The 56,357-nt window shown below is 61.6% G+C and carries 54 protein-coding genes; 38 read left to right on the top strand and 16 right to left on the bottom strand.

Features of this window, described 5'->3' with window-relative positions; genetic code table 11:
• Window positions 1-259: 259 nt before the first annotated feature.
• The 5 genes from RHSP_RS30175 (at window position 260) to RHSP_RS30155 (ending at window position 4,271) form a co-directional block, all read left to right on the top strand.
• Entirely contained in the window at window positions 260-1,999 is a 1,740-nt protein-coding gene (locus tag RHSP_RS30175; RefSeq protein ID WP_420820113.1) for an ABC transporter ATP-binding protein, read from the top strand.
• A 15-nt stretch (window positions 2,000-2,014) separates the two neighbouring features.
• Window positions 2,015-2,839 (top strand): 4-hydroxy-tetrahydrodipicolinate reductase, encoded by an 825-nt coding sequence (dapB, locus tag RHSP_RS30170; RefSeq protein WP_004127998.1) that lies wholly within the window; start codon window positions 2,015-2,017, stop codon window positions 2,837-2,839.
• Between the two features lie 121 nt (window positions 2,840-2,960).
• Complete coding sequence (locus RHSP_RS30165) at window positions 2,961-3,596, top strand: 2,3-bisphosphoglycerate-dependent phosphoglycerate mutase (protein WP_004127995.1); 636 nt, start codon at window positions 2,961-2,963, stop codon at window positions 3,594-3,596.
• Between the two features lie 142 nt (window positions 3,597-3,738).
• Complete coding sequence (locus RHSP_RS34965; protein WP_476705487.1) at window positions 3,739-3,990, top strand: hypothetical protein; 252 nt, start codon at window positions 3,739-3,741, stop codon at window positions 3,988-3,990.
• Complete coding sequence (locus RHSP_RS30155; protein ID WP_037155361.1) at window positions 3,987-4,271, top strand: type II toxin-antitoxin system RelE/ParE family toxin; 285 nt, start codon at window positions 3,987-3,989, stop codon at window positions 4,269-4,271. The genes RHSP_RS34965 and RHSP_RS30155 overlap by 4 nt, the downstream gene beginning before the upstream one ends.
• Before the next feature lie 35 nt (window positions 4,272-4,306).
• Here RHSP_RS30155 and phnF read toward each other — a convergent pair whose 3' ends face one another.
• Window positions 4,307-5,041, bottom strand: coding sequence for a phosphonate metabolism transcriptional regulator PhnF (gene phnF, locus RHSP_RS30150; protein ID WP_004127986.1), 735 nt, complete (start codon window positions 5,039-5,041; stop codon window positions 4,307-4,309).
• A gap of 101 nt (window positions 5,042-5,142) precedes the next feature.
• Here phnF and phnG point away from each other — a divergent pair, with 101 nt between their 5' ends.
• From phnG to phnN, 15 genes are all read left to right on the top strand, one after another.
• Entirely contained in the window at window positions 5,143-5,619 is a 477-nt protein-coding gene (gene phnG, locus RHSP_RS30145; RefSeq protein ID WP_004127982.1) for a phosphonate C-P lyase system protein PhnG, read from the top strand.
• Window positions 5,619-6,245 (top strand): phosphonate C-P lyase system protein PhnH, encoded by a 627-nt coding sequence (gene phnH, locus RHSP_RS30140; RefSeq protein WP_004127979.1) that lies wholly within the window; start codon window positions 5,619-5,621, stop codon window positions 6,243-6,245. Before phnG ends, phnH begins: the two co-directional genes overlap by 1 nt.
• Window positions 6,246-6,248: 3 nt before the next feature.
• Window positions 6,249-7,358 (top strand): carbon-phosphorus lyase complex subunit, encoded by a 1,110-nt coding sequence (locus tag RHSP_RS30135; protein WP_004127976.1) that lies wholly within the window; start codon window positions 6,249-6,251, stop codon window positions 7,356-7,358.
• On the top strand, window positions 7,355-8,251 hold the full coding sequence (locus RHSP_RS30130) for an alpha-D-ribose 1-methylphosphonate 5-phosphate C-P-lyase PhnJ (protein ID WP_004127973.1): 897 nt from the start codon (window positions 7,355-7,357) through the stop codon (window positions 8,249-8,251). Before RHSP_RS30135 ends, RHSP_RS30130 begins: the two co-directional genes overlap by 4 nt.
• Window positions 8,248-9,024 carry a phosphonate C-P lyase system protein PhnK gene (gene phnK, locus RHSP_RS30125; RefSeq protein ID WP_037155357.1) on the top strand — a complete coding sequence of 259 codons (777 nt, stop codon included), beginning with the start codon at window positions 8,248-8,250 and terminating at the stop codon, window positions 9,022-9,024. Before RHSP_RS30130 ends, phnK begins: the two co-directional genes overlap by 4 nt.
• Window positions 9,025-9,033: 9 nt before the next feature.
• Window positions 9,034-9,741 (top strand): phosphonate C-P lyase system protein PhnL, encoded by a 708-nt coding sequence (phnL, locus tag RHSP_RS30120; RefSeq protein ID WP_037155354.1) that lies wholly within the window; start codon window positions 9,034-9,036, stop codon window positions 9,739-9,741.
• The gene (locus RHSP_RS30115) at window positions 9,738-10,355 is read left to right on the top strand and encodes a DapH/DapD/GlmU-related protein (protein WP_037155351.1); all 618 of its coding nucleotides are present in this window, start codon (window positions 9,738-9,740) and stop codon (window positions 10,353-10,355) included. The genes phnL and RHSP_RS30115 overlap by 4 nt, the downstream gene beginning before the upstream one ends.
• Window positions 10,356-10,448: 93 nt before the next feature.
• The gene (locus RHSP_RS30110; RefSeq protein WP_037155348.1) at window positions 10,449-11,003 is read left to right on the top strand and encodes a pyridoxamine 5'-phosphate oxidase family protein; all 555 of its coding nucleotides are present in this window, start codon (window positions 10,449-10,451) and stop codon (window positions 11,001-11,003) included.
• Between the two features lie 220 nt (window positions 11,004-11,223).
• The gene (gene phnC / locus RHSP_RS30105) at window positions 11,224-12,078 is read left to right on the top strand and encodes a phosphonate ABC transporter ATP-binding protein (protein WP_004127966.1); all 855 of its coding nucleotides are present in this window, start codon (window positions 11,224-11,226) and stop codon (window positions 12,076-12,078) included.
• Window positions 12,079-12,171: 93 nt separating this feature from the next.
• Window positions 12,172-13,077, top strand: coding sequence for a phosphonate ABC transporter substrate-binding protein (gene phnD / locus RHSP_RS30100; RefSeq protein WP_004127963.1), 906 nt, complete (start codon window positions 12,172-12,174; stop codon window positions 13,075-13,077).
• 66 nt (window positions 13,078-13,143) lie between these two features.
• On the top strand, window positions 13,144-14,124 hold the full coding sequence (gene phnE, locus RHSP_RS30095) for a phosphonate ABC transporter, permease protein PhnE (RefSeq protein ID WP_004127960.1): 981 nt from the start codon (window positions 13,144-13,146) through the stop codon (window positions 14,122-14,124).
• A gap of 8 nt (window positions 14,125-14,132) precedes the next feature.
• Complete coding sequence (phnE, locus tag RHSP_RS30090; protein WP_004127957.1) at window positions 14,133-15,479, top strand: phosphonate ABC transporter, permease protein PhnE; 1,347 nt, start codon at window positions 14,133-14,135, stop codon at window positions 15,477-15,479.
• Between the two features lie 190 nt (window positions 15,480-15,669).
• Window positions 15,670-16,356, top strand: coding sequence for a DUF1045 domain-containing protein (locus tag RHSP_RS30085; protein WP_004127954.1), 687 nt, complete (start codon window positions 15,670-15,672; stop codon window positions 16,354-16,356).
• A gap of 118 nt (window positions 16,357-16,474) precedes the next feature.
• Window positions 16,475-17,614: an alpha-D-ribose 1-methylphosphonate 5-triphosphate diphosphatase gene (locus tag RHSP_RS30080; RefSeq protein ID WP_037155343.1), complete on the top strand. Its 1,140-nt coding sequence runs from the start codon at window positions 16,475-16,477 to the stop codon at window positions 17,612-17,614.
• Complete coding sequence (phnN, locus tag RHSP_RS30075; RefSeq protein ID WP_004127947.1) at window positions 17,611-18,216, top strand: phosphonate metabolism protein/1,5-bisphosphokinase (PRPP-forming) PhnN; 606 nt, start codon at window positions 17,611-17,613, stop codon at window positions 18,214-18,216. The genes RHSP_RS30080 and phnN overlap by 4 nt, the downstream gene beginning before the upstream one ends.
• A 286-nt stretch (window positions 18,217-18,502) precedes the next feature.
• Here phnN and polA read toward each other — a convergent pair whose 3' ends face one another.
• A complete protein-coding gene (gene polA / locus RHSP_RS30070) occupies window positions 18,503-21,505 on the bottom strand; it encodes a DNA polymerase I (RefSeq protein ID WP_037155339.1) in 3,003 nt (1,000 codons plus the stop codon).
• 437 nt (window positions 21,506-21,942) lie between these two features.
• Between polA and RHSP_RS30065 the strand changes: the two genes are divergently transcribed.
• On the top strand, window positions 21,943-22,359 hold the full coding sequence (locus RHSP_RS30065) for a MarR family winged helix-turn-helix transcriptional regulator (protein ID WP_004127942.1): 417 nt from the start codon (window positions 21,943-21,945) through the stop codon (window positions 22,357-22,359).
• A 91-nt stretch (window positions 22,360-22,450) separates the two neighbouring features.
• Here the strand turns inward: RHSP_RS30065 and RHSP_RS30060 are convergent, their stop codons facing one another.
• Window positions 22,451-24,787, bottom strand: a complete 2,337-nt coding sequence (locus RHSP_RS30060; protein ID WP_004127939.1) for a bifunctional diguanylate cyclase/phosphodiesterase — start codon at window positions 24,785-24,787, stop codon at window positions 22,451-22,453.
• A gap of 199 nt (window positions 24,788-24,986) precedes the next feature.
• On the opposite strand from RHSP_RS30060, the gene RHSP_RS30055 reads away from it, so the two are divergent.
• Window positions 24,987-26,375, top strand: a complete 1,389-nt coding sequence (locus tag RHSP_RS30055; RefSeq protein WP_004127937.1) for a M20/M25/M40 family metallo-hydrolase — start codon at window positions 24,987-24,989, stop codon at window positions 26,373-26,375.
• A gap of 133 nt (window positions 26,376-26,508) precedes the next feature.
• Entirely contained in the window at window positions 26,509-27,429 is a 921-nt protein-coding gene (locus tag RHSP_RS30050; RefSeq protein ID WP_037155336.1) for a nucleoside hydrolase, read from the top strand.
• Window positions 27,430-27,470: 41 nt separating this feature from the next.
• Here RHSP_RS30050 and RHSP_RS30045 read toward each other — a convergent pair whose 3' ends face one another.
• The 5 genes from RHSP_RS30045 to RHSP_RS30025 all read right to left on the bottom strand — a co-directional run bounded on the left by RHSP_RS30045 (window position 27,471) and on the right by RHSP_RS30025 (window position 33,568).
• The gene (locus RHSP_RS30045; protein ID WP_037155333.1) at window positions 27,471-28,646 is read right to left on the bottom strand and encodes a M20 aminoacylase family protein; all 1,176 of its coding nucleotides are present in this window, start codon (window positions 28,644-28,646) and stop codon (window positions 27,471-27,473) included.
• Window positions 28,647-28,726: 80 nt separating this feature from the next.
• Window positions 28,727-29,788: an ABC transporter ATP-binding protein gene (locus RHSP_RS30040; protein WP_037155330.1), complete on the bottom strand. Its 1,062-nt coding sequence runs from the start codon at window positions 29,786-29,788 to the stop codon at window positions 28,727-28,729.
• Window positions 29,785-31,338 (bottom strand): ABC transporter permease, encoded by a 1,554-nt coding sequence (locus tag RHSP_RS30035; protein ID WP_200863304.1) that lies wholly within the window; start codon window positions 31,336-31,338, stop codon window positions 29,785-29,787. Before RHSP_RS30035 ends, RHSP_RS30040 begins: the two co-directional genes overlap by 4 nt.
• Window positions 31,339-31,548: 210 nt before the next feature.
• Window positions 31,549-32,565 carry an iron ABC transporter substrate-binding protein gene (locus tag RHSP_RS30030; RefSeq protein ID WP_004127929.1) on the bottom strand — a complete coding sequence of 339 codons (1,017 nt, stop codon included), beginning with the start codon at window positions 32,563-32,565 and terminating at the stop codon, window positions 31,549-31,551.
• A 118-nt stretch (window positions 32,566-32,683) separates the two neighbouring features.
• Window positions 32,684-33,568: a LysR family transcriptional regulator gene (locus RHSP_RS30025; RefSeq protein ID WP_004127926.1), complete on the bottom strand. Its 885-nt coding sequence runs from the start codon at window positions 33,566-33,568 to the stop codon at window positions 32,684-32,686.
• A gap of 99 nt (window positions 33,569-33,667) precedes the next feature.
• Between RHSP_RS30025 and RHSP_RS30020 the strand changes: the two genes are divergently transcribed.
• Both RHSP_RS30020 and RHSP_RS30015 read left to right on the top strand, forming a co-directional pair.
• Entirely contained in the window at window positions 33,668-34,075 is a 408-nt protein-coding gene (locus tag RHSP_RS30020) for a CidA/LrgA family protein (RefSeq protein ID WP_004127923.1), read from the top strand.
• Window positions 34,062-34,766, top strand: coding sequence for an LrgB family protein (locus RHSP_RS30015; RefSeq protein WP_004127920.1), 705 nt, complete (start codon window positions 34,062-34,064; stop codon window positions 34,764-34,766). The genes RHSP_RS30020 and RHSP_RS30015 overlap by 14 nt, the downstream gene beginning before the upstream one ends.
• A 56-nt stretch (window positions 34,767-34,822) precedes the next feature.
• On the opposite strand, the gene RHSP_RS30010 is transcribed toward RHSP_RS30015, so the two are convergent.
• Complete coding sequence (locus tag RHSP_RS30010) at window positions 34,823-36,160, bottom strand: MFS transporter (RefSeq protein WP_037155326.1); 1,338 nt, start codon at window positions 36,158-36,160, stop codon at window positions 34,823-34,825.
• A gap of 391 nt (window positions 36,161-36,551) precedes the next feature.
• Between RHSP_RS30010 and cyoA the strand changes: the two genes are divergently transcribed.
• From cyoA to RHSP_RS29980, 5 genes are all read left to right on the top strand, one after another.
• Window positions 36,552-37,685 carry a ubiquinol oxidase subunit II gene (gene cyoA, locus RHSP_RS30000; RefSeq protein WP_004127915.1) on the top strand — a complete coding sequence of 378 codons (1,134 nt, stop codon included), beginning with the start codon at window positions 36,552-36,554 and terminating at the stop codon, window positions 37,683-37,685.
• Window positions 37,686-37,732: 47 nt separating this feature from the next.
• Entirely contained in the window at window positions 37,733-39,736 is a 2,004-nt protein-coding gene (gene cyoB, locus RHSP_RS29995; protein WP_004127912.1) for a cytochrome o ubiquinol oxidase subunit I, read from the top strand.
• A 4-nt stretch (window positions 39,737-39,740) separates the two neighbouring features.
• The gene (cyoC, locus tag RHSP_RS29990) at window positions 39,741-40,370 is read left to right on the top strand and encodes a cytochrome o ubiquinol oxidase subunit III (protein WP_004127909.1); all 630 of its coding nucleotides are present in this window, start codon (window positions 39,741-39,743) and stop codon (window positions 40,368-40,370) included.
• Window positions 40,367-40,771, top strand: a complete 405-nt coding sequence (gene cyoD, locus RHSP_RS29985) for a cytochrome o ubiquinol oxidase subunit IV (protein ID WP_004127906.1) — start codon at window positions 40,367-40,369, stop codon at window positions 40,769-40,771. Before cyoC ends, cyoD begins: the two co-directional genes overlap by 4 nt.
• 191 nt (window positions 40,772-40,962) lie before the next feature.
• Window positions 40,963-41,727 (top strand): SURF1 family protein, encoded by a 765-nt coding sequence (locus tag RHSP_RS29980; RefSeq protein ID WP_004127903.1) that lies wholly within the window; start codon window positions 40,963-40,965, stop codon window positions 41,725-41,727.
• Window positions 41,728-41,780: 53 nt separating this feature from the next.
• Here RHSP_RS29980 and RHSP_RS29975 read toward each other — a convergent pair whose 3' ends face one another.
• Entirely contained in the window at window positions 41,781-42,347 is a 567-nt protein-coding gene (locus tag RHSP_RS29975; RefSeq protein WP_037155320.1) for a histidine phosphatase family protein, read from the bottom strand.
• Window positions 42,348-42,578: 231 nt separating this feature from the next.
• On the opposite strand from RHSP_RS29975, the gene RHSP_RS29970 reads away from it, so the two are divergent.
• The 3 genes from RHSP_RS29970 to RHSP_RS29960 are packed head-to-tail and all read left to right on the top strand — an operon-like array spanning window position 42,579 to window position 44,190.
• On the top strand, window positions 42,579-42,788 hold the full coding sequence (locus RHSP_RS29970) for a CbtB domain-containing protein (RefSeq protein WP_037155317.1): 210 nt from the start codon (window positions 42,579-42,581) through the stop codon (window positions 42,786-42,788).
• Between the two features lie 12 nt (window positions 42,789-42,800).
• Window positions 42,801-43,544, top strand: coding sequence for a CbtA family protein (locus RHSP_RS29965; protein ID WP_004127899.1), 744 nt, complete (start codon window positions 42,801-42,803; stop codon window positions 43,542-43,544).
• 4 nt (window positions 43,545-43,548) lie between these two features.
• Entirely contained in the window at window positions 43,549-44,190 is a 642-nt protein-coding gene (locus tag RHSP_RS29960; protein ID WP_004127897.1) for a hypothetical protein, read from the top strand.
• A gap of 67 nt (window positions 44,191-44,257) precedes the next feature.
• Here RHSP_RS29960 and RHSP_RS34145 read toward each other — a convergent pair whose 3' ends face one another.
• Window positions 44,258-44,578 carry a GCG_CRPN prefix-to-repeats domain-containing protein gene (locus tag RHSP_RS34145; protein ID WP_004127895.1) on the bottom strand — a complete coding sequence of 107 codons (321 nt, stop codon included), beginning with the start codon at window positions 44,576-44,578 and terminating at the stop codon, window positions 44,258-44,260.
• Between the two features lie 262 nt (window positions 44,579-44,840).
• Here RHSP_RS34145 and RHSP_RS29955 point away from each other — a divergent pair, with 262 nt between their 5' ends.
• Window positions 44,841-46,448, top strand: coding sequence for an inorganic phosphate transporter (locus tag RHSP_RS29955; RefSeq protein ID WP_004127890.1), 1,608 nt, complete (start codon window positions 44,841-44,843; stop codon window positions 46,446-46,448).
• Between the two features lie 169 nt (window positions 46,449-46,617).
• Here the strand turns inward: RHSP_RS29955 and RHSP_RS29950 are convergent, their stop codons facing one another.
• From RHSP_RS29950 to RHSP_RS29930, 5 genes are all read right to left on the bottom strand, one after another.
• Complete coding sequence (locus tag RHSP_RS29950) at window positions 46,618-47,070, bottom strand: Ros/MucR family transcriptional regulator (protein ID WP_004127888.1); 453 nt, start codon at window positions 47,068-47,070, stop codon at window positions 46,618-46,620.
• Between the two features lie 168 nt (window positions 47,071-47,238).
• The gene (locus RHSP_RS29945; RefSeq protein ID WP_004127886.1) at window positions 47,239-47,841 is read right to left on the bottom strand and encodes a helix-turn-helix domain-containing protein; all 603 of its coding nucleotides are present in this window, start codon (window positions 47,839-47,841) and stop codon (window positions 47,239-47,241) included.
• 100 nt (window positions 47,842-47,941) lie between these two features.
• Window positions 47,942-48,730: an EAL domain-containing protein gene (locus RHSP_RS29940; protein WP_037155313.1), complete on the bottom strand. Its 789-nt coding sequence runs from the start codon at window positions 48,728-48,730 to the stop codon at window positions 47,942-47,944.
• Between the two features lie 335 nt (window positions 48,731-49,065).
• The gene (locus RHSP_RS29935) at window positions 49,066-49,911 is read right to left on the bottom strand and encodes a sugar phosphate isomerase/epimerase family protein (RefSeq protein ID WP_240535538.1); all 846 of its coding nucleotides are present in this window, start codon (window positions 49,909-49,911) and stop codon (window positions 49,066-49,068) included.
• Between the two features lie 237 nt (window positions 49,912-50,148).
• Window positions 50,149-52,026 (bottom strand): adenine deaminase, encoded by a 1,878-nt coding sequence (locus tag RHSP_RS29930; RefSeq protein WP_037155526.1) that lies wholly within the window; start codon window positions 52,024-52,026, stop codon window positions 50,149-50,151.
• 266 nt (window positions 52,027-52,292) lie between these two features.
• On the opposite strand from RHSP_RS29930, the gene RHSP_RS29925 reads away from it, so the two are divergent.
• Genes RHSP_RS29925 through RHSP_RS29910 form a run of 4 tightly spaced genes read left to right on the top strand, consistent with a single transcriptional unit; the run spans window position 52,293 to window position 56,058 of the window.
• Window positions 52,293-53,330, top strand: a complete 1,038-nt coding sequence (locus RHSP_RS29925) for an ABC transporter substrate-binding protein (protein ID WP_004127876.1) — start codon at window positions 52,293-52,295, stop codon at window positions 53,328-53,330.
• Between the two features lie 48 nt (window positions 53,331-53,378).
• On the top strand, window positions 53,379-54,203 hold the full coding sequence (locus RHSP_RS29920; protein ID WP_004127872.1) for an ABC transporter permease: 825 nt from the start codon (window positions 53,379-53,381) through the stop codon (window positions 54,201-54,203).
• Entirely contained in the window at window positions 54,203-54,994 is a 792-nt protein-coding gene (locus RHSP_RS29915) for an ABC transporter permease (protein ID WP_037155524.1), read from the top strand. Before RHSP_RS29920 ends, RHSP_RS29915 begins: the two co-directional genes overlap by 1 nt.
• A 5-nt stretch (window positions 54,995-54,999) precedes the next feature.
• Window positions 55,000-56,058: an ABC transporter ATP-binding protein gene (locus RHSP_RS29910; protein WP_004127866.1), complete on the top strand. Its 1,059-nt coding sequence runs from the start codon at window positions 55,000-55,002 to the stop codon at window positions 56,056-56,058.
• Window positions 56,059-56,357: the final 299 nt, after the last annotated feature.

Below are 56,357 nucleotides of genomic sequence, written 5' to 3'. Positions count from 1 at the left end.
TTGGTTTCAGGGACGTTCGCAACAAGGGGGAGGAGCTCGACATCTTTGAGAACGGACCTGCTTCCCCTATAATGATCGTGGCTCCAGGCATGGCTCTTAACCAGCACGGCAAGCCATCTCTAGCCAAAGTCGCCCCAACTCTTTATAGAGCCGCGAAAGCATGTGCCTTAGGCGGCTCGCTTGGTTTGAGACAGGAAGCCGATTTTTGAAATCGCCCGATACCCAAAAAAACAACGTCGACAGCGAAGCCATTACCGGCATGCTGAAACGCATTATCGCTGAAAACGGCCGCGATCATGTATGGGGCTACGCTATCGCGATCACTTGTCTGATCCTGGTGGCACTATCGACGGCCTACATCGCCTATATTATGAAGTGGGTCATCGACAAGGCCTTCGTCGATCGCAATCTCATCGATGCCTGGCTGATTTGCGGGAGCATCTTTGCTGTTTTCGTGGCGCGCGGTTTCGCCGGGTATTTTCAGTCGGTCATTCTCAGCAAGATCGGCAACAACATCATCGCCCGCTATCAGCGACGGATCTACAGTCACTTGATGACTTTGTCGGTCGGCTTCTTCAGCGAAGCCCGTTCCGCGCAGCTTGCGGCCCAGATCAGCCAGAACGTCTCGGGCATCCGCGACGTCATGAACCTGACGATCACCTCGACGGCGCGCGACCTGCTGACCTTCGTATCGCTGGTCGGTGTCATGATCTTCCAGGATCCGGTGCTGAGCATCGCCTTCGTCGTCATTGCGCCACCGCTCTTCCTCGCGCTCCGTTATATCTCGAAACGCCTGCGCTCCGCGACGCGTGAAGCGGTCGTCCTGAACAGCCATGTGCTGGGCGCGATGCAGGAGACGATCCAGGGCATTTCCATCGTCAAGGCCTTCACGATGGAAAACGAGCTGGAGAGCAAGATCAACAAACTCATCACCGCGGCCGAGCACCGGCAGAACCGTATCGCCCGCCTGTCGGAGCGCAACGGTCCGCTGATGGAAAGCGTCGCCGGCTTCGTGATCGCCAGCCTCTTTGCCTATGCCGCCTATCGATCGATCTACGACAGCGTGTCGCCTGGCGTGTTCTTCTCCTTCGCCACGTCGCTGCTGCTTGCCTATGATCCGGCACGCCGCCTCGCCAAGCTGCAGGTGCAGCTGGAGCGCGCCGTCGTCAACGCACGGATGATCTATGAACTGCTCGACATGGAGCCGCGCCAGCGCGATCTGCCCGATGCCAAGCCGCTCGTCGTCACGCAGGCCCGCATCGAATTCCGCGGCGTCGGCTTCGCCTACGGCAACGACGCCGTTCTGGACGATGTGAGCTTCGTTGCCGAAGGCGGGCAGACGACGGCGCTCGTCGGCCCTTCCGGCGCCGGCAAGTCCACCGTCATCAATCTCATTCCGCGCTTCCACGACCCGAAAGAAGGCAGCATCTTCATCGACGGGCAGGACATCCGCCACATTACCAAGCAGTCGCTGCGTCAACACCTCGCCTATGTCTCGCAGCAGCCCTATCTCTTCGAAGGCACGATCCGCGACAATATCCGTTATGGCCGGCCGGACGCGACCAATGCCGAGATCGAGGAAGCGGCGCGGCATGCCTACGCCCATGATTTCATCATGGCGCAGCCGCAGGGCTACGATACGCCGGTCGGCGAAAACGGCGTGACGCTTTCCGGCGGCCAACGGCAGCGCCTGTCGATCGCGCGCGCACTAGTACGCAACGCGCCGATCCTACTGCTCGACGAGGCGACCTCGGCGCTTGACACCGAATCGGAAGCAGCCGTGCAGAAGGCGCTGGACGAAGCCATGAGCGGCCGCACCGTCGTCGTCATCGCGCATCGCCTGTCGACGGTCGTGCGCGCGGAAAAGATCGTCGTCATGCAGAACGGCCGCGTCGTCGAAGAGGGCAACCACGAGACGCTTGCGGAGGCCGACAATGGCCTCTACGCTCGCCTCAACAACCTCCAGCGGCCGGCCGCTTCCGGCAATTCCCGCAAATAAGACGATAGAGACGATATGAGCGACGATGCGATGAAGCTGGTGGTGGTTGGCGCGGCGGGCCGCATGGGGCAGGCTCTGATCCGTCTCATCCACGCCACGGAAGGTGTAACTCTGCATGCGGCGGTCGCGCGTCCTGGCTCCGCCTTCATCGGCAAGGATGCCGGCGAGATCGCCGGGCTGGGGCCGATCGACGTTCCCGTGACCGACGATCCGCTCGCCGCCTTCCTTCATGCCGAAGGCGTCATCGATTTCACGACGCCGGCAACCAGCGTCACTTTTGCCGGCCTCGCCGCCCAGGCGCGCATCGTCCACATCATCGGCACGACGGGATGCTCGGACGAGGATGAAGTCAAGTTCAAGGCGGCAGCGCGCCATGCCCGCATCGTCAAATCGGGCAATATGGGCCTCGGCATCAACCTGTTGAGCGTGCTCGTCGAGCAGGCCGCGCGTGCGCTCCCCTTCAACGAGTGGGACATCGAGGTGCTGGAGATGCATCATCGCCACAAAGTCGATGCGCCTTCGGGCACCGCGCTTCTGCTCGGCAAGGCCGCAGCGAAGGGACGCGGCGTCGATCTCAACGACAATTCCATACGCGTGCGCGACGGCCACACCGGCCCGCGCCCGGCCGGCACGATCGGCTTTGCGACCTTGCGCGGCGGCGGCGTGGTCGGCGACCACTCGGTCATCTTCGCCAGCGAGAGCGAGCGGCTGACCCTATCCCACAGCGCCGGCGACCGTTCGCTGTTTGCGCGGGGCGCGCTGCAGGCCGCACTCTGGGCGCGCGACAAGAAACCCGGCTTCTATTCCATGCTCGACGTACTCGGGCTGTCAACACGCTGATCCGATCCTGGAGCGGGTCGGCACGGAACCGCCGATCAGCTCCGAGCTTTTATTGTCTCGCAATTCCTGACGGAAAGCCGCTACGCACTCTTCCTGGAATTGCTCTATCAAGGAGAAAATTATGAGCGGTACTCTCGTTCTCGTTCGCCACGGGCAGAGCGACTGGAATTTGAAGAATCTCTTTACCGGCTGGAAGGATCCCGATCTGACCGCGCTCGGCGTCGAAGAAGCCAAGACCGGCGGCAAGGCTCTGGCCGATTATGGCATCAAATACGATATCGCCTTCACCTCGGCGCTGACGCGCGCCCAGCACACGCTGAAGATCATCCTCGATGAAATCGGCCAGCCCGGCCTCGAAACCATCAAGGATCAGGCGCTGAACGAGCGCGACTACGGCGATCTCTCCGGCCTCAACAAGGATGACGCCCGCGCCAAGTGGGGCGAAGAGCAGGTTCACATCTGGCGCCGCTCCTACGACGTTCCGCCGCCCGGCGGCGAAAGCCTGCGCGACACCGGCGCCCGCGTCTGGCCCTATTACCTGACGGAAATCCTGCCGCGCGTGCTCGCCGGCCAGAACGTGCTCGTCGCCGCCCACGGCAACTCGCTGCGTTCGCTCGTGATGGTTCTCGATCGGCTGAGCAAGGCGCAGATCCTGGAGCTCAACCTCGCGACCGGCGTGCCAATGGTCTACAAGCTCAAGGCCGATTCCACCGTCGCCTCGAAGGAAGTCCTCGGCGACATGTCCGGCGCGCATTGAGCGCTGAAAGACAAGCCACCCCTCGCCCTCCCGAATGGGTGAGGGGTGGAAAATACGGCAGCATGTGTTACATTGCACTGCATATGCAACACATGGACTGGATATGACGGACGCCACATTTACTTTTCGGGTTGAGGAAGACTTGAAGGCCGCCTTCAGCGAGGCCGCAAAGGCGCATGATCAAACCGGAGCGCAATTGCTTCGAGGTTTCATGCGCGACTATGTGAAACGCCAGCAAGACGCTGCTGAATATGACGCATGGTTTCGCCAGCAGGTTCAAGCCGGTCTTGCGTCCGCCAATGCCGGAAATCTCATCCCCGCCGACGATGTCGAAGCGGAATTCGCTGCCTTGCGAGAAGAAACTCGCCGCAGGCTAAGCGGAAAACCTTCGTGAAGCTTGCTTGGACTCCGGAAGCGAGAGCTGACCGACGCGTGATCTATACCTACATCGAGGCGGATAATGCCTCTGCTGCACTCGCGCTTGATGAACTTTTCGCCAAGCGGTCAACACAGCTCATTACCCATCCGATGACGGGCCGGCCGGGCCGGGTATCGGGGACGCGTGAACTCGTCGTACACAAAAACTATTTGCTGGTTTACGATCTCGCAGGAGAGACGGTGCGAATAATCCGCATTCTTCACGCAGCACAGCAATGGCCACCGAACGATGCATAGCCCGTCTCTTTGCTTTGATCCAAAGAGCTTCGATCTCAATTCTCGACGGTAAAACGCACTCTGTCGGCGGCGAAGCGGGAAATCGAATATTGTACCGGAACATTGTCGAGATCGGTGTTTAGCGCCTGCGTGATCAGGACAATGGCCCCCGGCGATAGCTGCAGATCGGCGAGATCGCCCTCATCGGCATGGGTTGCGGTGATCTCGGTGACGACGCGCACATAATCCGGCACGCCAAGCTCCTTGAATGCCTTGGTGATCGATCCGGTCGCCCGGTAGACATCGGCAATGCCCCCGAAGCGGTCGGCTGGGAACCAGCTGGTTGCGCGCGATACCGGGCGGTGATCCGCTTGGCCGAGCGTTTCAAGGCGCACAAGCCGCGTCCCCGTATTGATCTTGAGCTGCCGGGCCAATTCCACACTCGCGGCTTCTTCGCTTGCGGCAAGGAGCACGCTGCGGGTCTCGCGCACCTGATCGCCGATCCCCTGCGAAAATCGCGTCCGCTTCGAAATCGGAAAACTCAGGCGTTCCTTGCGCTCGATCAACGTACCGCGCCCTTGTACCGCCCGGACGATCCCCTCCTGTGCCAGCGCGCCGAGCGCGCTGCGGATGGTATGCCGGTTGACGCCGAACTGCAGTGCCAGCATCGTTTCCGGCGGCACCATGCCCGTCTCATCGAAATCGCCATGATTGATCGACGTGCGAATCCGGTCGGCGATTTGCCGCCAGAGCGCCACGCCGGTCTGCCTCTGAATCTTCTGCCCTGCCATGATGCCCACTCGCCCTGTCACACGCTTGTCACGACTCACTAATAGTTATAATCCTATCTTGTATGGTTGTCTATATCAATAGACATTTGAAGGAAGGCGCGATGAATTCAGCACAAAGGCAGGAAGCGGCTGCGCACGAGCGTCGGGAGCGCAAGCGCGTCGCCGATCTTCTGGCGCAGGCAGAGCGCGACGAGCTAGAGGCAGCGTGGGAGGCATTACCAAGCAAGCCGGCGGTACAGCCGGTGCGCGGACCGGAAACCGGGCTCGTGATGGTGCGCGGCCGCATCGGCGGCGGTGGCTCGCCCTTCAATCTCGGCGAGGTCACGGTGACGCGTGCTACCGTCCGGCTGGCATCCGGCACGATCGGCCACGCGCATGCGCTCGGCACGGATCGCGAAAAGGCCCGCCTCTCGGCCATTTTCGACGCCCTCTGGCAGCAATCGGCCACCAAGGAATTCGTCGAGAAGGCGATACTGCAGCCGGTTACCGAGCGCATCGCCGACTATGATCGCAAGCGCGCCGAAGAAACGGCGGCGACCCGCGTCGATTTTTTCACCATGGTTCGCGGAGAAGACTGATGAGCTTGTTCAGTACCCCAACCTTCGGAAACGAAGCCCTGACCGGCGGTTTCAGCGACCCGGTCTTCGATGCACAGAGCGTCTTCAAGATGACCATGGACGCCATGGCGCGTCCGGGTGCCCTGCAGACCGTCAGCGCCGATATCGCACCGCCGGTGCCGCTCGGAATCGCTGCCGGCGCCATCGGTCTGACCCTTTGCGACCATGACACGCCGGTGTGGCTGTCCACCGGTCTGGCAAGATCGGGCCTGCAGGAATGGCTCGCCTTCCACACCGGGGCACCCGTTATCTCGGAGAGGCTGGAGGCGCATTTCGCCTTCGTCGAGGCCGGCATGGCGCTTTCCTCCTTCAGCCAGTTCGGCATCGGCACCCAGGAATATCCCGACCGCTCGACGACCATCGTACTGGAAATCCAAAGTCTGGAAGGCGGCAAGCAACTGGCGCTTTCCGGCCCCGGCATCAAGGATGTGACCATGATCGCCCCGGTCGGGCTGCCGGATGCGCTGCTGCGCATCTGGAACGACAATCGCGCGCTCTTCCCGCGCGGCGTCGATCTCATCCTGACGGCGGGCCGGCAATTCCTCTGCCTGCCGCGCACCACCAAGATCACCGCGACGGAGATGTGACATATGTATGTTGCCGTTAAGGGTGGCGAAGCAGCCATCGCCAATGCCCACCGGCTGCTGGCCGACCGTCGCCGCGGCGACCGTTCGCTGCCGGCGCTGGCCATAGACCAGATCGTCGAACAGCTCGCGCTCGGCGTCGATCGCGTCATGGCCGAAGCCTCGCTTTATGACCGAACGCTGGCGGCGCTTGCCGTCCGTCAGGCACGCGGCGACATGATCGAAGCCATCTTCCTGCTGCGCGCCTATCGCACGACGCTGCCGCGCTTCGGCTATTCCCGGCCGCTCGACACCGCTGGGATGAAGATCGAACGCCGCATCTCCGCGACCTACAAGGATCTGCCAGGCGGCCAGCTTCTCGGCCCGACCTTCGACTATACGCATCGCCTGCTCGACCCGAGCCTTTTGACGGACGAGGAAGTGGACGAGCCGATGCAGCGGCCAGCCGAAGAAGGTCGCGTCATGCGCGTTTCCGAAATCCTCAGCCAGGAAGGCCTGATCGAGGGCGACGGCACCCTGCCGGTCGATCACGAAATCGGCGACCTCACGCGGGAGCCGATGGAATTCCCGATGACCCGCGATCTTCGCCTGCAGGCGCTCGCGCGCGGCGACGAAGGCTTCCTGCTGGCGCTCGGCTATTCGACCCAGCGCGGCTACGGCCGCAACCACCCCTTCACCGGCGAAATCCGTATCGGCGAAGTGGAGGTCGAATTCGATGTGCCGGAACTCGGCTTTGCCGTCGCGCTCGGCCGCGTCCAGGTGACCGAATGCCAGATGGTCAACCAGTTCAAGGGTTCGGCCAAGGCACCCCCGCAATTCACCCGCGGCTACGGCCTGGTCTTCGGCCAGAGCGAACGCAAGGCCATGGCGATGTCGCTGGTCGACCGCGCGCTGCGCGCCGAAGAGCTCGGCGAAGACGTCGTTGCGCCGGCTCAGGATGAGGAATTCGTCATCTCCCATTCCGACAACGTGCAGGCAACCGGCTTCGTCGAACATCTGAAACTGCCGCACTATGTCGACTTCCAGGCCGAGCTCGACCTGGTGCGGCGCATGCGCCGCGATTTCGAGGCCGCTCGCGAACGCGGCATGGATCCCATGACGGAGGCAGCCGAATGACCGAACTCGCCACCTACAACTTCGCCTATCTCGACGAACAGACCAAGCGGATGATCCGCCGCGCCATCCTGAAGGCTATCGCCATTCCCGGCTATCAGGTGCCTTTCGCTTCCCGCGAAATGCCGATGCCTTACGGCTGGGGCACTGGCGGCGTGCAGCTGACGGCGGCCATCATCGGCCCGGAAGATGTGCTGAAGGTCATCGACCAGGGCGCCGACGACACGACCAACGCCGTCTCCATCCGCGCCTTCTTCCAGAAGGTCGCCAATGTCGCGGTGACCACCCGAACGGAAGAGGCGACCATCATCCAGACGCGCCACCGCATCCCGGAAGCCAAGCTCGGCCCGAACCAGGTGCTCGTCTACCAGGTGCCGATCCCGGAGCCCTTACGCTTCCTGGAACCGCGCGAGACCGAGACGCGCAAGATGCATGCACTCGAGGAATATGGCCTCATGCATGTGAAACTCTATGAGGATATCGCCCGCAACGGCCGCATCGCCACGACCTATGCCTATCCGGTCAAGGTCGCGGGCCGCTACGTCATGGATCCCTCGCCGACGCCGAAGTTCGACAATCCGAAAATGCACCTCTCCGACGCGCTGCAGCTTTTCGGCGCCGGCCGTGAAAAGCGCATCTATGCCGTGCCGCCCTACACACAGGTCGTCAGCCTGGATTTCGAGGATCATCCCTTCGAAGTGCAGCGCTTCGACAAGCCGTGCGCGCTCTGCGGCGCTGAGCAGGTCTATCTCGACGAAGTGATCCTCGACGACAAGGGCGGGCGCATGTTCGTCTGCTCCGACACCGACTTCTGCGAAGACCGCCGTGCCCATGGCCATGCCGGAACGATGCTGGCATCCGACGGGCTGCCTGGTGGCAAGGAGGCTGCCGAATGAGTGACTCACCTCTTCTCAAGGTCAAGGATATCTCGAAGTTCTACGGCAGCCGTATCGGGTGCAGGGACGTGTCCTTCGAGCTTTGGCCCGGCGAAGTGCTGGCCATCGTCGGCGAATCCGGCTCCGGCAAGACGACGCTGCTCAACTGCATTTCGACGCGATTGCTGCCGACGACAGGCAGCGTCGAATATCATATGCGCGACGAGACCTATCGTGACCTCTTCCGCATGAACGAGGCCGAGCGCCGGTTCCTGATGCGGACCGACTGGGGCTTCGTGCATCAGAACCCGGCCGACGGCTTGCGCATGACGGTTTCGGCCGGCGCCAATGTCGGCGAGCGGCTGATGGCGATCGGCAACCGCCACTACGGCAACATCCGCAACACGGCCATCGACTGGCTGGAGCGGGTGGAAATCGACGCCGACCGCATCGACGATCAGCCGCGCGCCTTCTCCGGCGGCATGCGCCAGCGCCTGCAGATCGCCCGCAATCTGGTGACCGGCCCCCGCCTTGTCTTCATGGACGAGCCGACCGGCGGTCTCGACGTTTCCGTGCAGGCCCGCCTGCTCGACCTCGTTCGCGGCCTCGTCAACGATCTCGGCCTTTCGGCGATCATCGTCACGCACGACCTCGCCGTTGCCCGCCTCCTGTCGCACCGCATGATGGTGATGAAGGACGGACAGGTGATCGAGCATGGTCTCACCGACCGTGTGCTCGACGATCCGCGCGAACCCTATACGCAACTGCTCGTCTCTTCGATCCTGCAGGTCTGAGGAAGTATCATGGCAACCCCACTCGTCGTTTCCGAAGTCTTCAAAAGCTTCACCATGCACCTGCGCGACGGCCTGCGCCTGCCTGTCGTCGCCGATGTCTCCTTCTCCGTCGCCGCCGGCGAATGCGTCGTGCTCGGCGGCCCGTCCGGCATCGGCAAGAGCTCGCTCTTGAAAATGATCTACGGCAACTACGCCGTCGACGGCGGCCAGATCCTCGTCACGCATAAGGGCAGGATCGTCGATCTCGCGACCGCCGACCCGCGCACCGTGCTCGACGTGCGCCGCCAGACCATGGGCTATGTCAGCCAGTTTCTGCGCACCGTGCCGCGCGTTGCCGCCATCGATGTCGTCGCCGAGCCGCTGCTGGCTCGCGGCGTGACCGTGGCCGATGCGCGCGAACGGGCAGCCGAGTTGCTTGCCCAGCTGAATCTGCCACCGGAACTCTGGCAATTGCCGCCCGCCACCTTCTCCGGCGGCGAGCAGCAGCGCGTCAACATTGCGCGCGGCTTCATCACCGACCACGCCATTCTTCTGCTCGACGAGCCCACGGCGTCGCTCGATGCCCGTAACCGGGCCGTCGTCGTCGACATGATCGAGCAGAAGAAGGAAGCCGGCGTCGCCCTTCTCGGCATCTTCCATGACGAAGAGGTGCGCGAGGCCGTCGGCAGCCGCATTCTCGACGTGTCGCAGTTTTCGCCGAGAAAGGCAGCTGCATGAGCCGCAAATTGGGCGAAACGCCCTTCATCAGCCCTTCGGCCAGCGTCAACAACTCGACGCTCGGCCGCTATACCGAAGTCTCCGACCGCTGCCGCATCGACGAGGTCGAGATCGGCGACTATTCCTACATCATGCAGGATGGCGCGGTCTGGTGTGCGACGATCGGCAAGTTCGTCAACATTGCCGCCGCGGTACGCATCAACGCCACCAACCATCCGACATGGCGCGCAACGCTGCATCACTTCACCTATCGCGCCGCCGATTATTGGCCTGATGCCGATATGGAGACGGATTTCTTCACCTGGCGGCGCGACAACCGCGTCTTCATCGGTCATGACGTCTGGATCGGTCACGGCGCCACCATCCTGCCTGGCGTCACGGTCGGCAATGGTGCCGTCATCGGTGCAGGCGCCGTCGTCTCCAAGGATGTGGCCCCCTACACGATCGTCGGCGGCGTTCCGGCCAAGCTGATCCGCGAGCGTTTCACGCCCGAGGTTGGAGCGCGCATGGACAGGCTCGCCTGGTGGGATTGGGATCACGACCGCCTGCGCACGGCGCTCGCAGACTTCCGCGCCCTTTCGGCGGAGGAATTTCTGAATCGCTACGACGCCTGAGAACCGTTTCCGCCCAAACCAAGCTTGCAAGACGTTGACGAGCGATCCAGCTTTCAGACGATCCTTGCAAGGGCGGGATCGGGAGGAGTTTCCATGGCAAAGCAGTTTTCCAGCATCGACGACAGGCTGCGCGATTTCATCGCGCGGCAACACATCTTCTTTACCGCGTCGGCGGCCGCCCGTTCGCGGGTCAATGTTTCGCCGCGCGAAACGCTGTGCCTGCGCATCATCTCCCCGAACACGGCCATCTATCTCGACCGAACCGGCAGCGGCAACGAAACGTCGGCCCATATGAAGGCCGACGGACGGATGACCATCATGCTCTGCGCGATGGAAGGCCCGCCGATGATCCTGCGCCTCTACGGCCACGGCCGGATCATCCATCGGTCATCGCTGGAATATAGCGAATTGCTGCATGAGCACTATGACGGAAACGCGCCGCTCGGCGCGCGGCAAATCGTCTGGCTGGACATCGATCTCGTCCAAACCTCGTGCGGCTTCGGCGTACCGCTCTTCGGCTATGAAGGCGAAAGACAAAGTCTCGACAACTGGGCCAACACAAAGGGACAGGATGGTATTGAGGAGTATTGGCGCGAGAAAAACGTCCTCAGCATGGATGGCTTAGCTACCGGTTTATTTGACGATTGAGCACAACCGAAGCAATCAGTCATTAGCCGTACAGGATCGGGGCGAATTGTAACAGCACTTACATAAAACTGACATTGGAGCTTCATGAAGCGGGACTAATCGGTTGCCTTGTGGTAGGCGCCAGCCCCCTCGAAACTCCTTCGAGACAGAGGCATGCGCCCATTCTTAGCACCGGTACCGCTGATTTTTTGCAGCCCGGCAGCCGCGAAAGGGAAGCACTATGTTCGAACTCAGGAATGTCTCACGCCGGTTTGGCAACAAGCTCGCTGTCGATTCCGTGACTTTGGACATACCGCAGGGGCAGATGGTCGGCGTCATCGGCCGTTCCGGTGCCGGCAAGTCGACGCTGCTGCGCATGATCAACCGCCTGGCCGATCCGAGCTCCGGCTCGATCCATTTCTCCGGTATTGAGGTCTCCAAGCTCAGAGGTCGCGCGCTGCGCAGCTGGCAGCGCGACTGCGCCATGATCTTCCAGCAGTTCAACCTCGTTCCGCGCCTCGACGTGCTGACCAACGTCATGCTCGGCCGGCTCAACCAGCGTTCGACCGTGCTGAGCCTGCTCTCCGTTTTCACCCGCGAGGAGCGCATCGAAGCGATCGCCGCTCTCGAACGCCTCGGCATCGAACAGACGGCCCTGCAGATGGCCGGCACGCTTTCCGGCGGCCAGCAGCAGCGCGTCGCCATCTGCCGCGCCTTGATGCAGCAGCCAAAGATGATGCTGGCCGACGAGCCGATCGCCTCGCTCGACCCGCTGAACGCCAAGATCGTCATGGATGCGCTGCGCGATATCAACGAGCGCGAAGGCATCACCGTCATCACCAACCTGCATACGCTGGATACGGCCCGCAACTATTGCGAACGCATCATCGGCATGGCGGCCGGCCGCGTCGTCTTCGACGGCAAGGCATCCGATCTGACAGCTGCAGCCGTCAAGGAAATCTACGGCACCGACAAGGACGGCGCCGGCATCGACGAGACCATGACGTCGACGGCCATCAACTTCGCCGATCCGGCCGCGCAAGCCGCGGCAACTGAATCTGCCGGCCCGCAACCGCTGGCGCTGGCCGGTCTCTGAGGGAGACGGCCGGGATCGAAAGCCCGCGTCAAGGGCACATTTCTTCTAGACCGAAGGCATCCGGGGACACCGGTTAATCAGGAGACGAACCCAATGTTGAAGAAGACCCTTCTCGCGGCTACGGCGCTTCTCGCGCTCGTTGGCGGCGCCAACGCAGCAGACCTCAAGGAATTCCGCGTCGGCATTCTCGGCGGCGAAAACGAAGCCGACCGCCTGCGCAACTACGCCTGCCTTTCCGACCACCTGAAGAAGGAGTTCGGTTTCGAGAAGGTTTCGCTGTTCCCGGCCGCCGACTATAACGGCGTTATCCAGGGTCTGCTCGGCGGCACGCTCGACTTCGCAGAACTCGGCGCTTCCGGCTACGCAGCCGTCGCCATCAAGGATCCGAAGGCCGTTACCCCGATCCTGACCACGCAGCAGACCGACGGTGCGACCGGCTACTACTCGATCGGCCTCGCTCTGAAGTCCTCCGGCATCAAGACGATCACCGACGCCAAGGGCAAGAAGCTCGGCTACGCCGATCCGGACTCCACCTCGGGCTACCTCGTTCCGCTGACGCAGATTCCGAAGACCACCGGCGCCCCGAACGACAAGTTCTTCGCTTCGACCCAGTTCAACGGCGGCCATGAGAACAACCTGCTCGCCGCTTACGACGGCAAGGTCGACGTTGCTGTCGACGACTCCTCGGGCATCGGCGATTTCAAGGACGGCTTCACCTCCGGCACCTTCCGCAAGGCTGTCGACAAGGGCACCGTCGACCCGAACAAGCTGGTCGAAGTATGGCGTTCGCCGCTGATCCCGAACGGCCCGCTCGTCGTTCGCAACGCTCTCGGCACCGAATGGCAGACCAAGCTGGCAGACTTCTTCATGAAGCTTCCGACGACCGACGCCAAGTGCTTCAACGCTGTCGAAGGCGGCGACTTCAAGGGCTACATCAAGGTAACCCCCGACTTCTACAACGCCGTTATCGACGTTCGTAAGGCTGCCATCGGCGGCTGATCCATATTGCGATAACTGGGCGGCCGGCAACGGCCGCCCTTTTGCTATTCACAGGGGCAGGATTTCATGACGATCGCCGATACGCACCCGAACATGCAAAGCGCGCCGCAGAGCGCCAAGGAGATCGGCGACGCCTGGAGCAAGATGGTGGCCCGCCGCCGTCTTTATACAGGCATAGGCCTCGTCATCCTGCTTGCCGCCTTCGTCAGCTCCGTCCGCTTCGCCGATGAAAGCAATGCCGGCCATTTCTTCGAGCGCCTGCCGCATCTCTTCGACTTCGTAAGCTGGCTCATTCCCAAGGATTGGGCCGACGTCTACCGCGCGCTCTTCGACCTGCCAAGCCCCAACGGCGCAAACGGCGCCGGTGGCGAGGAATTCAATTTCCCGCTCGGCCGGGTCTATGTCTGGGGCGATTTCTATATCCCCGAATATTTCGAGCTGATGATCATCACGATCAACGTGGCGCTGGTGTCGACCATCATCGGCTTCATCTTCGCAGTGCCTCTCGCCTTCTTTGCCGCGCGCAACCTGTCGCCGTCCCATCCTGTCCGCCTGATAGTCAAGCGCATCATGGAGCTTCTGCGCGCCTTCCCGGAAATCGTCATTGCTGGCCTGTTCTCCGCCATCCTGTCGATCGGCCCGATCGCCGCCATCATCGCCGTCGGCCTTCACACGATCGGCGCGCTCGGCAAGCTGTTCTATGAGGTCGTCGAGAACATCGACATGAAGGCGGACGAAGGCATGCGGGCCGTCGGTGCGAGCTGGACGGAGCGCGTGCGCTTTGCCGCCCTGCCGCAGGTGCTGCCGAACTTCACGTCCTATGCCTTGCTGCGCCTGGAGATCAACGTCCGCGCCTCCACCATCATCGGCGCCGTCGGCGGCGGCGGTATCGGCGAAGAGCTGAAACTTGCGATCTCGCGCGGCTTCGGAGCCAAGACCATGGCGCTGATGCTGCTGCTCTTCGCGACCATCATCGCCGTCGACCAGTTTTCCGCGTGGCTGCGCCGTCGTCTCGTCGGCGAGCACGCCTTCCTTCTGCAGCATTGAGGTTCCCCATGTCCGTCATCGACGCCAGCCGTATGCAGGAAATCGAAGCGCGGTATCCGGAGGTCTTTCACCGATCCTTCCGCCAGCGCTATGGCGCGCTGATGATTTTCATCGGCGTCATCCTCTATGGTATTTACGCAGTGTGGTTCTTCGATCTGCCGAAAGTCCTGTCGGAGGCACGTTGGGAGCGCGTCGGCATCTATCTCAGCCAATGGATCAGCTATGACGTCCAGCCGGAATTCCGCATCTCCGGCGACAAGATCAGCATCAAGTATCCGCGCTTCTCGCCGCTGGGCGACAATCCCAATCCGAACTGGGTCGCGACTGCTCCCGATGGCAGCATCGCCGTTTCGGTCAGCGGCACCAGCCGCATGGTGACGATCACCAAGACGCAGGCGATCCTGACGGCGCATGGCCTCACCATCCCGATCGATATCACCGGCAACACGCCGAAGATCGTCGGCTCGCAGCCTATCCCCAGCTGGATGACGGTCTATGACGACAACATTCTCGCCAATCTAGGCTTTGCCGGCGACGTCAGCATTTCCACCGATCGCGTGAAGATCCGCAAGCGCTTCCTCGGCTGGGCCAATTTCGTCTTCGATACCCACTCGCCCTTCTTCGACAAGCCGGCGAGCGAAGTCATAAGCCTGATCGTCTCCGGGCCGCGGCTCGATCCAGCCCAATCCAATCTCTCGCTCGCCTTCGACAATATCTGGAACAATGGCGCCTGGCAGCACGGCGATGTCTGGACCAAGCTGTTCCAGACCATCGTGATGGCCTTCCTCGGCACGCTGCTGGGTTCGCTCGCCGCCTTCCCGCTCGCCTTCCTCGCTGCCCGCAACATCACGCCGAACCGGCTGCTCAATCAGGTGCTGAAGCGCTTCTTCGATTTCCTGCGCTCGGTCGACATGCTGATCTGGGCGTTGTTCCTGACACGCGCCTTCGGTCCCGGTCCGCTCGCCGGCAGCGGCGCCATCTTCCTCACGGAAACGGGCACGCTCGGCAAGCTCTATTCCGAAGGTCTCGAAAACATCGACAACAAGCCGCGCGAAGGCGTGAAATCCACGGGCTCCCCGCCGATCCTCGTGCAGCGCTACGGCATCGTGCCGCAGATCGTCCCCGTCATCGTCAGCCAGACGCTCTACCAGTGGGAATCGAACGTGCGTGGCGCGACCATCATCGGCGCGGTCGGCGCGGGCGGCATCGGCCTGAAGCTTTGGGAAGCGATGCGCACCAACGCCAACTGGGCGAATGTCGCCTACATGGTGCTGCTGATCCTGATCGTGGTCTTCCTGTTCGACGCCGCATCGAATGCACTGCGCTCGCGCCTGATGGGAACTCGCGTCAGATAAAAGGCCCCGAAGAAAAATCATAGCGCATCATCATTCTGTCACGGGAATCCGGTAGCGCAGGCCCGGCAAGGCTGCATCGGCCGAGTCGGGTTTAGCCGGATTCGTTTAGCTGCTGCCTTGTTGTACTTGCGGTTTGTCGCAAATCACCCAACAGTGTCCCGCGCAGCCGATTTTTCCAAGGAATACAGCCTTGCGCTATGCTCTCTATTTCACGCCGCCCAAAGACGATTCGCTGACGTCACTTGCCTCCCGCTGGCTGGGTCGCGATGCATTTTCCAATGAGATTTTTTCCGACAAGGCTATGGGTCCGTTGCCGGAAGACCATGCCGAACTGACAGCCGATCCTCGCCGCTACGGCTTCCACGCCACACTGAAGGCACCCTTCGAGCTCGCAACTTCGGTGAATGAGCGCGACCTGCTCGAGGTCGCTGCCGATTTCGCCTCGCGCACCAAGGCGTTCACCGTTCCGGAGCTGGTGCTTGGCCAGCTCGGCCCTTTCTTCGCGCTCGTGCCCGGTTCGCTCCACCAGCCGCTGCAGGATTTCGCCTTCAGCGTCGTCAAGACCTTCGAGCCGTTCCGCGCCCCGCTTTCGGACCATGATATCGCACGGCGCAAGCCGGAGGCGCTGACCGAACCGCAGCGCGCCCATCTGCTGCGCTGGGGCTACCCTTACGTCAATGACGAGTTCCGTTTCCATATGACGCTGACCGGGCCTATCCCGGCCGAGCGTCAGGCCGACATGCATGAAACCCTGCGCGAACGCTTTGCCGGCCATTCCGGCAAGTCGCTTGCCATTTCCAGCCTCGCCATCTTCGTCGAAGAAGAGCGTGGCGCTCCCTTTACCGTCCGCTCCTGGCTGCCGCTTGCTGGCGGCTAGAGCATTTCCACTTTAAACGTAGCCGCGGGAATGCTCTATCTCTTTGTTTTCACGCAATTCCGGACGCAAAACCGCTTCGCACTTTTGCTGGAATTGCTCCAATGATGAAAGACCTGACATGACCAAAGAAACCGTCCTTTCCAACGCCCGCATCGTCCTCGAAGACAAGATCGTCGAAGGCTCGGTGCTAATCCGTGACGGTCGTATTGCCGCCATTTCCGAGGGTAAGTCCGCGATCGGCGAGGATTTCGAAGGCGATTACCTGATCCCCGGCCTGGTCGAGCTGCATACCGACCATCTGGAAGCGCATTACTCCCCGCGTCCGGGCGTCCGCTGGAACAAGACGGCAGCCATACAGGCACACGACGCCCAGGTCGTCACATCAGGCATCACCACCGTGTTCGACTGCCTGCGCATGGGTTCGGACGAGGACGGCGGTTTCGAAAAGGGCGAGATGCGCGACATGGCCGACGCCATCCAGGCGGCCCAGCGCGAGGACCGCCTGCGCGCCGATCACCTGATCCACCTGCGCTGCGAAGTTTCTTCCGACAACGTCCTCGACCACTTCCAGGACTTCGAGAAGGACCCCTACGTCCGTCTCGTCTCGCTGATGGACCATGCGCCGGGCCAGCGCCAGTTCCGGACCATGGACCAGTATATCTTCTACTATCAGAAGAAGCGCGGTCTGAGCGACGAGGCCTTTGCCAAGTTTGTCGCCAAGCGCCAGGAAGAGTCGGCGAAATACGCAACGCCGCATCGCGATGCGATCTCCAAGGTCTGCGCCGAGCGCGGCATCACCGTTGCCAGCCATGACGATGCGACGCTTGCCCATGTCGACGAAGCCATCAACTACGGCGTCCGCCTGGCGGAGTTCCCGACCAGCATCGATGCGGCCAAGGCTTCGCACGGCGCCGGCATGAGCGTGCTGATGGGCGCGCCGAACATCGTGCGCGGCAAATCGCATTCTGGCAATATCGCCGCTCGCGATCTGGCCGAACTCGGCGTGTTGGACGTGCTTTCCTCCGACTACGTGCCGCTCAGCCTGCTGCATGCGCCCTTCATCCTCGCCGACGAAGTCGAGGGCATTTCGCTGCCGCAGGCGATTGCCATGGTCACCGCAACGCCGGCAAAGACCGTCAGCCTCGATGACCGTGGACGCATTGCGGAAGGCCTGCGCGCCGATCTCGTGCGCGTCCGCCGCGATCATGGCGTGCCGGTCACCCGCTCCGTCTGGCGCGATGGACGTCGGGTCGCATGAGCACGGACGCCAATCTCGAGCCGGCTAATGGCCGCCTTTCGGATGCAACAGCAGGCACACTCGCTGTCGTCGTCGGCCCGAGCGGTGCAGGCAAGGATACGCTGATGAACCTTGCCGCCCGGCACTTTGCCGGCCGGCGAGACGTCCGTTTCGTCCGCCGGGTCATCACGCGTGACGTCGATGCCGGTAACGAAGACCACAAAAGCGTCTCCGAAGCGGATTTCGAGGCGATGAAACAGGCCGGCGCATTTGCCGTCTCCTGGGAAGCACATGGCCTGAAATATGGTATCCCTGCCGAAGTCGCTGACGAGCTTGCGCGCGGCAATCTCGTTATTGCCAACGGCTCGCGCTCGGCACTGCCCCATTTCCAGACCGCATTTCCACGACTGAAAGTCATCAACATCACGGCGCGGCGCGAAGTGCTGGCCGAGCGGCTGATGGCGCGTGGCCGCGAAAGCCGCGAGGATGTGCTGAAGCGCCTGGAACGCAGCACGCTTGCCGTCCAAGACGGCTATGATGTCACCGATATCGACAATAGCGGCACGCTCGAAGAAGCCGAACGCGCCGTCATTGCTGTGCTGGAAACGCTGGTCCGGAAGTAAGAGCGCTGAAGCCGCCCAATCTCGCCCTCCTGAGCTTGTCGAAGGGGCGGGCGAGGAAGCAATTTCACTGGTTTAGGGATTGCGCAAAGAGAGTAACCGCACGTTCAAAAGCCTAGCGCAATTTCTAAGCCATTGAAATTGCAAGAGAGGGGATCCTTTTCTTGCTAAAACGGCCTCGAAGTCCAATGCGCCCCTACCTACCCCCGCCCTTGCAAAATCTAGCACTTAGCCTGACGGCTAAATACTGATTTTGCTTTCCCGCCCCCAAGGGGCGGGATAGGCAGCCTCAGTGCGCCTCATCCCAATTATGAGCGGCGCGCGCGTCGACCTTCAGAGGCACGGCCATGTCGACCGCTGGCATGGCGGCATTTTCCATGACCGAGACGATGATCGGCGTGGTGCGCTCGACGTCGGCATCTTCGACTTCGAAGATCAGTTCGTCGTGCACCTGCAGCAGCATGCGGACGCGATCGCCGAGCCCGGCGGCGGCCAGTGCCGGCTCCATCTTGATCATGGCGCGGCGGATGACGTCGGCTGCCGAACCCTGGATCGGCGCATTGATCGAGGCACGCTCGTTGAAGGCGCGGACGGACGGGTTGGAGGAGCGGATCTCCGGGAAATGGATACGGCGACCGAAGATCGTCTCGACATAGCCGTTGTCGCGCGCAGCCTGCTTGGTGCTGTCCATATAGTCGCGGATGCCGGGGAAGCGCTCGAAGTACTTCTTGATGTAATCGCCGGCTTCCGAGCGCTCGATCGAGAGCTGGTTGGCGAGACCGAAGGCGGAGATGCCGTAGATAATGCCGAAGTTGATCGCCTTGGCGCGGCGGCGCACCTCGCTCGGCATGCCTTCCACCGGCACGCCGAACATCTCAGAGGCCGTCATCGCGTGAATGTCGATGCCGTCTTCGAAGGCCTGCTTCAGCTGCGGGATATTGGCGACATGCGCCAGAACGCGCAATTCGATCTGGCTGTAGTCGGCGGAGACGAGCTTGTGCCCCGGCGTCGAAATGAAGGCGGTGCGGATCTTGCGGCCTTCCGCCGTGCGCACCGGAATATTCTGCAGGTTCGGCTCGGAGGAAGACAGGCGCCCTGTCGTGGTCGATGCCAGCGAATAGGAGGTGTGAACACGCTTCGTCTGCGGATGGACGTAGCCCGGGAGAGCATCGGTATAGGTCGATTTCAGCTTAGTGAGCTGGCGCCAGTCGACGATCTTGCGCGGCAGATCGAAGCCGGCAGCGGCCAGATCTTCCAGCACCTGCGCCGAGGTCGACCATTGGCCCGTCTTGGTCTTGCTGCCGCCGGCCAGTCCCATCTTGCCGAAGAGGATATCGCCGAGCTGCTTCGGAGAGCCGATGTTGAAGCGCTCGCCGGCAAGCGTATAGATCTCGTCCTCAAGGGCGGCGGCACCCTGCGCCAGCTCGCCGGAAAGGCGCGAGAGGATCTGCCGGTCGATGGTGATGCCGCGCTCTTCCATATGAGCGAGTACCGGCACAAGGGGCCGCTCCAGCCGCTCGTAGACGGCCGAGAGCTTTTCCGCCGCAAGCCGCGGCTTCAATACTAACCAGAGACGCAACGTCACGTCGGCGTCCTCGGCGGCATAGGCCGTGGCACGGTCGATATCGACGAGATCGAAGGTGACGTTGGATTTGCCGCTGCCGGCCACGTCCTTGTAGGCGATCGGCTTGTGGCCGAGCCAGCGCTCGGAGAGGCTGTCCATGCCGTGCGTGGCGTTGGAGCCGCCGTCGAGCACATAGGATAGCAGCATGGTATCATCGAACGACTTCGTCTCGATGCCGTAGCGCTTCATCAGCAGGTAGTCGTATTTCAGGTTCTGCGCGATCTTAAGGATGGAGGCATCCTCGAGCAGCACCTTCAATCTCGCCAGGGCATCGCGCAGCGGAATTTGATTTTCGGCCATACCGCCGCCGAGCAGATCGCCGACGCCGGTCTTGTGGCTGAGGGGCACATAGGCGGCGCGGATGGAGGCGCCTGTGGGATCGTTGCGGTTGTCGGCAATCGCCAGCGAGAAGCCGACGATTTCAGCCTGCATGACATCGAGCGACGTCGTTTCGGTATCGAAGGCGACGATGCCGGTCTCGCGCGCATCCGCAATCCACTGATCGAGGACGGCGACATCGCGAATGGTCACATATTTCGAATGATCGATCGGTGCTGTGGCGAAGCTTGCGGCACGCGCCGTCGCCAGCGCCGCCGGCTCCGTCAGACCTTCGACCGACAGGCGCGGCTTTGCCGCCTGCGCCGGAACGGCGGCCCCCTCGGCGGAGACCTCGCTGCCGGCAACGAGGTCGACATTTTCACCAACCTCCAGATCCGGGCCATGCGCGCTGTCAGCCAGCTCGACCTTGACGACGGATGGTTCGATCGCCGCCGGATCGCAATCGCAGGCATCGGCGACGCGGCGCGTCAGCGAGGTGAATTCCATAGCCTTGAGGAAGCCGATCAGCTTCGGCCCGTTCTGCGGCTCCAGCACCAGCGCGTCGAGCGGCAGCTCCAGCGGGACATCGGTTCTAAGCGTCACCAGCTGGCGAGAGATGCGCGCAAGTTCGGCATTGGCGATGATGTTTTCACGGCGCTTCTGCTGCTTGATTTCGCTCGCGCGGGCCAGCAGCGTGTCGAGATCGCCGAATTCTTCCAGCAGTTGCGCCGCCGTCTTCGGCCCGATGCCGGGGATGCCGGGGACGTTATCGACCGAATCGCCGGTCATGGCCTGCAGGTCGATCATCTTTTCCGGCGGCACGCCCCATTTCTCGACGACGTCGGGAATGCCGATCTGCTTGTCCTTCATGCTGTCGTACATGTGGACCATCGGGGTGACGAGCTGCATCAGATCCTTGTCGGACGAGATGATCGTTACGTCGGAACCGGCTGCCTCGGCCTGGCGGGCATAGGTGGCAATGATATCGTCAGCCTCGAAACCGTCGGTTTCGATGCAAGGCAGGTTGAAGGCGCGCGTCGCCTCGCGGATCAGTCCGAATTGCGGGATCAGCTCTTCCGGCGGCGCGGAACGGTTTGCCTTGTATTCCGGGAAGATCTCCTTGCGGAAAGTCTTCGAGGAATAATCAAAGATGACGGCGAAATGGGTCGGCGTGACACCCACCGAAGTATCGCGCGCCGAGGTCAGCAACTTCCATAGCATGTTGCAGAAACCGGAGACGGCGCCCACAGGCAATCCATCCGACTTGCGCGTCAGCGGCGGCAGGGCGTGAAAGGCCCGGAAAATGAAACCGGAGCCGTCGACGAGGAAGAGATGATCACCTTTTTTCATGGAAACATGGATAGCGTGACGCATCTCCAAGGTCCATACAAAGTTCAGGTTTTGCAACCCGACGAAAGCGCCAGATCTCTCACCGAAACGTTACTAATTTTTAATCAATCTAATCTGCATATTCCCTTGAAAAACCACATTTGGGACCACAAATCATGATCACCGGCGATTGATACGCCGAGGGTCTGACAATCGGCCTGTCCCCCGCCACGTCAGACTTGGACAAAGGCCTATCCCCTCTCCGGGCCTTTGTCCCCCTTTTTGAGCCGCCATGGCGTCCCCTCCAGGCCATGGCGGCTTCTTCATGAAGAAGCACACACGTATTACGCGTGCAAGATTGCCGGAAATTGATGGTTTCCTGGCTGTCTCCACCCAAGATTTGCTGATTGTTTTGATTTTGAATCACCGGCATACTTGCAATCATGGGATTTAATCGGATGGACTCCGCAGCCCACCTTGCCAGTCAGCTGGCGAAGGTATTTGCTCGCGCGTTGCAGCAACGCGCGAACAAGCTTGGCTTTTCGCCGGGTCAGTTTCCCATCCTTCTGGAACTGTGGTCCGAAGACGGCCTGACGCAGAAGCAATTGCTTGAGCGCGTCGACATCGAGCAGGCGACGATGGCCAATACGCTGTCGCGCATGGAGCGGGACGGATTGGTGGAACGCCGCCCGCATCCATCGGACAAGCGGGCGCAACTGGTCTTCCTAACGGAGAAGGCAGCCGCCATGGAGGCCGAGGCCATCGAGGCCGCGATGGCGGTTGATTCGGATGTTCTGAGGAATTTTCGCAATTTCGAACGCGAACTGCTGCTGGAATATATACGACGCATCCTGGAGAACGCCAGGCATCTCTAGATGCGTCGCGACGTCGTCGGTTTTCCATAGAGCCCTCCGGAGTGGAAGGGAGGCGCTTCCGCGGCCCGCATGAAACGAAACCGCATCAGGATTATCCCGCAGCCCTGTCCATGTCGGCAAACAATTGGCTGGGTCCGAGATCCGGCTTGCCGAAGAAGATCCCTTGAAGCTGGGCACAACCCTCTTCGATGACGATACGGCGCTGGAGTTCCGTTTCCACGCCTTCGGTCACCACGGGCATGTTCAGGCTGTGTCCGAGACCGATGATCGCGCGCACGATCGAGCGCGCCGCAGGATCATGTTCGAGCGCACCCGTGAAGCTGCGGTCAACCTTGATTTTATCGAAGGGGAAGGCGCGCAGATTGCTGAGCGAAGAGAAGCCGGTTCCGAAATCATCCATGACCACCCGAACGCCGAGGCGGTGCAGCCGCTGCAATGTCGCCAGGACGGCCGTGCGCTCCCGCATCAGCGCCGCCTCGGTGATTTCCAGTTCCAGCCGCCGCGGATCGAGGCCGGTCTTCCGCAAGATGCGCTCGATCTGGTCGTAGAGCGTCGGGATCATGAATTGCAGCGGCGACAGGTTGACGGCGACGCTTGCGGGCTGGCGCCAGCGGACGGCTTCCTGGCAGGCCTGTTCCAGCACCCATTCGCCGATTGCCGCAATCGATCCGCTCTCCTCGGCGATGGGAATGAAGGTCTCGGGCTCGATTACCCCCCGATCCGGATGCCGCCAGCGCAACAGAGCTTCGTAACCGCTGACGCTATCGCTACCGACATCGTAGATCGGTTGGTAATCGAGATAGAGCTGCCTGCGCAGAATGGCCTGACGCAGGTCGTTTTCAAGCTGGCGGCGCATACGCGCGGCCTTGTCCATTTCGGCATCGAAAAAGCAGGCGTTGCCCCTGCCCTCGCGCTTGGCGCGATAGAGCGCCGTATCCGCATTCGTGTAGAGCTGCTCGGCACTGGCACCGTCGCGAGGGTAGATGGCGATGCCGAGGCTGACGCCGACAGCGGTCGGATCCCGCGCCGTATCCATCTCCGCGGCAAATTCCGCCAGAATGCGCTCGGCAAGACGGGTTGCGGCTTCGGGCTGCTGACACATGGGCTGAATGACGGCGAATTCATCGCCGCCGAGCCGCGCCACCGTATCGCTCTCCTCTGTGACCCGCCGCAGGATACCGGCGACCTTGCAAAGAAGACGATCACCTTCGGCATGACCGAAGACATCGTTGATCGCCTTGAACCGATCGAGATCCAGGCAGAAGACAGCGACTTCGCCACGCTTGCGATTGGCCATCTGCAATGCCTGTCGGATGCGCTGGTCGAAGAGCGAACGATTGGGAAGATCCGTCAATATATCGTGGTGGGCGAGATGCTCGATCATCTGCTGGGCCTGGCGGCGCTCCGTCAGGTCCCGCAGGACCAGCACGCTGCATTCGTGGCCGCGATAGGTGATGGAGCGAATCACGGTTTCCACGGGGATGGCCTTGCCGTCACGTCCCGACAAAGTGGTCTCAAGCGGGACGGCAGCTTCGGCACACGCATCCAGATCGAGCGTGAGAAACGCTTCAGGCGCAGCGCCGATCACCTGCTGGGCGGACCATCCGGAAATGCCGAAGAAGCGCTCGTTCGCATCGATAATCCGGCCATCGCGGAGAACCAGCAATCCTTCCAGCGACGCATTGGCGAAGCCGCGGAGATCGGTGAGATGACGATCGATGAAGATGGCGCCGAGGGCAAGGAGGATCAGGCCGGTGGCGGCAGCCATGACGATGCCGGCAAGGATGCTTCGGTCGATGGAAAGGACGGCTGCGGGCATGTCTGCCACGGGGGCCAGTTTGACTCCGCTCATCGCAGTGAAATGCAGCGCGCATATCGCCAGCACCAAGAGAACGGTGCCGGCAGCGATGCGCCGGATGCCATGAAAGCCGCGAAAGGCAATGAAGGCCAGCGAGGAAGTGCAGGCGCCGATGAAGATGGCAGTAACGACACGCTGCATATCGTAGGAGATCGCTACCGAAGCCTCGATCGCCTGCATGCCGGTAAAATGCATGGCGGCTATGCCGAGCCCCATGAACACGCCGCCGAGTGCAAAGGAGACGACGTTGTCCCACTCAAAGGCGACGGAGATGGCGAGCCACGAACCAAGGATCGAGAAGACCACCGAAAGCACGGTCAGCGAAAGGCCGTAAGAGATGGGGACGCTACCCTGATATGCCAGCACGGCGATGAAATGCGTTGCCCATATGCCGACACCGCTGGCGAAGGCCGCGGCGGCGATCCAATAGCGCCGCTGATACGACCGGCACTCCTGTGCACGAGAAAAAAGGAGCATGGTGGCAAGGCTGCCAATCAGGCAAATGAATGCGGCAACAAGGGTTAGTCTAATGTCGTGTTCGTCGCGAATACATGCAATCACTGAAAACATTTAGCGTCCCCAGAATACGCTTCTAGATTGATGTTATTTCCAATAGTCTAAAAAACTTGTAAATTACATGAGCAATTACGCACGTAATTGAGCGCCTCGCGGCCGCAAAACAAAGCGCGATAAATTTTCAGTTTTGACGCCTCGAAACCCGCCGGGCTTTGGTCTATCGTCCCTTCAAATTTCAAGTAAGGAGTCGGATATGACCGATTTATCGCCCGTTCTCGATCGCGCCGATCAAAACCTCCCGTCCAGCCTCGACAATCTCTTCGAGCTGCTGCGCATCAAGTCGATTTCGACGGATCCGGCCTTCAAGGCCGAATGCCGCAAGGCAGCGGATTGGCTGGTCGCGTACCTGAACTCCATCGGCTTTACAGCCTCCGTGCGCGACACGCCCGGCCATCCGATGGTGGTCGCCCATCACGATGCCGGCAGCGCCGACGCGCCGCATGTGTTGTTCTACGGCCATTACGACGTGCAGCCGGTCGATCCCATCGAACTTTGGGAGAGTGATCCCTTTGCGCCCGCGATCAAGGACATGGGCAATGGCCGCAAGGTCCTGACGGGCCGCGGCACCTCCGACGACAAGGGCCAGCTGATGACCTTCGTCGAAGCGATCCGCGCCTATAAGGAAACCAGGGGCGCACTTCCGGTGCGCATCACCATCCTGTTCGAAGGCGAAGAAGAATCCGGTTCGCCCTCGCTCAAGCCGTTCCTCGAAGCCAATGCTGCCGAGCTGAAGGCCGATTTTGCCCTCGTCTGCGATACCGGCATGTGGGATGGCGATACGCCGGCGATTTCCGCCGGCCTGCGCGGGCTGGTGGGCGAGGAAATCGTCATCACCGCAGCCGACCGCGATCTGCATTCGGGCGTCTTCGGCGGCGCTGCTGCCAATCCGATCCATATCCTCACCGACATCCTCGCCGGCCTGCATGACGAGACCGGACGCGTGACGCTTCCCGGCTTCTATGAGGGCGTCGAGGAAACACCGTCCAACATCAAGGCCTCCTGGGAAACGCTCGGTATGACAGCCGAAAAGTTCCTCGGCGAAGTCGGGCTGTCGATCCCTTCGGGCGAAAAGGGCCGTTCGGTGATGGAGCTCACCTGGGCGCGGCCGACGGCCGAGGTCAACGGCATCTGGGGCGGCTATACCGGCGCCGGCTTCAAGACGGTGATCGCCGCCAAGGCATCGGCGAAGGTTTCGTTCCGGCTCGTCGGCCAGCAGAACCCGGCGGCAATCCGCGAAAGCTTCCGCGCGTATGTGCGCTCGAAGATCCCCGGTGACTGCTCGGTGGAGTTCCATGAACATGGCGGCTCGCCGGCCATCCAGCTTTCCTATGATTCGCCGGCCCTGACCAAGGCGAAGACGGCGCTCTCCAACGAATGGCCGAAGCCCGCCATCGTCATCGGCATGGGCGGCTCGATCCCGATCGTCGGCGACTTCCAGAAAATGCTCGGCATGGAATCTTTGCTCATCGGCTTCGGTCTCTCCGACGACCGCATCCATTCGCCGAACGAGAAATACGAGCTGCGCTCCTATCACAAGGGCATCCGCTCCTGGATCCGCGTGCTCGACGCGCTCGCCGTTTGATCGATCGACTGGGGCGCGCAGGTCAGTTTGCGCGCCCTGCACCTGCTTCCGCCTGGATGGCATCCGCGCCGTCGTCCAACACAAGCGGCTGCAGGCGCAAGAGCGCCGTTTGCTACGACTAGCGAGATAGACCATGGGAATCTGGATCGACACCGACATGGGGTTCGATGACATCGCCGCCGTTCTGGTGGTTGCGCATTCGAATCTCACCATCGACGGCGTTTCGCTGGTGAGCGGCAATGCGCCGCTGTCCCATGTTCGTGACAATGCGGCGAGCGCCGCCGCCGTCTTCGGCTGGACGTTTCCCATTCATACCGGCCGCGAATTACCCGTTCTGTGCAAGCTGGAAACGGCGCAGAGCATCCTTGGCCAGAACGGCATCCCTACGACCGGCAGAAGCATGCCGTCGGCCGATCCGCTTCCATTGAGCGATGCCTTTACCGCACTCTGCGACTGGCTTGGCGATGGCAAGGCGCCAAAGCGCATCCTGGCGCTTGGGCCGCTGACGAATATTGCCGCCCTGGCGCTCGCGCGTCCGGAGCTCGCCGCCCGCATCGACGAGCTGACATGGATGGGCGGCGGTGTCACCTCGGGCAATCATACGGCGTCTGCCGAGTTCAACGCCTTTGCCGATCCCGAGGCGCTGGCGATCGTGCTGGCGCATGGCTTGCCGCTGCGCATGGTCGATCTCGACATCTGCCGAAAGGTGCTGGCATGGCCCGAGGACGTCGCCCGCCTTCGCCAGACGGCAGGCGAAAAGGCGCAATTGCTCGCAGATCTTCTGGAAGGCTACGTCAACATCGCCATCAGCCGCGGCCGGCCGGCCATGGCGATCTACGATCCGACGGCAGCCGCGATTTTTGTCGCACCCGACATTGCCGTGCTTCGGCATGCCCGCATCGACGCAGAGCTGCACGGCCAGCACACACGCGGTCGCACTATCGTCGAGACGCGCGCCTCGCATGGCGAGTTCAACGCGCATTTCGCTGCCGAGATCGATGTGGAGAAGGCGCGCACGATCATATTCGACGCGCTGCGTCAGGCGGCCGCCTGACGCCAACTGGATGTGACGATGGAAGAGTAGCGAGCGCTATCTCAGCCCTCTTCCTTCAGCTCCTGTTCCACCAGGGTCGTCCAGAAGGCCACGCCGGAACCGATCGCATCGTCGGCAAAATCATAGGCGGTGTTGTGATGCAGCGCGCCGTCGACCGCCGGACCGTTGCCGAGCCAGACATAGCAACCCGGAGCCTTCTGGCCGAAGAACGCGAAATCGTCGCCTGCGGTCGACGGCGGGAAACGGGTCAGCACCTTCTCGCCAAATACGGCAGTGGCGGCTTTCAATGCCCGTGCGGTCGCATCCTGATCGTTGACGACAGGCGGAATGCGGCGCTCGAAGCGATAGTCTGCGGCAATCCCGTACATGACGGCCGTACCCTCCGCCAGACGGCCGATCTCCTGTTCGAGCTGATCGCGAACCTCGGGCGCATAGGCGCGCGCCGTACCACCGATCTCGACGGTATCGGGAATGACGTTCAGCGCATTGGGGTCGCCCGCCTGCAGCGCACAGGCGCTGACGACGGCCGGCTGCAGCGGATCGACGACGCGGCCGACAATGGTTTGCAGCGAAGACAGGAAAGTCGCCGCCGCCGTGATCGGGTCCTTGCCGAGATGCGGCTTGGCGCCATGCGTGCCGATGCCGCGAAAGGTGACGCGCCAGGTGTCCGACGAGGCGAGCTGCGGCCCTTCGACCACGGCCATTTCGTCGACATCGAGGCCGGGCATGTTGTGCAGGCCATAGACGGCATCGCAGGGAAACAGGTCGAAGAGGCCTTCCTCCACCATGCGCCGCGCGCCGCCGCGGCCTTCTTCGGCCGGCTGGAAGATGAAATGCACCGTCCCCGAGAAACCACGCTTGGCGGCGAGATGGCGGGCGGCGCCGATCAGCATGGTCGTGTGGCCATCATGCCCACAGGCATGCATCTTGCCGGGAATGGTGGATTTATAGGGACGGTTGGCCTTCTCCGGCATGGCCAGCGCGTCCATGTCGGCGCGAAGACCGATGCGGCGCGTGCCGTTGCCGACCTGCAGCGTGCCGACGACGCCGGTCTTGCCGAGGCCGCGATGCACCGTCAGCCCGGCCTCTTCCAGCAGGGTGGCGACGATGCCGCTGGTGCGCTCCTCTTCGAAGCCAAGTTCGGGATGGGCATGGAGGTTGCGGCGAAGCGACGTGAGGAAAGGGAGATCCTGAGCGATCTCCTCGGGCAAAGACATAGGCATTCCTTCGATATGGAGCACGATGACGGCGTGCCCTATCTTCACCAAAGCGTGGCCTGCTTCAACCCAAATGCCGCTCAGACGCCGAGCTTGGTGAAGACATGCGCCTTTCCGAGAACCGTTACCGAAACCATGCTGCCGACTTCGGGCAAGCCGACGCCGGAGCTCTTGATGTTCAATGTCTCCGAGCCGTTGGCATCGGAGAGCACAACCGTCACCGTGCAGACGGCGCCGCCGAATTCGATTTCCGTCACCATGCCGGTGCACGTTGCGTTCGCGCTGGCCTCTTCCACGGAGCCCAGGCGTAATTGCTCAGGCCGCAGCATGATGTCGGCGCGACCTTGCCGGCTCTCGGCGTCGACCGGAATATGCCCGAGGACGCACTTGGCGGATCCGTCGTTCAGATCAGCCGGCAACACGATGGCGTCGCCGAGGAAGAGTGCGGTTTCGCGGTCCCTCGGGTTGAGATAGAGGGCTTGCGGCGTTCCCGCCTGGATGAGCGCGCCCTCGCGCAGGACGGCGACCTGATCCGCAAAGGACAGAGCTTCCGTCTGATCATGCGTCACCAGAACCGCCGTAATGCCGGCAATCTGCAGCACGCGGGCAACCGCTTTTCGCATGTTCGCGCGAAGGCCTGTATCGAGGGCGGAAAAGGGCTCGTCGAGCAGCATCAGTCTCGGTTTGCGGCCGAGCGCGCGTGCAAGGGCGACGCGCTGCTGCTGTCCGCCGGAAAGCTGATGCGGCCGGCGATCGAGCATGCCGCGATCGAGTTCGACCATGTCGATGAGGGCGTTGATGCGCTGATCGCGGTCGCGTGCGCCGCGCTCCATGCCGAAGCCGATATTTTCGGCCACGCTCAGATGCGGAAACAGAGCGCCGTCCTGCGAGACGATGCCGATGCCGCGGCGATGCGCGGGCACGATGGTCTCGCCATCCGCCAGGATTTCGCCTTCCAGCTCCACCTGTCCCGCATCAGGGGTTTCGAAGCCGGCGATGATGCGCAGCAGCGTCGTCTTGCCGGAACCGGACGGGCCGACGATCGCCGTACGGCTGCCGGCCGCGACCGTGAGGTCGATATTGTCGAGCGCATGTACGGGGCCATAGCGCTTGCTGATGTTCTTGATTGCCAGAAAGGTCATTGTCCGGCCGTCCGCTTGGATTGCACGTAAAGGAGAAGGGTGAGCGGCAGCGACAGGACGACCATCATGAAGGCGTAGGGTGCCGCGGCAACATAGTCGATCTCGCTGGTGAGCGACCAGAATTTCGTCGCCAGTGTTTCCGTGCCGTTGGGAGAGAGCATCAGCGTTGCCGTCAGCTCATTGGTGATGCCGAGCGCGACGAGCGCCACGCTGGCGGCAAAACCGGGAGCGGCAAGCCGCATGGTGATCTGCCGCACCGCCTGTGCCGGCGTGCGGCCGAGCGCCATGGCGGCGCGCTCAAGTTCGACCGGCGCCTGGGCGATGCTGGCGCGCAGGCCGACCATGGCGCGCGGCAGGAACAGCAGCACATAGGCGAGCAGCAGCGTCGCAAAAGTCTGATAGAGCGGCAGGATCAGCCGGACGGTGATGGAAACCAGGGCCAGCGCGACGACGACACCCGGCAGCGAGCCGACATAATAGTGGCAGGCTTCGAGAATGCGCTGCAGCCGGCCCGGCGCGCGCACGGACAGCCAAGCCATGGGGGCTGCGGCAATGGTGGCAAGGAGGCCGCCGGCGATCGCCAGAGCAATGGTCTGCAGCAGGGCGGAACCGACGGTGTCGATCCGCCAGATATCCAGGCCGCCGATATAGAGCCAGCGTGCCAGCGTCACGAACGGAATGCCGAGCGTCAGCGCGGCGGTCACGACCGGCAACGCAATGGCGGGAGCGACGAACCAGCCCAGGCGACGGCGATCCGCCGGGCGAGCCGCACCGGAGCCGATGCGGGCATAGCGCTCATTGCCGCGCACCAGCACCTCGACGCCAAGAAGCAGCAGGCAGCAGAAGACGAGGACGCCGCCGAGCATGTTGGCGGCCGGGCTGTTATAGGCCGACTGGAACTGGTCGACGATGGCGGTCGAGAACGTGTCGAAGCGGATCATCACGTAGAGACCGTATTCCGCCAGGAGATGCAGGCCGATCAGCAGCGAGCCGCCGCAAATGGCAAGGCGAAGCTGCGGCAGGATCGCGCGGAAGAAGACGCGCCAGGGGTCGAGGCCGAGCGAGGCGGCCGCATCCTCGATCGCCGGATCGAGCCGGCGCAGGGCAGCGGCGACAGGCAGATAGAGAAACGGAAAATAGGCGAGCACCGATACCAGCACGCCGCTCCAGAGCCCGCGCATGCCGGGCACGAGGCTGACCCAGGCATAGCTGTGCACGAAAGCGGGCACGGCGAGCGGCGCTGCCGCCAGCCAGGACCAGAGGCGGGCGCCGGGAATATCGGTGCGCTCGGTCAGCCACGCGAGCGTCACCGCCAGCAGGATGCATAGCGGAATAGTGCAGACTTCGAGCAGGATGGTATTGACGAGCAGCTCGCCGACGCGATTGCGGAAGATCAGGGCGACGACTTCGGCCCAGCCGGTATCGACGGTGATCCAGATGATGAAGCCGAGCGGCACCAGGCTGAGAAGCGCAACGACGGAAGCAAGGGCGATGACCGAAGCATGCCGACCGCGGCTGCGAGGCGCAGCTGTCAACTGGGGCACTCGCATGGCAGCAGGCTCACCGGCATATGTGTTCTTCTGCAGCAAATCGAGCTGCCTTTCACGCCCTGAAATAGGAAGGCAACCGCCGCTTGCGGCGGTTGCCCGATCGATCGGCCTTAAGGCCATCCCTATGCCCCTAGCAGGGCATAGGACAGTGATGCAAGAGCCAAGCCCGCCCGAAAGCGCTCTAAAGGTGCCGCGGCGCGGGCTTTCGCCTTAGATGAGTCCGGCTTCCGTCATCAGGTCGGTGACCTTCTTGCTGTTCAGCTTCGAAGGTTCGACCTTGGGTGCCTGCAGGTCTGCCAGCGGCACCAGCTTCGGATTGGAAGCCTCGCCATTGCCGACGGCATATTCAAAGGAGTTGCCATCGCGCAGAACGGCCTGGCCACCCTTGCCGGTGATCCACTTGAGGAAAGCCTGAGCTTCCTTCTGGTGCTGGCTGGATGCCAGAACGCCGCCGCCGGAGATGCTGACGAAGGCACCCGGATCCTGGTTCTTGAAATAGTGCAGCGCGACGTTCTTGCTGTTTTCGCCGGTCTTGGCCTGATCGCCGAACCAGTAATAGTGGTAGATCACCGCGCCTTCGACCTCGCCGGCATTGACGGCTTTCATGGCGACGCTGTTGCCCTTGTAAGGGCTGGCATTTTGCTTCATCGCCTTCAGCCAGGCGCGGGTCGCATCTTCGCCCTTCAGCTCGAGGAACGCGCTGACGATCGCCTGGAAGTCTGCGCCGGCCGGCGAAGCACCCCAGCGGCCCTTCCACTTGGCATCGGCAAGGTCGAGCAGCGACTTCGGCAGATCGGCTTCCTTCAGCTTGGTCTTGTCATAGGCGAAAACCGTGGAGCGGGCGGCAACGCCGACCCAGTTGCCATCGGCTGCCTTGAAGGTTTCCGGCACCTGAGCCAGCGTATCGGCATTGACCGGAGCAAAAAGCTTGTTGGCGTCGACCAGCGCCATGCCCGGCGAGTTTTCCGTCAGATAGACGTCAGCCGGGGAAGCAGCACCTTCCTGGACGATCTGGTTGGCGAACTGCATGTCGCCGCCGTTGCGGATCGTGACCTTGATGCCAGTTTCCTTGGTGAAGCCATCCGCCCAAGCCTGTGTCAATGCCTCGTGCTGGGCGTTGTAAACGACGATGCCCTCGGATTCGGCGGCGTTCGCCATCATCGGAGCGACCGCAAGACCTGCGGCAAGCGCCAGTGCACTGGTGAGATGAGTAAAGGAAAAAGTCATAAGCCCTCTCGCTTGAAAGTCGCCGCCCGCAGCGGCAATGGAATAGCCTATATTTTTCCTGACAATTATTTTCAAGTTTACATCGGCGCTTTGTTATCAAAAAAGTTTGAAAAAGGAGTCAAGATTTCCCCGCTATCTCCGCGGCGAGATCGAGCCAGGCCTTGCCGGCGTGCGAGAGATAGCCGCCTCGCCGCCATATCCATGCCATGTGCCATGCCATTTCCGGCTCGACGACGAGTGCATGGCTGACGCCGGGGCGTTGCCGCTGCTCGGCGATCAGCCGCGGCAGGAAACCCACGCCGAGGCCGGCTGCGACGAGCTCGACGATGAAATTGATCTGACTGGAGCGCGCGGCGATATCGGGCGCGAAGCCGGCGGAACGGCAGGCATCGAGAATGATGCCATTGAGGGCAAAGCCGGTTTCGAACAGGATGAACGGATTGCCCTGCAGCGCCGCAAGCGGCACCGTCTCATGCCCGGCGAGCGGGTGCGCTGACGGCAGCAGCACATGCATCGGCTCGCAGCGCACGCTCTGCGACTCGAAGACATCTCGCGTCGGCAGGAGCGAGGCGCCAAGATCGACTTCGCCGGAAAGAACCATTTCCTCCAGCCGCATGGCCCCCTGCTCCGCCAGCTTGATCTCAATCCCCGGATAGCGATTGCGGAAGACGGCAAATATCGGTGCGAACAGCGCATCGTTGCCGATCGGCGGCAGGCCGAGGCGCAGCATGCCAAGGGCAAGGCCGCGCAGTTCGGCGAGCTCGGCAAGCAAATCGTCTCGCCCGGCGAGGATTGCCACAGCCCTGCGATACGCCACCTCGCCGGCGTCCGTCAGGGTCGTGCGATGGCCGATGCGATTGAGCAGCGGCAGACCGAGCTCGTCCTCAAGCTGGCGTACGGCCTTGCTGACGGCGGACTGGGTTGTGAATACCACCTTCGCGGCTTCCGAAAATCCGCCCTGGCGCACCACTTCGACAAAGGCCCGTAAGGTTCGAAGTTCCATCATTATTCCTTATGGGACTAAATTTGATGAAATCAATTCATTTTGTTCATGCGGAGGCAAGGCTTATCTTTAGGCCATCCGGTTTTCTCGAGTTTCTCCATGCGTAGTGATCTGCAAAATCATCCGAAGCTGAGCCGTTTGGCCCAGATCCTGCTGCTGCTCGGCTTCTGGCAGGTGGGCGAGGCCATCGTGCGTCTGACGCATCTGCCTATACCGGGCGCCATTGTCGGCATGCTGCTGGTACTCGCGCTGTTTGCCAGCGGCAGGATCAGCATGGCGAGCATGAAGCGCGGTGCCGAGTGGTTTCTCGCCGAGATGCTGCTGTTCTTCGTGCCGGCGGTGCTGGCCCTGCTCGATCATGGCGAATTCATCGGGATCGTCGGGCTGAAGGTGCTCGCGGTGATCTTCGCCGGCACCGTCATCGTGATGGGCGTCACCGCGATGACGATCGATATCGGCTACCGTCTGATGATGCGCCAGGGAGCGTCCCGCCATGTCCAGCATTGAAAGCCTCGCAGCCGGCCTGTTCTGGCCGCTGGCGACGATCGGGCTCTATTATATTTCCAAGGCGCTCCATCGGCGCTGGCCCTCACTCTGGCTGTCGCCGCTGGTGGCGGCTCCCGCAGTCCTGATCGCCATCGCGCTGCTGCTGCACGCAAACTATCGGGATTATATGCATGACAGTCGCTGGCTGCTTGCCTTGCTCGGGCCGGCGACGGTCGCCTTTGCCGTGCCGATCTACGAACAGCGGGATCTCATCAAGCGCTATTGGCCCGTGCTTCTGTTCGGCGTAACGGTCGGCAGCACGACGGCCATGGTTTCGGCCTGGGGGCTTGCCAACCTCCTCGGCCTCGACGAGAGCCTGCGCCTCAGCCTGATGCCGCGTTCCATCAGCACGCCTTTCGCGATGGTGGTTTCGGGCGATATCGGCGGCGTGCCTAATCTGACCGCGGTCTTTGTCGTCATCACCGGCCTGTTCGGCGCCGTTGTCGGGCAAACCCTGCTGCGGCTATTGCCGCTGCGATCGGGCATGGCGCGCGGTGCGCTTTACGGCATGGGCGCGCATGGCATCGGCGTCGCCAAGGCGCATGAGATCGGCCGCGAGGAGGGATCGATCGCCGGGCTGGTCATGGTCTTGGTGGGATTGACGAATGTGCTGGCGGCACCGTTGATCGCCTGGTTCATGCATTCTACCTGAACGAAAAAGGCCGCGGCACTTCCATGCCGCGGCCTTCTTCAATTCGATAGTCCGTCTCAGTTGTCGCGTGTTTCCAGCGTCTTGCTGAAGAAGATCGCGACCAGCGTGCAGACGACGCCCGACAGCAGATAGAGGCTGGTGTAAACGAGGCCGAACTGGCTGGAGAGGGCAAGCGCCACGAAGGGCGCGAAGCCGGCACCTATCAGCCAGGACAGATCCGATACGAGGGCCGAGCCGCTATAACGGTAGTTCTGGCTGAAGCGCGAGGCGCTGGCGCCGGCTGCCTGGCCGAAGGAGAGGCCGAGCAGCGTAAAGCCGAGGACCACGTAGATATGGCGACCAGTCGCGCCGCCATCGAGCAGCCAGGGAGCGACGAAAGCGAAGCAGGCGATCAGCACCGCACCGATGGCGAGCTGATTGCGACGGCCGATCCGGTCGGCCAGCATACCGGAACAGATGATGGCGAGAATGCCGCAGATTGCGCCAAGGAACTCCATCAGCAGGAACGAACCGGGGGTCTGCTCGCTATAAAGCGTGACCCAGCCGAGCGGGAAGACCGTGACCAGATGGAAGGTCGCAAAGCTTGCGAGCGGCACAAAAGCACCGATCAGCACGTCGCGGCCGTGCACGCGCAGCAGCTCCGTCATCTTGACGGGCTCGAGCTCATGGCGTTCCAGCAGCGTGCCGAATTCCTCGGTGGCGACCAGGCGCAGGCGGGCAAAGAGCGCGACGACGTTGACGGCGAAGGCGCAGAAGAACGGATAGCGCCAGCCCCAGTCGAGGAAGTCCGCTGTGCTGAGGCTCGTGGCGAAATAGGCAAACAGCGCGCTCGCCAGCATGAAGCCGATCGGGGCGCCGAGCTGCGGGATCATCGCATACCATCCGCGATGATTGGCCGGCGCATTGAGCGCCAGGAGCGAAGCCAGGCCGTCCCAGGCACCGCCGAGCGCAAGGCCTTGGCCGATGCGGAAGAGAGCGAGCAGGACGATCGCATAGGCGCCGGCTTCGGAGTAGCCGGGCAGGAAGCTCATCGCCGCCGTAGAGCCACCGAGCAGGAACAGCGCGATGGTGAGCTTGACGCCGCGGCCATAGCGGCGGTCAATCGCCATGAAGATGAACGAACCGATCGGACGGGCGATGAAGGCAAGCGCGAACACCAGGAAGGAAAGGAGTGTTCCATGCAGCGGGTCAGCAAAGGGGAACATCAGCTTCGGGAAGACCAGGACCGACGCGATGGCGTAAACGAAGAAATCGAAAAACTCGGACGTGCGACCAATGATCACGCCGATGGCGATATTGCCGGGAGCGACGGAGCCGTTCGCATGCATGCTGCGGGCATCGCTCTCAAGCGTTGATGATGTTGGGTTCAGTGATTCATGCGTCACGCTGACCATGTAGGGAGCCTCCCTCTCCAAGCACGATTTCCTCCACGAATTCGTGCATAATCAAAATGTTTATCAAACGTGCGAACATATCAAGTGTCGAGCATGAAATAATTCGCAAATTAGCCATCAAGGCCAGCCTTTCCGGCCTTTGCCGCCACGCCGCGAACATATCGGAAATGGCCACCCGTGGTCATTTGTTCCGATCCGGGTATATTAGCCGCGATAAAAGCGAATGATCGGCGGAAAACCTTCTGGATCTTGCAGGGTTTTCCCGATAGGTGGGGCCGCATTCCATACCGCATTGCACGCGCCCTTGCTGCGGTGCGACGAAACACCTCATATCGTTCATGACCGCCGTCCTTTAGTCGCGGTAAGGTCGAAACAAAAAGAGCTTTAAGACGTGCCAAGACTATCGAAGATTTTCAGCCGTTTATCCGTCATTCCATTGTTTTTGCTGCTATCTGGTTGCGACATGGTGGTGATGGCTCCCTCCGGCGATATCGCCATGCAGCAGCGAGACCTCATCATCGTCTCGGTCGTGCTGATGCTGATCATCATCATTCCGGTGATCTTCCTGACGCTGTTCTTTGCCTGGAAATACCGCCAGTCGAACAAAGAAGCGACCTACGAGCCGGACTGGCATCATTCGACGCGTCTGGAGCTGGTCATCTGGTCCGCGCCGCTCGCCATCATCATCGCGCTCGGCGCGGTAACCTGGATCAGCACCCATCAGCTCGATCCTTACCGCCCGCTCGACCGCATCGCGGCCGACAAGCCGCTCGCCGCCGACATAAAGCCGCTGACGGTGGAAGTCGTCGCGCTCGACTGGAAATGGCTGTTCTTCTATCCGGAATACGGCATCGCCACCGTCAATGAGATGGCAGCTCCGGTCGACCGGCCGATCAATTTCAAGATCACGGCCTCCACGGTGATGAACTCCTTCTTCATCCCGGCGCTGGCTGGCCAGATCTACGCCATGCCTGGTATGGAGACGAAGCTGCACGCCGTCATCAATCATCCCGGCGAATTTCAGGGCCTGTCCGCCAACTACAGCGGCGCCGGCTTCTCGCACATGCGTTTCAAGTTCCATGGCGTGAACCAGTCCGATTTCGATCAATGGGTCCAGAAGGCCAAGAGCCAAGGCACGAAGCTCGGCCGTCCGGAATATCTGGCGCTTGCCAAGCCGAGCGAACGCGAACCGGTGCGTTACTTCAACGCCGTCGACGATGGTCTCTATAACGCCGTCCTCAACATGTGCGCCGATCCGAGCAAGATGTGCATGAGCGAAATGATGCATATCGACGCCAAGGGCGGCGCCGGCAAGGAAAGCCACGAAAACCGCGAGCGCCTGATCTACGACAATCAGAATGCCAGCCCGGCCGAAATCACGCCCGTCAAGGCTGAAGGGGGTGCCGGTCACACCATGCAGCATGGCGACAATTCGATGCAGGGAATGTCCATGCAGGGCATGGATATGGGCAACGGCTCTTCTTCCGATTCGTCGACCGGTTCGGCGCAGCATCAGGGTCACTGATCCGGTGCGCTCAATAACAAGACATTCATAAGGGACAGAGGCAATCCATGTTTTCCAACCCGGACCTCTATAAATTCATCTTCGGTCGGCTGACGCTCGACTCCATTCCGTATCACGAACCCATCCTCGTCGTGACCTTCCTCGGCGTCGCCGTCGGCGGTATCGCCCTTCTCGCCCTGCTGACCTATTTCCGTCTCTGGGGCTACCTCTGGAAGGAATGGTTCACCAGCATCGACCACAAGAAGATCGGCATCATGTATGTGGTGCTGGCACTCATCATGCTGCTGCGCGGCTTTTCCGACGCGTTGCTGATGCGTCTGCAGCAGGCGCTCGCCTTCAACGGTTCCGAGGGCTACCTGCCGCCGCACCACTATGACCAGATCTTCACCGCCCACGGCGTCATCATGATCTTCTTCGTGGCGATGCCCTTCGTCACCGGCCTGATGAACCTCGTCGTGCCGCTGCAGATCGGCGCACGCGACGTCTCCTTCCCATTCCTGAACAACTTCTCGTTCTGGATGACGACGGCAGGCGCGATTGTCGTCATGATCTCGCTCTTCATCGGCGAATTCGCAAAGACCGGCTGGCTGGCCTATCCGCCGCTTTCCGGCATTGCCTATAGTCCAGACGTCGGTGTCGACTATTACATCTGGGGCCTGCAGGTCGCGGGTATCGGAACGACGCTTTCGGGCATCAACCTGATCGCCACCATCGTCAAGATGCGGGCGCCGGGCATGACCTTCATGAAAATGCCTGTTTTCACCTGGACGTCGCTCTGCACCAACATCCTGATCGTCGCGAGCTTCCCGATCCTGACCGCCACGCTGGCGCTGCTCACCCTCGATCGCTACGCCGGCACGAACTTCTTCACGAATGACCTCGGCGGCAATCCGATGATGTATGTCAACCTCATCTGGATCTGGGGTCACCCGGAAGTCTACATCCTGGTCCTGCCGGCCTTCGGCGTGTTCTCGGAAGTCGTCGCAACATTCTGCGGCAAGCGCCTGTTCGGTTACGCCTCGATGGTTTACGCCACCTGCGTGATCATGATCCTCTCCTACCTCGTCTGGCTGCACCACTTCTTCACGATGGGTTCGGGCGCCAGCGTGAATTCCTTCTTCGGCATCACGACGATGATCATCTCGATCCCGACGGGTGCGAAGCTCTTCAACTGGCTGTTTACGATGTACCACGGGCGCATCCGTTACGAAGTGCCGATGCTATGGACCGTCGGCTTCATGGTGACCTTCACCATCGGCGGCATGACCGGCGTCATGCTCGCGGTTCCGCCGGCCGACTTCGTGCTGCACAACTCGCTGTTCCTGATCGCTCACTTCCATAATGTTATCATCGGCGGCGTGCTCTTCGGCATGTTCGCTGGCGTCAACTACTGGTTCCCGAAGGCCTTCGGCTTCAAGCTCGATCCCTTCTGGGGCAAGATGAGCTTCTGGTTCTGGCAGATCGGCTTCTGGTTCGCCTTCATGCCGCTTTATGTCCTCGGCCTGATGGGCGTCACCCGCCGCGTCAGCCAGTTCGACGATCCGTCGCTGCAGATCTGGTTCGTGATCGCTGCCCTCGGCGCTGGCCTCATCGCCATCGGCATCGCCTGCTTCCTCATCCAGCTCGGCGTCAGCTTCATGAAGCGCGAAGAGCTTCGCGACCACACCGGCGACCCCTGGAACGGCCGTACGCTGGAATGGTCCACTTCGTCGCCGCCGCCGGCCTACAACTTCGCCTTCACGCCGATCGTCTACGATCATGACGCGTGGTGGGACATGAAGAACCGTGGCTACAAGCGTCCTACAGAGGGCTTCATCCCGATCCACATGCCGAAGAATACCGGCACGGGCGTCATCCTCGGCGTTCTCTCGATCGGCTTCGCATTCGGGATGATCTGGTACATGTGGTGGCTCGCCGCCATCGCCTTCGTCGCGATGATCGCCATTACGATCGGCCATACCTTCAACTACAAGCGCGACTACCACATCCCCGCCGACGAAGTCGTTAAGACCGAGAACGAGCGTACGAAGCAGCTCGCAGAACAGGTGTAAGACTATGACGACCCATACCGCAAAGGCTCCCATCGACGGCGAAACACCCGCCTTCTACATGACGGAGGAGCATCATCCGGAAGGCAGCACGATGCTGGGCTTCTGGATCTACATCATGAGCGACTGCCTGATCTTTGCAGTCCTCTTCGCAACCTTTGCCGTGCTCGGCCACAGCTATGCCGCCGGCCCGTCGCCGGCCGACCTGTTCGAGCTGCCGCTCGTCGCCGTCAACACGGCGATGCTGCTCTTCTCCTCCATCACCTATGGCTTCGCCATGCTGACGATGGAGAAGGACAACAAGTCCGGAACGCTGATGTGGCTGACGATAACAGGCATCTTCGGCGCACTCTTCATCTTCTTCGAACTCTATGAGTTCTATCACCTGATCCTCGACGGCGCCGGCCCGCAGCGCAGCGCCTTCCTGTCGGCTTTCTTCACGCTGGTCGGCACGCACGGCCTGCACGTCACCACCGGTATCGTCTGGCTGATCACGCTGATGGTCCAGGTCGGCCGCTATGGCCTGATCGCAGAAAACAAGCGCCGCCTGATGTGCCTTTCGATGTTCTGGCACTTCCTCGACGTCGTCTGGATCGGCGTGTTTTCCCTCGTCTACCTCATGGGAGTTCTCGGATGAGCTCGAACGCAAACCATTCGCATCATTCCGGCGACGCCCATGGCCACGACCACCATGGCGGCCACGAGGCGGCACACGGCACTTTCAAGAGCTACATGACGGGGTTCATCCTCTCCGTCATCCTGACGGCCATTCCCTTCTGGCTGGTCATGAGCAAGGTCATCTCCGATCCGGCTGTCACCGGGGGGATCGTCATGATCCTCGGCGCGATCCAGATCGTCGTGCACATGATCTACTTCCTGCACATGAACACCCGCTCGGAAGGCGGCTGGAACATGATGGCGCTGATCTTCACCATCGTCCTCGTCATCATCGCACTGTCCGGCTCGCTCTGGGTCATGCATCACCTCAACGCGAACATGATGCCCATGTCGCCCGAGATGATGCGCAACATGCCATAAGATCGAGTGGTGGGCCTTCAGCCGAAGGCCCGCCCTCCTCCGGCGCGAGATTTGCGCCGGATGCTGCGCAGGGCATTCCTGAGAATGCCTGAACTCGCAGCCGAATTTTTCAAGACCACGCATGATCTTCAGCGAAGAGACTTAAAGACCTCCCGAAATCATGCAGCAGCGCGTCCCCGGAGACCAGCGCCATGACCGACACGTCCTCGAACACATCTGACGGCAAGCCGCGCTCAACATTTGCCCTTGCCATATGGGTGTTTCTGCTTCTGCTTCTGACGACCCTTCTCATAGGTCTCGGCACCTGGCAGGTGGAGCGTCTGCACTGGAAGCTGGATCTGATCGCCCGGGTCGATGCGCGCGTGCATGCGCCGGCGGTTCCGGTGCCCGGCCCGGCGCAATGGGCTGGTGTCACCGCGGAAAACTCCGAATACAAGCATGTGCAGGCGAGCGGCACCTTCCTCAACGACAAGGAAACGCAGGTCTATGCCTCGACCGCGCTCGGCCCCGGCTACTGGGTGCTGACGCCACTGAAGCAGGCTGATGGCACGACCATCATCGTCAATCGCGGCTTCGTGCCCACCGATAAGCGCAATCCGGCGACCCGCGCGGCCGGCCAGATCGGCACGGAGATGACCGTTACGGGCCTACTGCGGATCAACGAGCCCAAGGGCACGCTGCTGCGCTCCAATGTGCCGGCGGAAGAACGCTGGTATTCGCGCGACGTAACGGCCATCGCCGGAGCCCGCGGCCTGCAGAATGTGGCGCCCTATTTCATCGATGCCGACGACACGAAGAACCCTGGCGATCTGCCGGTTGGGGGCCTCACGCAGATCACCTTCCACAACAGCCACCTCGTCTATGCCATTACCTGGTACGGACTTGCGGCCATGACGCTCGGCCTGGCCATATTCCTCGTCTATTTCGAGCGGGGGCGGGGCAAGGCGAGCCGCTAAGCGTCCTGCTCTTTCTGGCCGTCGCCGCCCTTTTCCTCGAATTGCTCCAAGCCCTATTTCGCCACCTGCGGGAAACGAAGCTGCCAGCGCCGGCCGTCGCTGGTCATTTCGACGAGGCCGAACGGCTCGACGTCGATCGTCCAGAATGCCGAGGGCGGCGCCTGCAGCACATGCAGTACGGCAGCACGGATGACACTCGCATGGGTGATGATGACTGTATGGCCGGCATCGTGAAGATGATGGCCCATCCATTCGCCGGTGCGCCGCACGACAGACGACAGGGATTCGCCGCGATGCGGCACGGCATCCGGGTCCGTCATCCATAGTGCGAGGGAATCCGGATCGCTGCCATGCAGTTCTGTGAGCGACCGTCCGCGCCAGTCGCCATAGTCGCATTCGCGCACCGCAGGGTCCGGGATAGCATCGAAGCCGAGCAGCGTCGCCGTCTGGCGCGCCCGCAAAGCCGGGCTCGTCCAGACCCGATCGATCGTCCCGAGCCTAGTGAGGGACAAATCGTCTCGCTGCGCCGCTTTCTCCTCCAGCGGTTCGTCGTCCGGGAAGCAGCCCTTTCGATTGGCTTCCGTCGGGCCGTGGCAAATCCAGCTCAGGCGCGTCTTCATGACACTCCATATCTCCATGCGGCAGCACGATTTGGCATCGCCGTCGCGTTTCATTGACAACCATCTTTGCGGGCAGATATAAACGTGCACTTACGGGTGTGGAAGCCGGTGAAATCCCGGCGCGGTCGCGCCACTGTAATCGATGACGGAAACTTCGCCCTCGAGAGCCAGACCCTTCCCGTAAAAACCCTTCCGCAAATGGAACGCGCTTTTCTTCAAGAGGGATGAACAATGTCCGATACCGCTTTCGCACCGTCCGCGATACCGCAGCCGATACCGCTCGGCCAGATCCTGCCGTGGGCCGTGTTCTCTGGCCTGCTGATGCTGCTGGCCATCTATTTCGTCGGCGCAGAGGAAGGCGCGACCTCCCTCTTGTCAGGCAGCTATGTGCACGAGTTCGTGCATGATGCCCGTCACCTTCTCGGTTTCCCCTGCCACTAAGGGGTCAAGCACATGGTTGGACGTCTTTTGCTCCGCGGCATGATCGTCGGGGCCCTTGCCGGTATTCTCGTTTTTGCCTTCGCCCACACCTTCGGCGAGCCGCTGGTCGATTGGGCCATCGGCTTTGAAGAAAAGGCCGCGCAGGCGGCCGGCGAGGCGCCGGAACCGGAAATCGTCAGCCGTGCCACGCAGGCGGGCATCGGTCTCTTCACCGGCAGCGTGATCTTTTCTACGGCGATCGGCGGATTGTTCGCGCTGGTCTTCTCCTTCGTCTACGGCCGCATCAGCCCGCACGGCGCGCGCGGCACGGCGGCGCTGCTCGCGCTCGCTGCCTTCGTGGCGATTTCGCTCGTTCCGGACATCAAGTATCCGGCTAATCCACCGGCCGTCGGCAATGCCGATACGATCGGCGCGAGAACCGAGCTGTTCTTCATCATGATCGTCGCCTCCATCGTCGGCATGATCGTCGCCGTCGGCTTCGGCCGCCGCCTGGCGGCACGCTATGGAACCTGGAACGGCGCGATCATTGCCGGCATCGGCTACATCCTCTTCGTCGCGCTCATCCAGTCTCTGCTCCCGTCGATCAACGAAGTGCCGGAACAGTTCTCAGCCGTGGTGCTCTGGCGCTTCCGCATCACCTCACTCGGGATGCATGCCATCCTGTGGGCCACGCTCGGGCTTGCCTTCGGCGCATGGGCGGAACGCATATTGCCGCTGACGCGCTACCGCGGCAACGCTACGCTGCGCCGGGCCTGAAATGATGCAGCCGTCGCCTCCCGCGCACCCGATCGGGCGCGGGAAACGCCGATCCGGACGCGGCGCGCTGCTGGCCGCCATCTGCCTCGTTTTATCGGTCTGGCCGACGGTGCTTGCAGCCCATGGCGGCAGCTCCTCCGGGAGCCATGCCGGCATTCCGATACCAAGCCTTACCCATGGCGAAATGACGCTGATTGCGCCCTATTATGGCCGGATCATCGCGGCCGCGGAAGATGTGTCGAACACCGATGAGACCTTTCGCCGGCTTCTGAATTTCGCGCAGATCCAGCGAGCCTATTGCCTCTGGGGCATCATGCCGGGCAGCGTCAGCGACGAGGAAAGCCCCTTCAACGAATGTTCGCATGCCTATCTTGCAGCAGCCAAGGCCGTATTGCTGCAGATGCGGACGATGGACGGGGACAAGACTTCCGTCGGGGATCTCGTTTCCGACATCGACGCCGTCCTCGCTCGCAACAATCTGTCGCTTGTTCTCTGCAAGTTCAGCGGCGAGAGCTTCAATACGGCCGATCTGGTCAGGCCGAGGCTGGCCGGCATCGTTGCGCACGGCAAAAGCCTGATGGCGGTCCTCTCGGCCTTGATGGCGGCCGGAGCCGGCCTATGGCTGGCGGCGCGCATTGCGGATTAGCCACTACCCCTAAAAAAACACCGCCGCTGAACGCGGCGGTGTTTTTCGCTTTACCTGTCAAACTGACTTACCAGTCGCGCGGGCGCCCACGCCAACCGTCTTCACGCCAGTCATCGCGATGACGGCGATGGTGCCAACCCCATGGCGGCGGCGGTGGCGGTCTGTAGTAACCCCAGCGGCGCGGCGGCGGACCCCAGCGATTCGGGCGGCATTCACCCCAGCGGGTGATGTGCCAGCCGCGGCCGCAGGCATAGTCAACATTCACAATCGGCGCTCCGGGCGCTGTCACTCCGGCCGTTGTCCCGACAGCGGGAACGGGCATTGCTTCTGCCGACGACATAGCCAATCCGCCGAGCAATGCAGCGATGGCAAACACGGTCGATTTCATCTTTAATGGTCCTCTATCCAAGTCCCTTGCACGCTGGATTTAACCCTTGAAGGTATGAACGCCGGCTGAACCGAAAAAGGCGTTTTGGCGGCAAAATCATGATTGGCTCGACGCCAGCCCGCCGGCAAAACACCGTCCGTCGCGCAAATCAGATAGAGATGACAGCCTGCGCGCACAGGATGTTCGGCCTCGCTCGCGCGTCACGAGAGTTTCACGAAGGGGGCTTACACCGGAAATATCAATTGCCATAAGGGAGTTTGAGATGGTCGACCTCGCTTCAAGCAGTTCGGAGAATGGCAACGCCGGTCACCCGATTCACGGTGCAGCCGGCTCGACAAAGTGGTTTCTGCCGCTGTTCGGCATTGTCGTCCTCGGCGGTCTCGCCTATGTCGGCTATGCTCTCGGCAGCGATCTCGCCGAAGCGGCGGCGGTTCCATGGATTCTGCTCGGCCTCGCCCTCTTGATCGCGCTCGGCTTCGAATTCGTCAACGGTTTCCACGATACGGCCAATGCGGTCGCAACCGTGATCTACACCCGCTCGCTGCCGGCTGAATTCGCGGTCATGTGGTCCGGTTTCTTCAACTTCCTTGGCGTGCTGACCTCTTCAGGCGCGGTCGCCTTCGGCATTCTGGCGCTTTTGCCCGTTGAACTGATCCTTCAGGTCGGCTCCGGCTCGGGTCTTGCGATGGTCTTCGCCCTGCTGACCGCCGCCATTCTCTGGAACCTCGGCACCTGGTATCTCGGCTTGCCGGCGTCAAGCTCGCACACGCTCGTCGGCTCCATCATCGGCGTCGGTCTCGCCAACCAGTTCCTGGCGCCCACCGGTTCCGCCACAAGCGGTGTCGACTGGTCGCAGGCCAGCAGCGTCGGCATGTCGCTGCTGTTGTCGCCGATCATCGGCTTCGGCGCAGCCGCGATATTGCTTCTGGTCGCCAAGGTGCTGATCCGCAACAAGGCACTTTATGAAGCACCGAAGGGCAATGCACCGCCGCCGGTGTGGATCCGCGGTCTGCTGATCTTCACCTGCACCGGCGTCAGCTTTGCGCACGGTTCGAACGACGGCCAGAAGGGCATGGGCCTGATCATGCTCATTCTCATCGGTCTCGTCCCGACCGCCTTCGCACTGAACCGGACGCCCGACGTCAACTATCTCGATGCCTACAAAGCTGCCTCCGTGCAGGTCGAGACGGTGCTCGGCAAATATGTAAAGCCCGGCGTCGCCGTGCCCGCCGATCCGAAGGCTGCCGTCAGCGCGGCCGTGAAGAGCAAGACCTGGACGGACGCGACAACGCCGGCGCTCCAGGCCTACATCCACGCCACCAGCGCCGAGATTGCCGCCTATCCGAGCGTCGAGAAGCTGCCGAACGGGCTCGTCAGCAACGTCCGCAACGACATCTACCTCATCGGTGAATCGCTGAAGCTGATCGACAAGCAGAAGCTGCTGCCGATGAGCGCCGACGACCTGAAGGCCGTCACCAACTATCACGCCGCCGTCGATCACACGACCAAGTTCATCCCGCTCTGGGTGAAGGTTGCCGTCGCACTGGCACTCGGCCTCGGCACCATGGTCGGCTGGAAGCGCATTGTCGTGACCGTCGGCGAAAAGATCGGCAAGACGCACCTGACCTATGGGCAGGGCGCTGCCGCCGAAGTGGTCGCCATGCTGACGATCGGCGCTGCCGACCATCTCGGCCTGCCGGTCTCGACCACGCACGTCCTGTCCTCCGGCGTCGCCGGCACCATGGCGGCGAACGGCTCGGGCCTGCAATGGTCGACCGTGCGCAACATGCTGATGGCCTGGGTCCTGACGCTCCCGGCTTCGATCGCGCTCGCCTTCGTACTGTTCATCATGCTCCGTCAGGTCTTTTGATCGGCGCATTCAAGCAGTCTTCGGCCGAGCTGCGCAATATTTTGAAAGACAATGGCGCCCCAGAGGGCGCCGTTTTTATTGCGAGAGACCGGCACATGCCGCGGTTCTACTGCGCATGGCGAAACATGCACCGCCACTCGTCAGAAGCCGCGGGATCTCTCGGGCATAATCACGAGTCAACGGTTTCCTTGCGGCTGCCACTGGCGCCAAGGCCGGAAAGTTTCGCCAGCTCCGAGCGGCGGTTCGCGTAGTTTTGTGCGACCATCGGATAACTGGGGGCGAGCCCCCATTTCTGCCGGTATTCCTCGGGCGTCAGGCCATAATGCACGCGCAGATGACGCTTCAGCGTTTTGAAGCGTTTGCCGTCCTCGAGACAAACGATGTAGTCGTTCGTCACCGATTTCTTCAAATCCACGGCCGGCACCAGACTACTCCGTTCGACGGCAGGGGCGGACCCGTCCAAGGCATACAGTGCCTCGTAGATATCCTTGATCAGCTTTGGCAAGCTCGCGACCGGTATCGTGTTGTGGCTGACATAGGCCGAAACGATTTTCACGCAGGCATCCAACAATGAATGCAGCTGCGGTGAGGCGGGCATTTTTCTCTCACTGAAAGAATCCATGATCTTTTCCGGATCTCCTAAGGTTCCTCGCACGTGGCTCCGCTCGATTGCATCAAGTGGGTATCCGCAGCCGGATGTCGAAGCGTTTCAGGTTACGCCATCTTCAAGGCGCGTCATCTTGAGCATTGCTGCCGGGGCAGACTGTGTCCGCACCAGGTAGGGCCGCGATCATAGCCGGTAGGCTCCCGTTGCAAGCCCGGTAACCGCCGCAACCTGCGGCAGTTCGCTGGCTGATTCCGCAAGATAGGCCGACAGCTTCTTGCAGAGAGTGACGAGCGGCATGCCGAGCATGAATGCCGTATGTGTCGGATCTCCTTTGCAATGACGGAGCGTCTGAAGGATAAGCTTGCGCTCGACATCCTCGATGGTCTGACCGACGAGCATGCCGATTGCCGCGTCGACGGGCTGACTTGCCGGCTGTCCGTCCCGAAGATGAAGGACGAGCTCTTCGAGCAATCTGTCCTCGCTTGCCGTCGCGATGACGACGTCCGTAGCGCCGTCCTCGAATTCACAGAAGACATAGAGGTCGCTTTCGTCATCTATCGTGACACGCCCCACGACCTCCGCCGATGCATCCCGAATGAGAATATGCGGCGCGGTCCCGCCGGAAAACGCGACCGATAGCGCGCTATCGCCGGTGGTAAGCGCATCGTGCAGCCGGCCCACCAAGGCGCGCAGCAGCGTTTTCACCTTTAGCTCGCGCGTTGCCCGCGCGGCGGACGCGCGATAATCCGAAGCAAAAAGCGGCGGCCGCATCATGGCAACACCCATGCGGGCGCCGCATGCCGTTTCGACGCACGGCCGGCGCCTGCCTCTCCCGCAGCGGCCACAGGGGTTGCGACCTCATTCGGCCCAACTAAGGCGGAAAGGCTCATTCCACCCCCCGCAGACCGATCTTGCCTTTGTGCCGGCGCAGCTTCGGCAACGACGCCGGCTTTGACAAAAGGAAGCCCTGCACATGGGTTGCGCCCGCCGCGCGGGCGGCACCGAGCTGAGCCTGGGTCTCGATGCCTTCGACGACGACGAAAGGCGCAAAACAGGAGGCAAAGCCAACGAGATGGAACAGGCTGTCATGTCCATCGCGGCCCCGCCTGTTGTCCCGCAGAAATGCCGCATCAATCTTGACGATGTCGGCGGTCACCTGCAGCAACGATGCCGGCGTGGCAAAGCCCGAGCCGAAATCATCGATCGCGATGCGGCAGCCGAGCGAGCGGATGATCTTCACCCGCTCGATGGCGGCGCCGACCAGCGGGTAGCTTTCCGTTACCTCGACGATCAGCCGGGCGGCAAGCTCCGGCCGGCGGGTGATTCGGCCGAATATATCTGCGAATCGATCCGGCTGAGACAGGCCGGAAACCGACAGATTGCAGCCGAGGACAAGCGTTTCGTCCGCGGCAAGAGCCGAAAGCACCATATCGAGAATGTGCAGATCCAGCGCGAACCAACGATCCTGTCGCTCGAGGAGCGAGACGAATGCGCCTGCCGGATGCACTGTTCCGTCCGCCTCGGTCACGCGCGCGAGGCTTTCGGCATAAAATACCTTCTCGATATGCTCCGCGTCATGGACCCATTGGGTGGCAAATCCCAGGCCGCCCTCGGCAATCGCCTTTAAGATCAGGTCCTTATGCCCTTCCTCACTGCGGCTCGCCTTACCGTTCATCAATTATCCCCTCATCAGGGAGCAGATTTTGGGCAGGACTCGGGAGGCAAGCAACGGTGGCTGGAAACGGCGCGATGGGCTCCGAATCGTCAGATTTCTGGCGCTTTGAATCTGCCTCATCCATCTTCCAGATACCTCAAACCCTAGTCATTAGGGGCCTCTTCATCGAGCTGGAAATATTGCAGCAAGAACCTTCGTCAACCAGGCGCCGCCACGCCATTGACGATCTTCTTTTATTTGTTGCTAATACAATAACCAGCAACCCATTGCAAAAGTCAACCGCTACGCATTCTTGTCATATGCAATTCAACCAGGATATTAACAGGCTTCACAGGTCATTCGCCGCGCAATTCCTGCGGCCACCAGCTGCTTTGTCGTGCAGCCTGAAGAGCCAAATCCAATGGCGGCAATTCGGCGTGCCACAGTTTCTCCCATTCCAAGCTCACAACGCCAGCATAGCCGTCCGCAGCAAGCGCGGAACGCAACGCCGCCATGGGGAACTCTCCACTGCCCGGCAGCACATAGCTATATGGCAACCGCGAGCCCGCTTTGGAAACGCTATCCTTCACATGAAGATGGCGGGCATTGCGCCGAACTTGCCTCCAGGTTTCGGCTGGATCCTGTCCGCCCTTGCGCCAGGTATGATGCGTATCCCAGATCAGCGCGCAATCGGGTGCTGCCTGCAGAAAGCGGGCAATCGCGTCGGGCGCTACCAGACAATCATGCGTCTCGACGACCATCTCGGCGGTAAAGCCTTCTCGCCTGGCTGTTTCGTCCCACCACCGCAGCGTCGACAGCGCTTCATCCAACTCCTTCTCAGCGCCCGTTTCACCGCCGTCGAAAACTCGCAGCGACCGGACGCCCGCGGCTTCGGCCCACGGCAGATAGCGCAGGAACGCCTCCTTGGCCTCGGATGTCGCCCCGACGAGACGCAACGAGGTGTTGAAGGCGCAGACGCCCACGATGGACTCTTGCAATGCACGGGCAAGGGCGGCCGGCGAACCGAACCTTTCGGTGAAATAGGTCGCCAGATCGATCGTGCCGCCGAGGGCACGAATTTCGATAGCGTCGAGGCCGTGATGCGCCGCCAAGGCAAGGGCTTGGTCCAGTTCAAGATCCGCGCATCCCAGCGTAGAAAATGCCAACGTCATCCGTGGCATATCATTATCAACGACAGTCACCACGGCCTCCTCCGCCTGGTTGCCAATGTCGGCCGGCAAGCTCGGAAGCAAGGTGCGCTCCACCCTCTTCCCGCCACCGATGCGCGACACAAGTAACCAAACGGATAATTATAAAACCAGATGCACTCGTCAAGGGCTATCGGAAACGTTCACGGTGAACGAATGCGGATTGCCCGCGGCCAGCCCCGCAAGACCAAAATCCGCGGAAGGATATCCATGAAAATTTCGAGGATATACCTACCAGACGACGGGATGGGTTTCTCCGGTCGCGACATTGACGAAGCCTTCCGGTGCTCTTTCCGACGGGGCCACCAGAACCCAGCGCCAGGGCGCGCAGGTCAGCGTCGCAAAGGAGAGGCGCTCCGGAAAGCCCGGCCACCAGCGCGGCGAGAATGTCGGCTCGTACATCCAGTCGATGCCGGCACCAGCCTCATACAGCTTCTGCATTTCGGCATCCAGCTCTTCAGCCGATCTCGCGGTCATGAGGCCACCGACTTCGTAGTGGACGCGAGCGATCACTTTTCCGCCTGACGCCAGCACCCAGCCGCCCCGCTGCTCGTTGAGCGCGTTGACGACCATCGCCATGGCTTCATCCGAAGAACCGACGACCCAGATATTGTGCTTGTCATGACCGAGCGTGGCGCCGAGCGCCGTATCGGGCGTGCGCGGCCCGGTGCCGAGCCAGAACATGCGGCCCACCTTGGCCTCGCCGGAGAAGCGGTCGACGATGGCGAATTTGGTAACGTTGCGGTCGGGATCGCGCTGAACGGCACCATCGCGGATGGGCAGATCCATGGTGATGAAATCGTCGGCCCAGTGGAACGGCCGCAGCAGCGCAGCTTTCGCCGTGGCAGCATCCGAAGGCGCTGCGATACGAAAATCCTCAGCCGAGACCGTTCTATCGATCCGGACCGTCTTCGTCGCCCAGTCCGGCCAGTCGATCTCGGGACGAACACCGACGAAGGTCTTGCCTTCGGAAGCCGGCTTCCCATCCGCCCAGACCTTGGCGATCGACAATGTCTTCACATCATCCAGAAGCGCGATGTCGGCAAAGCGACCGGGCGCGATCGAACCGACCCAGGGCGTGAGCCGCATGTGCCGCGCGGGATTGATCGTCACGCATTGAATGGCGATCTCAGGCGCCAGCCCGTTCTCGATCGCAAGCCGGACATTGTGATCGGTCGCGCCGATCTTCAATGTGTCGGAAGCGCTGCGGTCGTCGGTGACGAAAGCGATCTGCGACCAGTCGGACAGGCCTTTGGCGACCAGCCCCTGAATGACCTCTGGCAGGGAATGCGGCCGAAGCTCGATGAACAGGCCGTGCGTCAGCTTTTCCCAAATTTCGTCGAGAAACCAGCCTTCGTGATCGGAAGCGAGACCCGCGCCGGCGAAAGCATTGATCGACGCCAGATCGCGCAAGCCCGCCCCATGCCCCTCGACGACGCCGCGCTGCTCAAAGGTTGCCTGGATCATGCCCCAGAGACGATCGTAAGCCGGATTCTCGGGATTGCTGACCGATGGCCAATCCATCACTTCGTCAAGGCCTGCGACCATCAGGCTTTCGGAGAGAAAAGCCTTCTGCTCGTCATAGCCGAAGTGACCGCCGCCCCATTCGTAAGCGGTCGGCGGCACGGCGGAGCCCGGCAGAGGGAATATCTTCATCGGCGAACCGCGGCGACGCGCTTCCAGCCAGAATTCGAGATTGCGGGCACCGTTCACATTGGAGAATTCATGACTTGCCTCGCAGGTCCAGGTCACGCCAAGCGGCATGACGAGGGCCGCTTCCCACTCCGGCGTCAGATGCGAGCTTTCGATGTGTTTGTGCGCCTCGCCAAAGCCTGGGACGGCCGCAAGATGCGGCTCATGCAGGCGTTCGCCGACCTCTCCGGTGTAGCTGCCGGCGGGGCCGACATGGGCGATCCGCCTGCCCTTGATGACGATCTCCTGATCTTCAAGCCAGGTGCGGCTATGCACATCGAGCAGCCGGCCGACGCGCAGCGAGCGGTCGGCGGGGCGGCGACCGAGCGCGGTCAGGGTCAGATCCTGGCGGATCAGCACCTCGTCCGCCGCATTCACAAGCAGATCGTCGGGAAGGTTTGCGCTAGGAGATGTCATGATTGGCATGCCTGCAGGAAACTCGATCCGCTGAGGGTAAAGATGGCGATCCGATGTGTAAAGCCGCTTACTCGACCTTCAGGAAAGCAAACCATCTCAATGAGTTGCATTCCCGACCCCGCGGCGCGCCCAAATACCTGATCCGTCCATACGAGCCTGAAAAACTGCTGCGTGCTCAATTGTTGGGCTTGTAAAGCCGATGCTCGAAAAATAGTATCCTGCAAGCTTGAAGCATCTGCAGGATTTCACTGACTAAAGGATCGATGATGAAGGGCCTCTCTCTTGCTCGTGTCGCGGGCTTTGCGATTATTGCTGCGACCGCCGCCCTACCGGCTTACGCCCAGGCAAAGACGCTTACCGTTTCATGGTGGGGCTATAACGGCGAGAAGATGCAGGCCAACATCGTCGAACCGTTCAAAAAGATCTGCGGCTGTGACGTTGTTTTCGAAACCGGCAACAATGCCGACCGTCTCAACAAGCTGAAACTGCGCGGCGGCAAGGGTGTCGACGTCATCTACCTGACCGACAGCTATTCGCAAGTGGGCATTCAGCAGGGTCTCTTTCAGGAAATCGACCGCAGCAAGGTCCCGAACCTCGCCGATCTTTACCACCTCGCAAAGGCACCGCAGGGCAATTACGGTCCTGCCTATACGATCGGCCGCGTGGGCATCGTCTACGATACGGCCAAGGTCAATCCGCCGATCACCTCCTGGAACGATCTCTGGCGCGCCGACCTGAAGGGCGCTATTTCGCTTCCGGGCATCACCACGACAGCCGGGCCGCTGACGGTGCTCGAAGCCGGCAAACATGCCGGCGTGGATTCCTATGCGGATGCCGACAAGGCCTTCGCGGCCATCGAGGCGCTGAAGCCGAATGTCGTCAAGAACTACAATACCGGCTCCGAACTGGTGAACCTGATCTCGACGGGTGAGGTCAAGGTGGCTCTCGCACAGGACTTCGTTCTGACATCGATGCGCGCGGCCGTTCCCACCATGGCCTGGGCCGACCTGAAGGACGGCGATATCGCCACCCTCAACACGGTCAACATCCCCAAGGGCTCGGAAAACGTCGAGCTTGCCCACCAGTTCATCAATTTCGTCCTGTCGAAGGACGTGCAGCAGATGGAAGCCGAACAGGGCGTCGACGCACCTGTCTCTACCAAGGTGGCGCTGACGCCTGAAAAGGCCAAGCTCTGGACCTATGGCCCCGACATGATCGCCAAGCTCAGCCGCATCGATTACCAGAAGCTCAACGAAGCGCAATCGGACTGGGTCGATCGCTGGAACGAGATCTTCGGCATGTAACTAAGGCGTGCCGCAGCCAGCCTGCGGCACTCTTACGGAATTCTTCTGATGAAGCATCTTGCAAAATGGGGTTTGACAGCGCCGGCAATTATCGCCGTGACCTTGTTCCTGCTCGTACCGGTGATCATCACGATCGCGGCGACCTTCGGTGAGCCCAAGGGCCTGTTTTCCCCCTACGTCACTTTCTTTTCCAGCGGCTTTCGCCGCACGGTGCTCTTCAGGACGATCGAAGTGGCGCTGATCACGACGGCGATCTCTTTGATCATCGGCTTCATCGCCGCCTATGTGATCGCGCAGATGCCAAGTCGCGCCAAGAGCGTGATGATCATCGCCGCCGTCTTTCCGCTGCTGACCGGAGTGGTCGTACGCTCCTTCGCATGGCTGATCATTCTCGGCAAGAATGGCATTCTCAACACCATTCTGCTTTCGACGGGTGTCATCGGTCAGCCGTTGTCGATGCTCTACACCGAGGGCTCGGTGATCGTCGCCATGGTCTACCTTTTCGTGCCGCTGATGATCCTGACCCTCGTCGGCGTGCTTGAAGGCATACCGCAGGATCTCATTCAGGCATCGACCTCGCTCGGCGCGACGCCGGCTGCGACCTTCCGGCAGGTCATCCTGCCGCTCGCCACGCCGGGCCTTATCGTCGGCGCGGTGCTGGTCTTTACCGGCAGCTTCACCTCCTATGCCACGCCGCAGCTGCTTGGGGGCGAAAAGCAGATGATGATGGGCACCTTCCTCTACCAGCGCGCCATGGTCACCTTCGACTGGGTCGGCGCATCGACGATCGCTGCCATCATGGTCGTGGTGACGATCGGGATCGTGGCGATCATGAGCCGTATCGCACGGCGGCTGAACCCGATGGCGGTATGATCATGACAAGGACGGTCCACCCCGCGCTCATCGCTTTCACCGTCTGCGTCTTCTTGTTCCTGCTGGCGCCGCTCGTCATCATCATTGGTGCTGCCTTCAGCGACACAACCTACCTCACCTTCCCGCCGCAGGGACTGACGCTGCACTGGTTCTCGAACATTTTTCAGATCGAGGCCTTCCGCACGACGGCGATCACCAGCCTCGAGCTTGCCTTCCTCGGAACGGCGCTTTCGCTGCTGATCGGCATTCCCGCGGCCTATGCCATCAGCCGCTACAGGGTCGAACTGCCGCGCTGGCTTTCGACGCTCTTCGTCCTGCCGATCCTCGTCCCGGAAATTGTTTTCGGCTTTTCGCTGATGAAATCGATCACCATCGGGCTCGGCCTGCCGATCTTCCCGAGCCTCTTGATCGGCCATGCCCTGCTAGTGCTGCCCTATTCGGTCCGCGTCGTCAGCGCCAGCCTTGCAAGCTTCGATTTCTCGGTCGAAGAGGCCGCCATCAGCCTCGGCTGCCCGCCTCTGAAGACTTTTCTGACCGTGGTGCTGCCAAATATCCGCGCTGGCGTCATCGCCGCCTTCATCCTCGCCTTCATCACCTCCATCAACGATGTCTCGGTCTCGGTCTTCCTGACCGGCCCCGGTATTTCCACCCTTCCGATCCAGATCCTCGCCCATATGGAACAGTTCTTTGACCCGACCATCGCCTCGGTCTCCGTGCTGCTGATGTTCGTCACCGTCGCCGTCATGGCGATCGTCGAAGCTACCCTGGGCCTCACCTTCCTGACAAAGTAGCCGCCGTGACCGTATCGCTCTCCATCACTTCCATCAGCGCGCATTACGGCAAGACGACCGTATTGCAGGATCTCTCGCTCTCCGTCGGCGCCGGTGAGCTGGTCTCGCTGCTCGGCTCGAGCGGCTGCGGCAAGACGACGACGCTGCGGCTTGTGGCCGGCTTCCTGCAGCCGACGAGCGGCACCATCAGGCTCGGCGATCGCGACCTCACGGCATTGCCGGCGCATGCCAGGGATATCGGCCTGGTGTTCCAGAATTACGCGCTGTTTCCGCATCTGACGGTGCTCGAAAACGTCGCTTTCGGCCTGAAGCAGCGGCGGATGGCAACCCCGGAACGCCAACGGAAGGCGGGAGCCATGCTGGAACGCGTCGGCCTTTCCGGCCTCGGCGACCGCCTGCCCGCCGCTCTGTCGGGTGGCCAGAAGCAGCGCGTCGCACTCGCCCGCGCGCTTGTGATCGAGCCGCCGCTGCTGATGTTCGACGAGCCCCTTTCCAATCTCGATGCCAAGCTCAGGATCGACATGCGCGTCGAGATCCGGCAGCTGCAGCGCGCCAACGGCACGACGTCGCTCTACGTGACGCACGATCAGGAAGAGGCCTTTTCGATCTCCGATCGCGTCGCCATCATGAATGCCGGCCGCATCATGCAGCTCGATACGCCGGAAGTCCTTTACCGCAAACCTGCCAACAGCTTCGTCGCCCGTTTCGTCGGCTTCGAAAACCTGCTGCCGTTGCGGGTCATCGAGCGCCAAGGTGCATTGGTCATGGCGGAGGGTGCGGGAGGTGCGCGAATCAACCTCTCGCAAGAGGATTTCGGGACCATCCCGGACAGCTTTATCCTCGGCTGCCGCGCGGACGGCCTCTTGGTTCGGCGCCAAGGCAATGGATTGCCGGCGGTCCTCGGAACGAGAACCTATCTCGGCCGCGCCTATCAGTTTCAGTGCAAAACGGCGGCCGGCGATATCGTTGCCAACGGCCCCTTGTCGGAGCCGATGAGTGCGGGAGATGCCGCTGTGCTCGTGCCGGTGCCTGAGCAATGCTGCATAATGGAGCCAGAGCGCTAAAAGATAGCCGGCGAAGTGGCCCATCCACTCCAGTCTGTTAGAGCATTTTCAGGAAAAGCGCGCCGCGATTTTCTGTTTAGAATGCGTAAGAAAACAAGAAGATAGAGCGTTTCCGCGATTCAGAGAAAAACGGAAATGCTAGGCGTGCCGTTGCTGTCCCGGCTTTGTTTCGTTCGCGATGCGGCTGCGCTCCGGCCAGGAGCGATATCAGTTTTAATTTTCCTGGGGGAAGTTTGGTTGCGGGGGGCAGGATTTGTTGTTTTCTGTCCCGCGGCGTCGGCTTTGCCTCCTTGCGGTCC

The organism is Rhizobium freirei PRF 81 (assembly GCF_000359745.1).
Classification (GTDB): Bacteria; Pseudomonadota; Alphaproteobacteria; order Rhizobiales; family Rhizobiaceae; genus Rhizobium; species Rhizobium freirei.
This window is presented reverse-complemented; position numbering and strand designations above follow the sequence as displayed.

Excerpts from the sequence above, each read along its gene's own strand:
- phnE (WP_004127960.1), top strand. The coding sequence starts at position 13,144 with ATGACGATCGCCGATACGCACCCGAACATGCAAAGCGCGCCGCAGAGC.
- RHSP_RS30020 (WP_004127923.1), top strand. The coding sequence starts at position 33,668 with ATGCGTAGTGATCTGCAAAATCATCCGAAGCTGAGCCGTTTGGCCCAG.
- RHSP_RS30080 (WP_037155343.1), top strand. The coding sequence starts at position 16,475 with ATGACCAAAGAAACCGTCCTTTCCAACGCCCGCATCGTCCTCGAAGAC.
- RHSP_RS30030 (WP_004127929.1), bottom strand. The coding sequence starts at position 32,565 with ATGACTTTTTCCTTTACTCATCTCACCAGTGCACTGGCGCTTGCCGCA.
- RHSP_RS29925 (WP_004127876.1), top strand. The coding sequence starts at position 52,293 with ATGAAGGGCCTCTCTCTTGCTCGTGTCGCGGGCTTTGCGATTATTGCT.
- phnD (WP_004127963.1), top strand. The coding sequence starts at position 12,172 with ATGTTGAAGAAGACCCTTCTCGCGGCTACGGCGCTTCTCGCGCTCGTT.
- RHSP_RS29920 (WP_004127872.1), top strand. The coding sequence starts at position 53,379 with ATGAAGCATCTTGCAAAATGGGGTTTGACAGCGCCGGCAATTATCGCC.
- RHSP_RS34145 (WP_004127895.1), bottom strand. The coding sequence starts at position 44,578 with ATGAAATCGACCGTGTTTGCCATCGCTGCATTGCTCGGCGGATTGGCT.
- RHSP_RS30010 (WP_037155326.1), bottom strand. The coding sequence starts at position 36,160 with ATGGTCAGCGTGACGCATGAATCACTGAACCCAACATCATCAACGCTT.
- RHSP_RS29970 (WP_037155317.1), top strand. The coding sequence starts at position 42,579 with ATGTCCGATACCGCTTTCGCACCGTCCGCGATACCGCAGCCGATACCG.
- phnG (WP_004127982.1), top strand. The coding sequence starts at position 5,143 with ATGAATTCAGCACAAAGGCAGGAAGCGGCTGCGCACGAGCGTCGGGAG.
- RHSP_RS30050 (WP_037155336.1), top strand. The coding sequence starts at position 26,509 with ATGGGAATCTGGATCGACACCGACATGGGGTTCGATGACATCGCCGCC.
- RHSP_RS30175 (WP_420820113.1), top strand. The coding sequence starts at position 260 with ATGCTGAAACGCATTATCGCTGAAAACGGCCGCGATCATGTATGGGGC.
- phnC (WP_004127966.1), top strand. The coding sequence starts at position 11,224 with ATGTTCGAACTCAGGAATGTCTCACGCCGGTTTGGCAACAAGCTCGCT.
- RHSP_RS30035 (WP_200863304.1), bottom strand. The coding sequence starts at position 31,338 with ATGCGAGTGCCCCAGTTGACAGCTGCGCCTCGCAGCCGCGGTCGGCAT.
- RHSP_RS29975 (WP_037155320.1), bottom strand. The coding sequence starts at position 42,347 with ATGAAGACGCGCCTGAGCTGGATTTGCCACGGCCCGACGGAAGCCAAT.
- phnF (WP_004127986.1), bottom strand. The coding sequence starts at position 5,041 with ATGGCAGGGCAGAAGATTCAGAGGCAGACCGGCGTGGCGCTCTGGCGG.
- RHSP_RS30110 (WP_037155348.1), top strand. The coding sequence starts at position 10,449 with ATGGCAAAGCAGTTTTCCAGCATCGACGACAGGCTGCGCGATTTCATC.
- RHSP_RS30045 (WP_037155333.1), bottom strand. The coding sequence starts at position 28,646 with ATGTCTTTGCCCGAGGAGATCGCTCAGGATCTCCCTTTCCTCACGTCG.
- phnE (WP_004127957.1), top strand. The coding sequence starts at position 14,133 with ATGTCCGTCATCGACGCCAGCCGTATGCAGGAAATCGAAGCGCGGTAT.
- phnN (WP_004127947.1), top strand. The coding sequence starts at position 17,611 with ATGAGCACGGACGCCAATCTCGAGCCGGCTAATGGCCGCCTTTCGGAT.
- cyoD (WP_004127906.1), top strand. The coding sequence starts at position 40,367 with ATGAGCTCGAACGCAAACCATTCGCATCATTCCGGCGACGCCCATGGC.
- dapB (WP_004127998.1), top strand. The coding sequence starts at position 2,015 with ATGAGCGACGATGCGATGAAGCTGGTGGTGGTTGGCGCGGCGGGCCGC.
- cyoB (WP_004127912.1), top strand. The coding sequence starts at position 37,733 with ATGTTTTCCAACCCGGACCTCTATAAATTCATCTTCGGTCGGCTGACG.
- phnL (WP_037155354.1), top strand. The coding sequence starts at position 9,034 with ATGGCAACCCCACTCGTCGTTTCCGAAGTCTTCAAAAGCTTCACCATG.
- RHSP_RS30060 (WP_004127939.1), bottom strand. The coding sequence starts at position 24,787 with ATGTTTTCAGTGATTGCATGTATTCGCGACGAACACGACATTAGACTA.
- RHSP_RS30135 (WP_004127976.1), top strand. The coding sequence starts at position 6,249 with ATGTATGTTGCCGTTAAGGGTGGCGAAGCAGCCATCGCCAATGCCCAC.
- RHSP_RS29960 (WP_004127897.1), top strand. The coding sequence starts at position 43,549 with ATGCAGCCGTCGCCTCCCGCGCACCCGATCGGGCGCGGGAAACGCCGA.
- RHSP_RS30015 (WP_004127920.1), top strand. The coding sequence starts at position 34,062 with ATGTCCAGCATTGAAAGCCTCGCAGCCGGCCTGTTCTGGCCGCTGGCG.
- cyoC (WP_004127909.1), top strand. The coding sequence starts at position 39,741 with ATGACGACCCATACCGCAAAGGCTCCCATCGACGGCGAAACACCCGCC.
- RHSP_RS29945 (WP_004127886.1), bottom strand. The coding sequence starts at position 47,841 with ATGGGTGTTGCCATGATGCGGCCGCCGCTTTTTGCTTCGGATTATCGC.
- RHSP_RS29980 (WP_004127903.1), top strand. The coding sequence starts at position 40,963 with ATGACCGACACGTCCTCGAACACATCTGACGGCAAGCCGCGCTCAACA.
- RHSP_RS30065 (WP_004127942.1), top strand. The coding sequence starts at position 21,943 with ATGGACTCCGCAGCCCACCTTGCCAGTCAGCTGGCGAAGGTATTTGCT.
- RHSP_RS29965 (WP_004127899.1), top strand. The coding sequence starts at position 42,801 with ATGGTTGGACGTCTTTTGCTCCGCGGCATGATCGTCGGGGCCCTTGCC.
- RHSP_RS30115 (WP_037155351.1), top strand. The coding sequence starts at position 9,738 with ATGAGCCGCAAATTGGGCGAAACGCCCTTCATCAGCCCTTCGGCCAGC.
- RHSP_RS30040 (WP_037155330.1), bottom strand. The coding sequence starts at position 29,788 with ATGACCTTTCTGGCAATCAAGAACATCAGCAAGCGCTATGGCCCCGTA.
- RHSP_RS30055 (WP_004127937.1), top strand. The coding sequence starts at position 24,987 with ATGACCGATTTATCGCCCGTTCTCGATCGCGCCGATCAAAACCTCCCG.
- RHSP_RS29940 (WP_037155313.1), bottom strand. The coding sequence starts at position 48,730 with ATGAACGGTAAGGCGAGCCGCAGTGAGGAAGGGCATAAGGACCTGATC.
- phnH (WP_004127979.1), top strand. The coding sequence starts at position 5,619 with ATGAGCTTGTTCAGTACCCCAACCTTCGGAAACGAAGCCCTGACCGGC.
- RHSP_RS29930 (WP_037155526.1), bottom strand. The coding sequence starts at position 52,026 with ATGACATCTCCTAGCGCAAACCTTCCCGACGATCTGCTTGTGAATGCG.
- RHSP_RS29950 (WP_004127888.1), bottom strand. The coding sequence starts at position 47,070 with ATGGATTCTTTCAGTGAGAGAAAAATGCCCGCCTCACCGCAGCTGCAT.
- RHSP_RS29955 (WP_004127890.1), top strand. The coding sequence starts at position 44,841 with ATGGTCGACCTCGCTTCAAGCAGTTCGGAGAATGGCAACGCCGGTCAC.
- phnK (WP_037155357.1), top strand. The coding sequence starts at position 8,248 with ATGAGTGACTCACCTCTTCTCAAGGTCAAGGATATCTCGAAGTTCTAC.
- RHSP_RS30025 (WP_004127926.1), bottom strand. The coding sequence starts at position 33,568 with ATGGAACTTCGAACCTTACGGGCCTTTGTCGAAGTGGTGCGCCAGGGC.
- RHSP_RS30130 (WP_004127973.1), top strand. The coding sequence starts at position 7,355 with ATGACCGAACTCGCCACCTACAACTTCGCCTATCTCGACGAACAGACC.
- polA (WP_037155339.1), bottom strand. The coding sequence starts at position 21,505 with ATGAAAAAAGGTGATCATCTCTTCCTCGTCGACGGCTCCGGTTTCATT.
- RHSP_RS30165 (WP_004127995.1), top strand. The coding sequence starts at position 2,961 with ATGAGCGGTACTCTCGTTCTCGTTCGCCACGGGCAGAGCGACTGGAAT.